50 protein-coding genes and 1 tRNA gene (1 of these 51 only partly in view) are annotated in these 57,671 nt (G+C 64.5%); 30 read left to right on the top strand and 21 right to left on the bottom strand.

What is annotated here, in order from left to right; translation table 11 throughout:
- Nucleotides 1-911, top strand: partial view of a pyruvate kinase gene (gene pyk / locus E4P29_RS05665; protein ID WP_027497274.1) — the 3' portion only. Its footprint begins 508 nt before the window's first position; only the last 911 of its 1,419 coding nucleotides appear in the window; its start codon lies beyond the left edge, outside the window; it ends in the stop codon at nt 909-911.
- Entirely contained in the window at nt 912-1,841 is a 930-nt protein-coding gene (locus E4P29_RS05670) for an acyl-CoA thioesterase II (protein ID WP_032370334.1), read from the top strand.
- On the opposite strand, the gene E4P29_RS05675 is transcribed toward E4P29_RS05670, so the two are convergent.
- A complete protein-coding gene (locus E4P29_RS05675; protein WP_135042619.1) occupies nt 1,807-2,328 on the bottom strand; it encodes a DNA-deoxyinosine glycosylase in 522 nt (173 codons plus the stop codon). The genes E4P29_RS05670 and E4P29_RS05675 overlap by 35 nt on opposite strands.
- A gap of 56 nt (nt 2,329-2,384) precedes the next feature.
- Here E4P29_RS05675 and E4P29_RS05680 point away from each other — a divergent pair, with 56 nt between their 5' ends.
- Nucleotides 2,385-2,588, top strand: a complete 204-nt coding sequence (locus E4P29_RS05680; RefSeq protein ID WP_135042621.1) for a hypothetical protein — start codon at nt 2,385-2,387, stop codon at nt 2,586-2,588.
- Here the strand turns inward: E4P29_RS05680 and E4P29_RS05685 are convergent.
- Nucleotides 2,564-3,055, bottom strand: a complete 492-nt coding sequence (locus E4P29_RS05685) for an anthrone oxygenase family protein (protein WP_135042623.1) — start codon at nt 3,053-3,055, stop codon at nt 2,564-2,566. The genes E4P29_RS05680 and E4P29_RS05685 overlap by 25 nt on opposite strands.
- Before the next feature lie 124 nt (nt 3,056-3,179).
- On the opposite strand from E4P29_RS05685, the gene E4P29_RS05690 reads away from it, so the two are divergent.
- Nucleotides 3,180-4,169, top strand: a complete 990-nt coding sequence (locus E4P29_RS05690) for an AraC family transcriptional regulator (protein WP_209205309.1) — start codon at nt 3,180-3,182, stop codon at nt 4,167-4,169.
- Here the strand turns inward: E4P29_RS05690 and E4P29_RS05695 are convergent.
- From E4P29_RS05695 to E4P29_RS05700, 3 genes are all read right to left on the bottom strand, one after another.
- Nucleotides 4,154-4,885, bottom strand: a complete 732-nt coding sequence (locus E4P29_RS05695; RefSeq protein ID WP_135042625.1) for an AAA family ATPase — start codon at nt 4,883-4,885, stop codon at nt 4,154-4,156. The genes E4P29_RS05690 and E4P29_RS05695 overlap by 16 nt on opposite strands.
- 3 nt (nt 4,886-4,888) lie before the next feature.
- Nucleotides 4,889-5,065 (bottom strand): hypothetical protein, encoded by a 177-nt coding sequence (locus tag E4P29_RS25875; RefSeq protein ID WP_165430221.1) that lies wholly within the window; start codon nt 5,063-5,065, stop codon nt 4,889-4,891.
- A 63-nt stretch (nt 5,066-5,128) separates the two neighbouring features.
- Nucleotides 5,129-5,205: transfer RNA gene (locus E4P29_RS05700), tRNA-Leu, on the bottom strand.
- Between the two features lie 120 nt (nt 5,206-5,325).
- Between E4P29_RS05700 and E4P29_RS05705 the strand changes: the two genes are divergently transcribed.
- Nucleotides 5,326-5,958: an ANTAR domain-containing response regulator gene (locus E4P29_RS05705; RefSeq protein ID WP_027497267.1), complete on the top strand. Its 633-nt coding sequence runs from the start codon at nt 5,326-5,328 to the stop codon at nt 5,956-5,958.
- A 174-nt stretch (nt 5,959-6,132) separates the two neighbouring features.
- Complete coding sequence (locus E4P29_RS05710) at nt 6,133-7,467, top strand: ABC transporter substrate-binding protein (protein ID WP_135042627.1); 1,335 nt, start codon at nt 6,133-6,135, stop codon at nt 7,465-7,467.
- A 151-nt stretch (nt 7,468-7,618) separates the two neighbouring features.
- Here the strand turns inward: E4P29_RS05710 and E4P29_RS05715 are convergent, their stop codons facing one another.
- From E4P29_RS05715 to E4P29_RS05730, 4 genes are read right to left on the bottom strand one after another with little or no spacing between them, the layout of a single operon-like run.
- Complete coding sequence (locus E4P29_RS05715) at nt 7,619-8,422, bottom strand: ABC transporter ATP-binding protein (RefSeq protein ID WP_027497265.1); 804 nt, start codon at nt 8,420-8,422, stop codon at nt 7,619-7,621.
- Nucleotides 8,422-9,516 carry an ABC transporter ATP-binding protein gene (locus E4P29_RS05720; RefSeq protein WP_135042629.1) on the bottom strand — a complete coding sequence of 365 codons (1,095 nt, stop codon included), beginning with the start codon at nt 9,514-9,516 and terminating at the stop codon, nt 8,422-8,424. Before E4P29_RS05720 ends, E4P29_RS05715 begins: the two co-directional genes overlap by 1 nt.
- Nucleotides 9,509-10,498 (bottom strand): branched-chain amino acid ABC transporter permease, encoded by a 990-nt coding sequence (locus tag E4P29_RS05725; protein WP_135042631.1) that lies wholly within the window; start codon nt 10,496-10,498, stop codon nt 9,509-9,511. Before E4P29_RS05725 ends, E4P29_RS05720 begins: the two co-directional genes overlap by 8 nt.
- 7 nt (nt 10,499-10,505) lie before the next feature.
- A complete protein-coding gene (locus E4P29_RS05730; protein WP_135042633.1) occupies nt 10,506-11,846 on the bottom strand; it encodes a branched-chain amino acid ABC transporter permease in 1,341 nt (446 codons plus the stop codon).
- A gap of 260 nt (nt 11,847-12,106) precedes the next feature.
- On the opposite strand from E4P29_RS05730, the gene polA reads away from it, so the two are divergent.
- A complete protein-coding gene (polA, locus tag E4P29_RS05735) occupies nt 12,107-14,848 on the top strand; it encodes a DNA polymerase I (RefSeq protein ID WP_135042635.1) in 2,742 nt (913 codons plus the stop codon).
- Between the two features lie 128 nt (nt 14,849-14,976).
- Here the strand turns inward: polA and trxA are convergent, their stop codons facing one another.
- From trxA to E4P29_RS05750, 3 genes are all read right to left on the bottom strand, one after another.
- Nucleotides 14,977-15,348, bottom strand: coding sequence for a thioredoxin (trxA, locus tag E4P29_RS05740; RefSeq protein WP_027497260.1), 372 nt, complete (start codon nt 15,346-15,348; stop codon nt 14,977-14,979).
- 89 nt (nt 15,349-15,437) lie between these two features.
- Entirely contained in the window at nt 15,438-16,436 is a 999-nt protein-coding gene (locus E4P29_RS05745; RefSeq protein WP_135042637.1) for a helix-turn-helix domain-containing protein, read from the bottom strand.
- A gap of 210 nt (nt 16,437-16,646) precedes the next feature.
- Entirely contained in the window at nt 16,647-17,153 is a 507-nt protein-coding gene (locus E4P29_RS05750) for a 2'-5' RNA ligase family protein (protein WP_135042639.1), read from the bottom strand.
- A 9-nt stretch (nt 17,154-17,162) separates the two neighbouring features.
- Between E4P29_RS05750 and E4P29_RS05755 the strand changes: the two genes are divergently transcribed.
- Nucleotides 17,163-18,260, top strand: a complete 1,098-nt coding sequence (locus E4P29_RS05755) for an isocitrate/isopropylmalate family dehydrogenase (RefSeq protein ID WP_135042783.1) — start codon at nt 17,163-17,165, stop codon at nt 18,258-18,260.
- A gap of 12 nt (nt 18,261-18,272) precedes the next feature.
- Here E4P29_RS05755 and E4P29_RS05760 read toward each other — a convergent pair whose 3' ends face one another.
- Nucleotides 18,273-19,100 (bottom strand): class I SAM-dependent methyltransferase, encoded by an 828-nt coding sequence (locus tag E4P29_RS05760; protein ID WP_135042641.1) that lies wholly within the window; start codon nt 19,098-19,100, stop codon nt 18,273-18,275.
- A 214-nt stretch (nt 19,101-19,314) separates the two neighbouring features.
- On the opposite strand from E4P29_RS05760, the gene rpsA reads away from it, so the two are divergent.
- Nucleotides 19,315-20,793 carry a 30S ribosomal protein S1 gene (gene rpsA, locus E4P29_RS05765; RefSeq protein ID WP_027497255.1) on the top strand — a complete coding sequence of 493 codons (1,479 nt, stop codon included), beginning with the start codon at nt 19,315-19,317 and terminating at the stop codon, nt 20,791-20,793.
- A gap of 148 nt (nt 20,794-20,941) precedes the next feature.
- Here rpsA and E4P29_RS05770 read toward each other — a convergent pair whose 3' ends face one another.
- Nucleotides 20,942-21,151: a hypothetical protein gene (locus tag E4P29_RS05770; RefSeq protein ID WP_027497254.1), complete on the bottom strand. Its 210-nt coding sequence runs from the start codon at nt 21,149-21,151 to the stop codon at nt 20,942-20,944.
- A gap of 129 nt (nt 21,152-21,280) precedes the next feature.
- Between E4P29_RS05770 and coaE the strand changes: the two genes are divergently transcribed.
- Nucleotides 21,281-22,498 (top strand): dephospho-CoA kinase, encoded by a 1,218-nt coding sequence (coaE, locus tag E4P29_RS05775; RefSeq protein ID WP_135042643.1) that lies wholly within the window; start codon nt 21,281-21,283, stop codon nt 22,496-22,498.
- A gap of 16 nt (nt 22,499-22,514) precedes the next feature.
- On the opposite strand, the gene E4P29_RS05780 is transcribed toward coaE, so the two are convergent.
- On the bottom strand, nt 22,515-23,060 hold the full coding sequence (locus tag E4P29_RS05780) for a DUF402 domain-containing protein (protein ID WP_032365527.1): 546 nt from the start codon (nt 23,058-23,060) through the stop codon (nt 22,515-22,517).
- 78 nt (nt 23,061-23,138) lie between these two features.
- On the opposite strand from E4P29_RS05780, the gene uvrB reads away from it, so the two are divergent.
- Both uvrB and E4P29_RS05790 read left to right on the top strand, forming a co-directional pair.
- Nucleotides 23,139-25,301 carry an excinuclease ABC subunit UvrB gene (gene uvrB, locus E4P29_RS05785; protein WP_027497251.1) on the top strand — a complete coding sequence of 721 codons (2,163 nt, stop codon included), beginning with the start codon at nt 23,139-23,141 and terminating at the stop codon, nt 25,299-25,301.
- A 63-nt stretch (nt 25,302-25,364) separates the two neighbouring features.
- Nucleotides 25,365-26,231, top strand: coding sequence for a hypothetical protein (locus tag E4P29_RS05790; protein WP_135042645.1), 867 nt, complete (start codon nt 25,365-25,367; stop codon nt 26,229-26,231).
- 6 nt (nt 26,232-26,237) lie between these two features.
- Here E4P29_RS05790 and E4P29_RS05795 read toward each other — a convergent pair whose 3' ends face one another.
- Together E4P29_RS05795 and E4P29_RS05800 are read right to left on the bottom strand one after the other, a co-directional pair.
- Complete coding sequence (locus E4P29_RS05795) at nt 26,238-27,095, bottom strand: ABC transporter permease subunit (RefSeq protein WP_135042647.1); 858 nt, start codon at nt 27,093-27,095, stop codon at nt 26,238-26,240.
- A complete protein-coding gene (locus E4P29_RS05800; protein ID WP_135042649.1) occupies nt 27,092-29,962 on the bottom strand; it encodes an alpha/beta fold hydrolase in 2,871 nt (956 codons plus the stop codon). Before E4P29_RS05800 ends, E4P29_RS05795 begins: the two co-directional genes overlap by 4 nt.
- A gap of 182 nt (nt 29,963-30,144) precedes the next feature.
- On the opposite strand from E4P29_RS05800, the gene E4P29_RS05805 reads away from it, so the two are divergent.
- A complete protein-coding gene (locus E4P29_RS05805; protein WP_008715916.1) occupies nt 30,145-30,597 on the top strand; it encodes a universal stress protein in 453 nt (150 codons plus the stop codon).
- Nucleotides 30,598-30,675: 78 nt separating this feature from the next.
- Here the strand turns inward: E4P29_RS05805 and E4P29_RS05810 are convergent, their stop codons facing one another.
- The 3 genes from E4P29_RS05810 to E4P29_RS05820 all read right to left on the bottom strand — a co-directional run bounded on the left by E4P29_RS05810 (nt 30,676) and on the right by E4P29_RS05820 (nt 35,164).
- Nucleotides 30,676-32,997 carry an ATP-binding domain-containing protein gene (locus tag E4P29_RS05810; protein WP_135042651.1) on the bottom strand — a complete coding sequence of 774 codons (2,322 nt, stop codon included), beginning with the start codon at nt 32,995-32,997 and terminating at the stop codon, nt 30,676-30,678.
- Nucleotides 32,998-33,143: 146 nt separating this feature from the next.
- A complete protein-coding gene (locus E4P29_RS05815; protein ID WP_135042653.1) occupies nt 33,144-34,334 on the bottom strand; it encodes a DoxX family protein in 1,191 nt (396 codons plus the stop codon).
- 140 nt (nt 34,335-34,474) lie between these two features.
- Nucleotides 34,475-35,164, bottom strand: coding sequence for an MBL fold metallo-hydrolase (locus E4P29_RS05820; protein WP_135042655.1), 690 nt, complete (start codon nt 35,162-35,164; stop codon nt 34,475-34,477).
- A 258-nt stretch (nt 35,165-35,422) separates the two neighbouring features.
- On the opposite strand from E4P29_RS05820, the gene uvrA reads away from it, so the two are divergent.
- On the top strand, nt 35,423-38,347 hold the full coding sequence (gene uvrA / locus E4P29_RS05825) for an excinuclease ABC subunit UvrA (protein WP_032374518.1): 2,925 nt from the start codon (nt 35,423-35,425) through the stop codon (nt 38,345-38,347).
- Nucleotides 38,348-38,425: 78 nt separating this feature from the next.
- On the opposite strand, the gene E4P29_RS05830 is transcribed toward uvrA, so the two are convergent.
- Nucleotides 38,426-38,806 (bottom strand): DUF1844 domain-containing protein, encoded by a 381-nt coding sequence (locus E4P29_RS05830; protein WP_027497243.1) that lies wholly within the window; start codon nt 38,804-38,806, stop codon nt 38,426-38,428.
- A 403-nt stretch (nt 38,807-39,209) separates the two neighbouring features.
- Here E4P29_RS05830 and infC point away from each other — a divergent pair, with 403 nt between their 5' ends.
- The 16 genes from infC to E4P29_RS05910 all read left to right on the top strand — a co-directional run bounded on the left by infC (nt 39,210) and on the right by E4P29_RS05910 (nt 57,585).
- Complete coding sequence (gene infC / locus E4P29_RS05835; protein ID WP_032365534.1) at nt 39,210-39,926, top strand: translation initiation factor IF-3; 717 nt, start codon at nt 39,210-39,212, stop codon at nt 39,924-39,926.
- 115 nt (nt 39,927-40,041) lie between these two features.
- A complete protein-coding gene (gene rpmI, locus E4P29_RS05840; protein WP_008715923.1) occupies nt 40,042-40,236 on the top strand; it encodes a 50S ribosomal protein L35 in 195 nt (64 codons plus the stop codon).
- 86 nt (nt 40,237-40,322) lie between these two features.
- On the top strand, nt 40,323-40,712 hold the full coding sequence (gene rplT / locus E4P29_RS05845) for a 50S ribosomal protein L20 (protein ID WP_008715924.1): 390 nt from the start codon (nt 40,323-40,325) through the stop codon (nt 40,710-40,712).
- A gap of 38 nt (nt 40,713-40,750) precedes the next feature.
- Nucleotides 40,751-41,557, top strand: coding sequence for an RNA methyltransferase (locus E4P29_RS05850; protein ID WP_135042657.1), 807 nt, complete (start codon nt 40,751-40,753; stop codon nt 41,555-41,557).
- A 70-nt stretch (nt 41,558-41,627) separates the two neighbouring features.
- The gene (gene pheS / locus E4P29_RS05855; protein ID WP_032386899.1) at nt 41,628-42,695 is read left to right on the top strand and encodes a phenylalanine--tRNA ligase subunit alpha; all 1,068 of its coding nucleotides are present in this window, start codon (nt 41,628-41,630) and stop codon (nt 42,693-42,695) included.
- A gap of 55 nt (nt 42,696-42,750) precedes the next feature.
- Nucleotides 42,751-45,237, top strand: coding sequence for a phenylalanine--tRNA ligase subunit beta (pheT, locus tag E4P29_RS05860; protein WP_135042659.1), 2,487 nt, complete (start codon nt 42,751-42,753; stop codon nt 45,235-45,237).
- 69 nt (nt 45,238-45,306) lie between these two features.
- Complete coding sequence (locus tag E4P29_RS05865) at nt 45,307-45,861, top strand: hypothetical protein (protein ID WP_135042661.1); 555 nt, start codon at nt 45,307-45,309, stop codon at nt 45,859-45,861.
- A 52-nt stretch (nt 45,862-45,913) separates the two neighbouring features.
- Nucleotides 45,914-46,969: an N-acetyl-gamma-glutamyl-phosphate reductase gene (gene argC / locus E4P29_RS05870; RefSeq protein WP_135042663.1), complete on the top strand. Its 1,056-nt coding sequence runs from the start codon at nt 45,914-45,916 to the stop codon at nt 46,967-46,969.
- On the top strand, nt 46,966-48,204 hold the full coding sequence (gene argJ, locus E4P29_RS05875; RefSeq protein WP_135042665.1) for a bifunctional glutamate N-acetyltransferase/amino-acid acetyltransferase ArgJ: 1,239 nt from the start codon (nt 46,966-46,968) through the stop codon (nt 48,202-48,204). Before argC ends, argJ begins: the two co-directional genes overlap by 4 nt.
- Nucleotides 48,201-49,115: an acetylglutamate kinase gene (gene argB / locus E4P29_RS05880; protein ID WP_135042667.1), complete on the top strand. Its 915-nt coding sequence runs from the start codon at nt 48,201-48,203 to the stop codon at nt 49,113-49,115. Before argJ ends, argB begins: the two co-directional genes overlap by 4 nt.
- Nucleotides 49,112-50,317: an acetylornithine transaminase gene (locus E4P29_RS05885; RefSeq protein ID WP_135042669.1), complete on the top strand. Its 1,206-nt coding sequence runs from the start codon at nt 49,112-49,114 to the stop codon at nt 50,315-50,317. Before argB ends, E4P29_RS05885 begins: the two co-directional genes overlap by 4 nt.
- Entirely contained in the window at nt 50,314-51,249 is a 936-nt protein-coding gene (argF, locus tag E4P29_RS05890; RefSeq protein ID WP_032365513.1) for an ornithine carbamoyltransferase, read from the top strand. Before E4P29_RS05885 ends, argF begins: the two co-directional genes overlap by 4 nt.
- Nucleotides 51,250-51,272: 23 nt before the next feature.
- Nucleotides 51,273-51,761, top strand: a complete 489-nt coding sequence (locus E4P29_RS05895) for an arginine repressor (RefSeq protein WP_027497232.1) — start codon at nt 51,273-51,275, stop codon at nt 51,759-51,761.
- A 52-nt stretch (nt 51,762-51,813) separates the two neighbouring features.
- Nucleotides 51,814-53,013 carry an argininosuccinate synthase gene (locus tag E4P29_RS05900; RefSeq protein ID WP_135042671.1) on the top strand — a complete coding sequence of 400 codons (1,200 nt, stop codon included), beginning with the start codon at nt 51,814-51,816 and terminating at the stop codon, nt 53,011-53,013.
- On the top strand, nt 53,010-54,458 hold the full coding sequence (gene argH, locus E4P29_RS05905) for an argininosuccinate lyase (protein ID WP_135042673.1): 1,449 nt from the start codon (nt 53,010-53,012) through the stop codon (nt 54,456-54,458). Before E4P29_RS05900 ends, argH begins: the two co-directional genes overlap by 4 nt.
- A 109-nt stretch (nt 54,459-54,567) precedes the next feature.
- Nucleotides 54,568-57,585 carry an AMP-binding protein gene (locus E4P29_RS05910; protein WP_135042675.1) on the top strand — a complete coding sequence of 1,006 codons (3,018 nt, stop codon included), beginning with the start codon at nt 54,568-54,570 and terminating at the stop codon, nt 57,583-57,585.
- Nucleotides 57,586-57,671 lie beyond the last annotated feature (86 nt).

Here is a 57,671-nt window from a genome sequence, read left to right on the forward strand (position 1 = left end):
GCGAGAAGGACATTGCGGACCTCGAGTTCGCCCTCGCGCTGGGATGCGATTTCATCGCCCTGTCGTTCGTGCGTTCGCCCGCCGATGTCGAACTCGTCCACGCGGTCATGGACCGCGTCGGCCGCCGAGTTCCTGTCATTGCCAAGCTCGAGAAGCCCGAGGCCGTCGACAACCTCGAAGCCATCGTTCTCGCGTTCGACGCCATCATGGTCGCCCGCGGCGACCTCGGTGTCGAGCTGCCGCTCGAGCAGGTGCCGCTGGTGCAGAAGCGCGCCATCCAGATCGCCCGCGCCAACGCCAAGCCCGTGATCGTTGCGACACAGATGCTGGAGTCGATGATCGAGAACTCCCGTCCCACGCGCGCCGAGGCGTCCGACGTCGCCAACGCAGTGCTCGACGGTACCGACGCGGTCATGCTGTCCGGTGAGACCTCGGTCGGCAAGTACGTCATGGAGACGGTGCGGACGATGGCTCGGATCGTCGAGACCGTGGAAACCGAAGGCGACAGCGTTCCTCCGCTGACCCACGTTCCTCGTACCAAGCGCGGTGTCATTTCCTACGCCGCCCGCGACATCGGCGAGCGTCTGGACGCGAAGGCACTCGTGGCCTTCACCCAGTCGGGCGACACCGTGCGACGGTTGGCTCGCCTGCATACGAAGCTCCCGTTGCTCGCATTCACCTCGATCTCCGAGGTCCGCAGTCAGCTGTCCCTCAGCTGGGGTACCGAGACGTTCCTGGTTCCCGACGTGGGCTCGACGGATGCGATGGTCAAAGAGGTCGACAAGGCGTTGCTCGAACTCGGTCGTTACAACCGAGGCGATCAGGTCGTGATCGTCGCCGGTGCCCCTCCCGGCACAGTAGGCTCGACCAACTTGATCCATGTGCACCGAATCGGAGAAGAGGACCGGTAAGTGGTCGAAGCGGGGGGAACCGGCGTCAGCGAGAGCGCGCCGAGCAGTACAGCAGTACGCGGAACCGATCTCGAAACCCTTCTCGGTCTCCTCGCCCTCGAGGAGACCGAGGAGGATGTGTTCATCGGACAGCATCCGGAGCAGGTGGGGAGCCGGACGTTCGGTGGGCAGCTCGTCGCTCAGGCGCTCATCGCCGCCGGCCGGACTGTGTCCGGAACGTCCCGGGACGTTCATGCGATCAATGCGCACTTCATCCGTGGTGGTGACGTCAAGAAGCCCATCGAATACCGGGTGAGTCGTCAGCGCGACGGCCGTGCGTTCGCCAACCGGCAGGTCACGGCGCTGCAGGACGGTAACGAGCTGTTCGTGATGCTCGCTGCTTTCCAGGATTTCGGTAAGGGCCTCGAGCACAGCGTCGAGGTTCCCGAGGTTCCGTATCCCGACGCCCTGCCGCCTCTCGGCGACCACTTCGTGGGGTTCGAGGACCGACTGCAGATGTTCGTCGACGCACTCAAACCGATCGACATGCGGTACGCGAACGATCCGGCGTGGATCATGCACGGCACCGGTGAGAAGCTCAACCACAATCGAGTGTGGATGAAAGCGGACGGCGATCTGCCGGACGAGTCGATCTTTCACGCCGCGACCATGGGCTACGCGTCGGACACCACGGTGCTCGATTCGATCATCACCACCCATGGACTGTCCTGGGGACTCGACCGCATCGTGGCGGCGACGGTCAACCACTCCATCTGGTTCCACCGACCGTTCCGATTCGACGAGTGGGCTCTGTATGCGACCGAATCGCCGGTCGCGGCCGGATCGCGGGGACTCGCCACCGGCCGATTCTTCTCGATGGACGGTCAGTTGCTCGCAACCGTCGTGCAGGAGGGCCTCATTCGCCACTTCCCGAAACGCGTTCGCGCCTGAGTGCTGCCGACCACAGTCGAGTCTTGGCTTCGAGTGTGAGTGAGGCGTGCGCTGGACTGGTGGACGGCAGACGGATGCACTCGATGTCCGGCTGCACCGCGTTCGCGACGTATCTGCGATAGCTCTCGGCAGCTTTGGCTCCGTTGAACAGCACGGTGTCGATGCCGGGATGGCCGGCGATGAGGTTCGCGACATCGTTTGCCACAATGGATAATTCGACTATGGCCGAGTCCAGGCTTCCGGTCCGAGTACACAGCTTCAGTACGTCCCATACGGCAATCCCGCTGCGCGCCAGTCTCTCTGTTCGTGCCTCGTACGCAAATTCCGGCCCGGCACCGAACAACGTTCCCATGATCGGCCAGAACGCATTTCGGGGATGGGCGTAATACTGCTGAGCAGCGAGCGACGCGACACCGGGCATCGAACCGAGTATCAGCGTATGAGCATGCTCGTCGACTATCGGTTCGAAGCTGTGCACGACGTTCATGTCGCGATTACAGCAAACAGCGCGCGCAGGCACTCGGGTGGGACCACAATGGAGAGATGTTGGATCCACGCGTACTCGACAACAACGAACTCGAAGCCGAACTCGCCGCCCTGCGCAGAGGACGCGACGCCGCGATGGACGAAGGCGCGCGCGACGTCTCGACCGCCGACACCGACCATCTCATCGCCCGCTTCGAGGACGAGATTCGCAGGCGTCACCAGGACGGTGAGTCCGATCAGCCGAGCACAGATCTGCCCTGACCGAGGATCAGCGCGGCGCACGCCGCCGTCGACGAGATGATCCTGACGGTATTCCACCGCGTCCAGCTCGACGTGAACGTCTGCCACATGTCGACTCCCGACGGACTCGCCGGATCCACCGCTGCCAATGCATCGTTGAGTGGGACGTTGAACGCCACCGTGACCACGAAGCAGCCCACCACGTAGAGCGCTGCTCCCGCGCCGACCCAGGTCGATCGCCCACCCTCCGTGGTGATCGCGAGAACGGTTGCGAGAGAACAGGTCAACGCGGTACCGACGAACAGCGTCAGAAACAGCGGGTTCAGGATCGCGGCGTTCGCTCTCTGCATCGCGGCGATCGCGTCGGGCACCGGTAACGACGCCAGGCCAGGAAGAACACTGACCGAGAACGCGAGCATGACGCCCGCGACGAGGCCGCATCCGACTGCTGCGACCAGGGTGGCGATCGAGGAGATCTTGTCGATCATTGGTGCGTCCTTCCCGTGGATTCGTCGTGCGCTTCCGACCTTTCCGCGTCGCGGGTGGATGGACAATGCGCGCGGGGCTCGATTTCATGTCCGATCGTCCCGGCCGTGGGGGGACAATTGTCCGGTGCGTGGAGCCGACCCCTGGAAGTCACCCGATCCGCTCGGTGAGGCTTTGCATTTCCTCCGAATGACCGGGTCCTTCTACGTGCGCTCCGAGATGAGTGGCTCGTGGGGGCTGGCCCTACCCGCGATGGACGACGCTGTGTGGTTCCACACCGTGGTCGACGGGTCGTGTGTGCTGTCGGTCCCCGGGGAGTCGACGCGTGAGCTCGTTCCCGGCGACTTCGCGTTGGTTCCCCACGGGCGTGGGCACGTGTTGGCGGCCGACATCGAGTCTGTCGGCGACGCGACCAGCGTGTACGAGGTGCCACACGACTACGTCAGCGACCGGTACGCGGTGATCACCCAGTGCGATGCGAGCGGACCCGACACCGTATTGGTCTGCGGGGCCGTCCGGATGAATCATCCTGCGGCGCAGCAGCTTCTTCGGCTGTTACCGGCGGTGATCGTGATCGACGCAGACAGCGGACCGCGGCGCGCACGGATGCAGAACATCCTCGCGATGGTGGCCGACGAGGCACGATCACTCGAGCCCGGGGGAGAGGCGGTGATCACCAGGCTTTCCGACGTTCTGGTGATTCAGGCGTTGAGGTCATGGATTGCGGACACTCCGAGCGCGCAGTCCGGTTGGCTGGGAGCATTGCAGGACGAGCGAATCGGAGGCGCGCTGGCTCGCATTCATCGAAATCCCCACGAGCGGTGGACCGTTGCGGCACTGGCGTCGAGTGCACACATGTCACGTTCGGCGTTCTCGGCTCGATTCACCGCATTGGTCGGCGATTCGGTGATGAGTTACCTGGCGGTGTGGCGAATGCAGGTTGCGTACGACACGCTTCGGTCCGAGGATGTGGTGCTGGCCGAATTGGCCCGTCGCAGTGGGTATTCGTCGGAAGCAGCATTCGGCAAAGCGTTCAAACGGGCGATGGGAGTCTCCCCGGGAAGTGTGCGTCGTCGTCAGGACGTGGCGTTGGTGCCGGTTCAGTCGAGCAGGTGACGGAGATACACGTTCGGATCGTCGAGATATCGCCGCCAGTGCTGAACCAATTCGAGTTCGTCCCAGGTGCTTCGGCGTAGACCGTGTTCACCCACTTCGACGATGTCCGCGCCGGGTGTCGAAGCCAGGATCGGTGAATGCGTGGCACAGACGAGCTGTGCCCCTTCCTCACCCAATCGAGACATCAACGCGACCAGGTGCAGGCATGCGGTGAACGACAGAGCCGACTCCGGTTCGTCCAGCACATAGAAGCCCGGTTCGGTCAACATCGCACCGAACATGGCCAGAAAGCCCTCACCATGGCTCATCTCGGCGGTGTTCTCGTCCCAGAAACCCGGCATGCCGCCGAGGTTCTCGGCCATGTCGAACGCAGTCTCGGCCCGCAGGAAGAACCCACGCTTCTGCTCCCGCGGACCCCGCAGCATGCGCGCGCCTCGTGGCGTGGTCTCGAGTTCGAGCACCTCGCCGAGGACGCTCGTCACCTCGTCCAGTCGACGAGACTTCTGCGCGGCCCGACCCCCGCGGGCGTCGATGCCGAAACGCTCTGCGATGGCCTCGACGAGAGTCGACTTACCGGAACCGTTGTCGCCTACCAGAATTGTGACCGGTGCGAGGAATTCGAGTCCCTCGCGCGTGAGGTCGGCGACAGCGGGAACGGTGAAGGGCCACTCCGATCCCACATCGTCGGCGTGGACAAAGGCGCGCTCTACGAACATGATTCAGGCGGTGACCAGGCGGTCGACGTAACCGGTCTCGTGGGCGGAGTCGGCGCTGCAGGTGTAGTAGACCCACTGAGCGGACTGGTCCGCGGAATCTCCGAAACGGTGGTCGACCTTCTGCGCGCACAATTTGCCCGCGCTGGTGTCATGGCAACGAAGACTGCTGGGTATGTACATCACCCCACTGTAGGCGTGATCGTGAGTGGACCCGACCGCTGTCGCGGCCGGTCGATCGTGCTGTGGTGCCCTCGGTGAGACTCGAACTCACACTGGACGGGTTTTGAATCCGTTTCCTCTGCCAATTGGGATACGAGGGCTGGCGTCTTTCAAGCAACGATTGACGAGTGTAGAAGATGCGCTTTCGGTGCCGTGCACCGGTACCCTTCAGTTGCTCGATGCCCCTGAGGGGCGACGACTGTCGAAGGAGACCGGTACAGATGAATGCTCCTGATACGCACGGTACTGGCAAGCCTGCGCTGCGGGTGGTGGTCGCGGAAGACGAATCCCTGATTCGTCTCGACCTGGTGGAGATGCTCCGCGAAGAGGGTTACGACGTGGTCGGTGAGGCTGCGGACGGTCAGCAGGCCGTGGAACTGGCTGTCGAACTTCGACCGGACCTGGTGATCATGGACGTGAAGATGCCGCGACGTGACGGCATCGACGCGGCTTCCGAGATCGCGGAGAAGCGGATCGCGCCGGTGGTGATTCTCACTGCATTCAGTCAGCGAGAGCTCGTGGAGAAGGCGCGCGATGCGGGTGCCATGGCCTATCTGGTCAAACCGTTCACCAAGGCCGATCTGATGCCTGCAGTCGAGTTGGCCGCGAGCCGGTTCGGCGAGATCTCTGCGCTCGAATCGGAGATCGCGGATCTTCAGGATCGACTCGAAACCCGCAAGTTGATCGAGAAGGCGAAAGGCGTCCTGATGGAGTCGCAATCGCTGACGGAACCGCAGGCGTTCAAGTGGATTCAGCGTGCCGCGATGGACCGACGCACGACGATGAAGGCGGTGGCCGAGGTCGTGATCGAAACACTCGGTACTCCGGCGAACAACCCTGTGGCAGAGAGCTGATCGGCCCGCGGAAAGCTACGGCCACGTAAAACTTCGACCTCTTAGGTCACAGTCAGGTCACGAGCGTCGTTCTAGGCCTTGCGAACCGGTTTCGAGCATTAGCGTCTGGTTCACACGTGAGCCACATGTAACTCAGGTGAGCTTCAACGACGAGCAATTTCAAGGAGAACCTAGATGGCAATTCGGACCTATGTCCGCACGGCTGCAGTGCTGAGCGTCACCTCGCTCGCACTGTTCGGCTGTTCGTCGAGCGACGACTCGGGCTCGACCGACTCCACCAGTGCCAGCGGCGGCACGTCGGCCGCGGAAACGACCGTCTCCACCGACTGCACTCCCGAGCAGGCCACCGCCGGATCCACTCCCGACACGTCGCCGCTGGTGGTAGGAACCCTCCTTCCCGAGACCGGCACCCTGGCCTTCCTCGGACCACCCGAGGTCGCGGGTGTCCGGTTGGCCGTCAACGATGTGAACGGTGCAGGCGGGGTCCTGGACCAGCCCGTCACTCTCATCCCCGGTGACTCGGGCGACACCACCACCGACACCGCCAACACCACGGTCGACCGTCTGCTCGCCGGCGGCTCGAACGTCATCGTCGGTGCGGCATCGTCCTCGGTCTCGCTCAAGGTCATCGACAAGATCGCCAGCGCGGGTGTCGTGCAGTTCTCGCCTGCCAACACCTCCGACCAGTTCGTCTGCTACCCGGACAAGGGCCAGTACTTCCGTACGGCACCCACCGATGTGCTGCAGGCACAGGCACTCTCGCAGCTGATCGCCGAGGACGGCGCGCAGCGCGTCGCCATCCTGGCTCTGAACGACCCCTACGGCACGGGCCTGGCCAAGAACACCGCCGACAACCTCGAAGAGGCGGGCATCGCGGCAGACCAGATCCAGACCACGATCTACGACCCGAACGCACAGTCGTTCAACGCCGAGGTCGACGGTGTGAAGAACTTCAACCCGGATGCCGTCGCCATCATCGGCTTCGAGGAGTCCGCGAAGATCATCACCCGTATGCACGAGATCGGCATCGGACCGTCCGACGGCACGTTGGTCTACGGCGTCGACGGCAACATGGGCAACGCCCTCGGTGAGTCGGTCGCTGCCGGCCTGCTCGACACGATGCGCGGCACCACCCCGCTGACCGACGTCGGCACCGCGTTCCAGGATCGTCTCAAGGGCGTGGATCCGGCACTGGTCGACTTCAACTACGCCGGTGAGTCCTACGACGCAGTCGTCATCTCGGCTCTCGCAGCCGAGCAGGCGAAATCGACAGCAGGCACCGACATCGCTGCCAACATCAACAGCATCACCAAGGACGGCACGAAGTGCACGAGCTACGCCGAGTGCCTCCCGCTCGTCAAAGCCGGCACCGATATCGACTACGACGGAATCACCGGCGCGCTGAACTTCAGTGACGCAGGCGAGCCCGCCACCGGTTCCTACGGCAACCTGGTCTTCGGACCGGACAACAAGCTGACGACAGACGGATACATCGTCGTCGGTGAGTGACCTGTAGCTGCTGCACAGCCTCCGGGCCCGAGTCCTGACATCAGGACTCGGGCCCGGAGTCGTTCGAATACACCACGTTGGGTACCTATGGCGCAGGTACGAGAAAGCCCCGACTCGAACTATGTCGAGTCGGGGCTTCTTGCCGAGAAGGTCAGGCCTTCTTCTCTTTGCTTCCCGCGAGAGTGCCGAGGTAGAGCTCGATCACCTTGGGGTCGTTCATCAGCGCCGGCCCGGTATCGGTGTAGGCGTTGCGACCTTGATCGAGAACATAGCCGCGGTCACAGATCTGCAGGCAGCGGCGAGCATTCTGCTCGACCATGATGATCGAGACACCCGCCGCGTTGATCTTCTTGCAGCGGATGAAGACCTCGTCCTGGAACATCGGCGACAAGCCTGCCGACGGCTCGTCGAGCAACAGCACCGACGGTTCCATCATCAGTGCGCGGCCCATGGCAACCATCTGGCGCTCACCGCCGGACAGTGCACCTGCCTTGACCTTCTTGCGTTCGCCGAGCAGTGGGAACAACTCGCTGACGAAGTCGAACCGCTCGCCGAACTTCTTCGGCCGCAGGTAGATTCCCATCTCGAGGTTCTCCTCGATCGTGAGCGATGGGAACACGTTCTGCGTCTGGGGCACGTATCCGACGCCCTTGGTCACCAGGACGTGTGCTTCGGCGGAGGTGATGTTGTCACCGCGCAGTTTCACACTGCCCTCGCGGACCGCCACGAGGCCGAACAGTGTTTTGAGCAGAGTCGATTTGCCGGCACCGTTGGGTCCGATGATGCCGACGATCTCACCGTCGTTCAGAAAGAAGTTGCACTCGCTGAGGATGTTGACGCCCGGGATGTACCCGGCGACCAGACCGTCGGCGCGCAGGAGTGCTCCTTCGGCCAGACGCGCATGCTCGCCCGGCGTGGCCGCGAACTCGGCCGGCGTCAGAGTTTGTTCGCTCATCAGTTGTCCTCCTTGGCTCGGTGCGAGCCGCCCGCAGCAGTGTCGGTGGCTGCGGGGCTGACGAACTCCGGTTCCGAAAGATCGCCTCCTGCTTGCAATTCCTCCACCTCGGCTTGCTTCAATGCCTCGGCCAGTTCGGCGGTGGCTCCGACGGGATTGCCGTCGGCGTCGAATTCGAGTGCTTGATCGTGATGGCTGCCGAGGTAGGCATCGACGACGGCACCGTTGTTGGAGAGTTCTTCCGGGGTGGACTCGGCGATGATGCTGCCCTGAGCCATCACAACCACCCAGTCGCTGATGTCGCGGATGACGTCCATGTCGTGTTCGACGAACACCACGGTCATGCCGTCGTCGCGCAGCGATTTGATGTGACCCAGAAGCGATTGCGTCAGAGCGGGATTGACCCCGGCCATCGGCTCGTCGAGCATGACCACCGACGGATCGGTCATCAGCGCTCGCGCCATCTCCAGGAGTTTGCGCTGACCGCCCGACAACGAGCCGGCCAGATCATCGGCCTTGGCGTCGAGTTTGAAGCGCCCCAGCAGTTCGTAGGCGCGTTCGGTGATCTGACGTTCCTGTGCCTTCCACGTCCACGGCATGAACGTGTTGATCATGCGCTCGCCGCGTTGGCCCGTCGCACCCAGTCGAACGTTGTCCAGCACAGTCAATTTCGACAGTGCCTTCGTCAACTGGAAGGTACGTACGACGCCTTTGCGCGCCACCTGATGTGGGTGCATCCGGCCGAGTTCCTGACCGTCCATCGACCACGTGCCGGTGTCGGGTCGGTCGAATCCGGTGAGCAGGTTGAACAGTGTGGTCTTACCCGCACCGTTCGGTCCGATCAGACCGGTGATGCACCCGCGCTGGATCTCGAGGTGCGCCACGTCGACGGCCTTGAGGCCGCCGAAGGTACGCGAGACCCCGTCGACCACCAATGTCGCGTCGGGCTTGGGTGCCCCGGGCTCGTTGGCAACGCCGGCGAACAGACTTGCGCGCTGATCGCTCGACAGTGCTTTGGCTGCACGTGCTTCGAGTGTGCTGGCTTTCTTGCTCGGTGTCGCATCTGCGGCGGCGCCGGTGCTCGGGTCAGGCATTGAGTTGAACCTCTCGCTTGTTGCCGAGAATGCCCTGGGGTCTGAACACCATCAGCACGGCGATCAGAATTCCCAGGAGTACGAATCGGGTGGCACCGACCTGGGCACCGGTGAGGTTGAGCACCGGATCGTCGCCCGAGATCAGTTGCCGCAGAATCGCGTCGGGAATGGACAGCAGGAACCAGAACAGCATTGCGCCGATCACGGGGCCGAACACCGTTGCGGCACCACCGAGGATGAGAGCGCCGAAGGCGAAGAACGTCTGTGCGGTCGAATAGAAGTCGGGGTTGATCGACTGCGTCTGCAGTGCGTTGAACACCCCGCCCATACCGCCGATCACGCCGCCGAGAACGAGCGCCTGCATCTTGTAGACGAACACGTTCTTGCCCAGCGACCGGGCGGCGTCCTCGTCTTCACGAACTGCCTTGAGGACACGGCCCCACGGGCTGTGTGTCAGCAGGTAGACGACCCCGCACAGCAGCAATACCAGCGTCCAACCGACGAGCATGGCCCACAGGTCGTTACCCAGGAACCGAATGCCGATGAAGCTGTAACTCTTTCCACCCTCGAATGGGCTGAGATTGGTGAACGGAGCTGCGAATCCGGTGATGCCGTTTGTGGACTTGGTCACCGAATCGGTTGCTGTGGAGCGGAATACCAGTCGCAGGATTTCCGATGCGGCGATCGTCACGATGGCGAGATAATCCGCTCGCAATCGCAGGGTCGGAATGCCGAGCACCAGAGCCAGCAGGCCGGCCGCAGCGAGACCGACCAGGATGCCGAGCCACAGTGGCTGCTCGTAGGTGATCGTGGTGATGCCGACCCCGTAGCCGCCGAGCAGGGCGAAGCCGATCTGGCCGAAGTTGAGCAGGCCGGCGTAGCCGAAGTGCAGGTTCAGGCCGATGGCGAGCAGTGCGTAGAAGATGGCCGACGGGCCGACCAGCTGAGCAAGAGAGATCTGAAGTGCGCCGATGATATCCATGTGCAGGTCACCCGATCCTTTGTCGCGAGCCGAGGATGCCCTGAGGACGGACGACGAGGATGAGAATCAAGACGAGCAACCCTCCGATGTATTTGAGGTCTGGATTGATGACCAACGTCGACCACTGCACGAGCAGGCCCACGATGACGCAACCGAGGAATGCGCCGTAGGCCGTGCCGAGTCCTCCGAGCGTGATTCCGGCGAACATGAGCAGCAGGAGTTTGAAGCCCATCTCCCATTGCACGCGACCACCGAGTTCCGAGAGCCCGAACAGCACGCCGCCGAGGGAAGCCAAGCCGCCGCCGAGGCACCACACGAACGTCACGACGCGCTCGACGTTGATACCCGACGAGGCAGCCAGATCACGATTGTCGGCCACCGCACGCATGGCTTTACCGATCTTGGTGCGCTGCAACATCAGCGCGACGCCGATGAGGACGACGACGCTGATGATGATGCAGGCGAGGTTGACATTGGTGATCGACAGTGGGCCCCAGTCGTTCTCGGTCTGAGCCTGGTAGTCGTCGAATGGTTCCGAGCGGTCGGAGAAGAAGATCAGGATGAGGTAGCGCAGGGCAATGGCGAGTCCGATCGTCACCACCAGCTGAGCGATCAGGCCGGTTCGACGTTTGCGCAACGGCCGCCAGATCAGGGCGTTGTTGAGCCAGCCGATCGCGACTCCGACGATGATTGCCAGCACGGTGGCCGGGATCAGTTGTATCCCGAGGCTCACATTGAAGAACCACGCTGCGACGGCTCCGAGAGTCACGAGTTCGCCGTGCGCGAAGTTGGTCAAGCCCGTCGTTCCGAAGATCAAGCTCAGACCGACAGCCGCGAGTGCGATGACCAGACCGAACCGGAAGCCGTCGACCGTGGTGCGCACGAACTTCTCGTAGAACGGGGTGCTGGTCGCAGTCCGGGCCTCACCGAAGGAGAAGATGACGGTGTTCGAGCGACCGGCCTGCACATCGCGCTCGACCTCGCCCTGCACGCTCACTCCATCGGGGAGCGTTTCCTGAACCACCTGGAATGTGTATGTGCCAGGAGACAATTCGAGAGTCCAGCGTCCGCCGGTCTCGCTGGTGGTGCGGGCTACTTCGCTGCCCGACGCGTCGAGCGCCGCAACATCGACACCTTCGAGGCGTTCTCCTCCGTTGTTGAGAGATCCCGCGACGCTGACGGCGTCGGCAGGCGGTGCCTGTTCAGCGCTGGTTCCCGGTGCGGCCGGGGGAGTGGGGGTAGGTTCCTGCGCCAACGCAGGCGCACTGAACAGCAGCGCCGCAATGGAACTCAGGATGGCGAGTAGGAGTGTTCGCTGGAAAACGCGAACTGCAGATCTTGCGCGCAACCTCGGTGGTTGCACCTTTCTGGTCCATCGAACATTTGGAGCCACGCACGTCCTCCGGACGGTTGTCGTTGAGTCACGGGATGGGGATTTACTGCAATTGTCGGACTCTATCCGTTGAAAGGACGCAAAATCGGCAACTGAGATTTCCGGAAAGTATCGGTTGTGTTTCGCGGCGACGGGAGATCGGTACCGCCGCGACTGCGTCGCGGTGCCCGCATCCGGCTACGTGATGTCGGACCCGCTACCTAGACTGGTCAACCGTGAGCCCAGTAACCGACAAAAGTGCAGCACCCGCAGCCCGGACCGATTCGAAGTCAGCCGAAGAGCGTCCGACGCTGCTCCTCATCGACGGTCACTCGATGGCCTTCCGCGCCTTCTTCGCGTTGCCGGCGGACAATTTCAAGACCACGAGCGGTCAGTCCACCAATGCCGTGTACGGGTTCACCTCGATGCTGATCAACCTGTTGCGAGACGAGAAGCCGACGCACATCGCTGCCGCCTTCGATGTGTCGCGGCAAACGTTCCGAGCCGAGCGCTTTCCCGAATACAAAGCGAACCGCAGCAAGACGCCGGACGAGTTCGCGGGCCAGGTGGACATCACCAAGGATGTGCTCGGTGCCATGGGCATTCCCGTGATGGCCGAGGCAGGATTCGAAGCCGACGACATCATCGCCACTCTGGTCACTCAGGCCGAGGCGCTGGGCTATCGCGTTCTCGTGGTCACCGGCGACCGTGACGCACTGCAGCTGGTCACCGACAACGTCACGGTGCTGTATCCCCGCAAGGGTGTCTCGGACCTGACGCGATTCACTCCGGACGAGGTCGCCACCAAATACGGTCTGACGCCGGCGCAGTACCCGGACTTCGCCGCCCTGCGCGGCGATCCGAGCGACAACCTTCCCGGCATCCCCGGCGTCGGCGAGAAGACGGCGACCAAGTGGATCGTCGAATACGGGTCGCTCACCGCCCTCGTCGACAATGTCGACAAGGTGAAGGGCAAGGTGGGCGATGCATTGCGGGCCAACCTGTCGAGTGTGGTGCTCAACCGCGAGCTCACCGAGATGGTGCGCGACGTGCCGTTGCCCTTCACGCCCGATCAACTCGAGCTGGCCCCGTGGGATCGCGAGAAGATCCACGCCCTGTTCGACGATCTGGAGTTTCGAATCCTGCGGGATCGACTGTTCGAGACACTGGCCTCGGTCGAGCCCGAGGCAGAAGAAGGGTTCGACGTCCGGGGCGGCATCGTCGCGCCCGGGGAGTTGGCGGCGTGGCTGGGAGAGCACGCGTCCGACGGTCGGCGCAGTGGGGTATCCATCCTCGGACCGCGCCGGCCGTACGACAGCGATGCGACGTCGGTGGCCATCGCGGCAGCAGACGGTGAGGGTGCCTTCGTCACCACGACGGCTCTCGACGAGTCCGACGAACGCGCTCTGGTCGCGTGGTTCGCCGATGCGGATCGACCCAAAGCTCTGCACGAGGCGAAGTGGGCACTGCATGCCGTTCGCGGTCGAGGGTGGACGCTCCGTGGGTTGACGACCGATACCGCGCTCGCGGCGTATCTCGTGCGGCCCGGTCAGCGGTCGTTCAACCTCGACGACCTGTCGCTGCGCTACCTCAAGCGCGAACTGCGCGTGGAAGACGCAGGCGAGGGGCAGATGTCGCTTCTCGACGCCGAGGACACCGCTGACGCGGCATTCGCCGAGGGCGAAATTCTCAAGGCGCGGGCGGTCATCGATCTCGCCGACGCCCTCGACGCGGAACTCGCGGCAATCGAGTCGACCACTCTGCTCTCGGAGATGGAACTGCCGCTGCTGACAGTGCTTGCCGATATCGAAGCGACGGGCATCGCAGTGGACGGCGATCACCTGCGTTCGTTGCAATCGGGTTTTGCTGCGCAGGTCGACGAGGCCGCGAATTCCGCCTACGGCGTGATCGACAAGCAGATCAATCTCGGGTCGCCGAAGCAGCTGCAGGTGGTGCTGTTCGAGGAACTCGACATGCCCAAGACCAAGAAGACCAAGACCGGGTACACCACCGACGCCGACGCACTTCAGGGGCTGTTCGAGAAGACCGAGCATCCGTTCTTGAAGTTCCTGCTCGACCACCGTGATGCCACACGGATGAAGGTGACGGTGGACGGCCTGCTCAAGTCCGTCGCCGAGGACGGCCGCATTCACACCACGTTCAATCAGACCGTCGCGGCCACCGGACGACTGTCGTCGACGGAACCGAACCTGCAGAACATCCCGGTGCGCAACGAGGCGGGACGCCACATCCGCGACGGTTTTGTGGTCGGTGCCGGCTACGACACTCTGCTCACCGCCGATTACAGCCAGATCGAGATGCGCATCATGGCACACGTATCCGGTGACGAGGGGCTGATCGAAGCGTTCAACACCGGTGAGGACCTGCACAGCTTCGTCGGTGCGCGCGCGTTCGGCGTACCGATCGACGAGGTCACCCCGGAACTGCGCCGTCGAGTCAAGGCCATGTCGTACGGCCTCGCCTATGGACTCAGCGCCTTCGGCCTCGCCGCGCAGTTGAAGATCTCCACCGACGAAGCCAAGCAGCAGATGGAGGCGTACTTCGCTCGATTCGGCGGCGTGCGCGACTACCTGCGCAACGCTGTCGAGGAAGCCCGAAAGGTGGGCTACACCTCGACGCTGTACGGCCGACGTCGTTACCTGCCCGATCTCAACAGCGACAACCGTCAGCGTCGCGAGGTCGCCGAGCGCGCGGCACTCAATGCTCCGATCCAGGGCACTGCCGCAGACATCATCAAGGTCGCGATGATCGACGTGCACAAGTCTCTGGCGGAGTCGACCCTGAAGTCGCGCATGCTGTTGCAGGTGCACGACGAGCTGGTACTCGAGGTCGTCGACTCCGAGCGCGAGGCAGTCGAGGCGTTGGTGCGTAACAAAATGTCGTCGGCCATCGAATTGTCGGTGCCCCTCGAGGTGTCGGTCGGCACCGGTCGCAGTTGGGATGCTGCAGCTCACTGAATCGGGCCAGCTCACTGAATCGGGCCAGCTCACTGAATCGGGCCAGCTCACTGATTCAACCCAAGGCACAGCGAAGGGCCGCTCACCGGATTCGGTGAGCGGCCCTTCGTTTCGTGCTGTGAGTGGATCTACTCCGCTGCGGGTGCCTGTTCGGCGATCTGCTGGCGGACGACGTCCATGTCGAGTGCCTTGATCTGGCCGACTAGGTCTTCGAGCGCCGGAGCGGGCAACGCACCGGGCTGGGCGTAGACCAGGATGCCCTCGCGGAACGCCATGATCGTCGGGATCGACTGGATCTGCGCTGCCGCAGCGAGCCCCTGCTCGGCCTCGGTATCGACCTTGGCGTGCACGATGTCCGGGTGCGCGTCGGACGACTTCTCGAACGTCGGCGCGAACTGGCGGCACGGACCGCACCAGGACGCCCAGAAATCGACCAACACCACATCGTTGCTGGTGACGATCTCGTCGAAATTCTGCTGAGTCAAAGTCTGAGTGGCCACGCGTACCCTTTCGATTGATTGCGCTTCTTGATGGTCTCAACGCAGAGGTTCTCCGGAATCATCCCGGACCCCCTTTGTTCCATGGCCCGTCACACGGGTTGCGGCGCGGCCCGGAATGTTCGGCGGTACGAGTTGGGCGTCGTGCAACGAAGTCGGACGAAATGCTGGCGCAGTGCTGCGGCATTGCCGAAACCGACGACTTCGGCGATCGAATCCATGGGCAGGTCGGAGTTCTCGAGGAGCTGCTGCGCAGCCAGTACGCGTTGGTCGTTGAGCCACCGCGCAGGCGTCGTGCCGGTCTCGGCCGCGAATTTGCGGGCGAACGTACGAGCCGACATGTTCACCCTCGCAGCCAGTCGTCCGATCGTGAGTTCCGAATCGAGGTTCTCGGTCATCCAATCGAGCAACGGTGCCAACGTTTCGGTTCGGATCGCGGGCAGGGGACTGGTGACGAACTGTGCCTGGCCGCCGTCGCGGTGCGGTGGAACGACCATTCTGCGCGCGATTCCGTTGGCCACGACACTGCCTTGGTACTTGCGCACGATGTGCAGGCACAGGTCGATACCGGCCGCCGTGCCCGCACTGGTCAGTACATTCCCGTCGTCCACGTAGAGAACGTTCGGATCGACCTGAGCCAACGGATATTTCGCAGCCAGGGAGGCCGAGTGTCGCCAGTGGGTCGTACACCGCCTGCCGTCGAGCAGGCCGGCCGCGCCGAGCACGAACGCGCCGTTGCACAGGCTGGCGACCAGCGCGCCTCGGTCCACCGCCGCACGGAGTTTGTGGAGTAATGGCTCGACCGAGGGGCTGTACTCACTGCCGCACACGTAGCTTCCGTCGTCGGCCGATTCGGTGCCGCCGGCCGGAACGATGATCAGATCGGCGCTGTCGAGCCGGTCGAGATCGTGGGGCACATCGATCGTGTAACCCACCCTGGTGCGAATCGTGTCGGGGACCCCTGCGATCAGCGAGAAGTCGTAGGTGGGCAGTCCTTCGTCGGAGCGGTCGAATCCGAACACCTCGCAGGCCACGCCGAGCTCGAACTGCTCGGTCAACGGCAGCAGTACTGCGACCACCTTCTTCAGCACGACAGCAGTATGGCAGAAAATCGACGATACCTGTCGTTACTGCCACTCGTGTTGGATCGGCGCAGGTAGGACGCTGGTGGCATGACAATTGTACTGGTGGTTGTGTTGATGTTTCTCGCCCTCGATGCGTGGGTCGCTGTCGGCCGCACGCCGGATACACATGGGGAGGTGACCCAATTCGGAGACTTCCGGTTCTGACAGGCCCGATGGTCAGCCGATGCGCCATTCGCACTTGTTGCCACCGTCCCATCGACGCAAGGCAACGGCAGCGCCGATCAGGTCGTCCAGGTGCGGGCACAGCAGGCGGGTCGCGGCACCGGCTTCGTCGGGTGTCAACCGCCGGGCCAGCGTCACGTGCGGCGTCCAATGCCCGATGGCGACATTGTCGAACGAGCCCGGGCCTACGGCGGCATGCATCCGAGCATGCAGGTCGAGCAGCTCGACGCTCGGCACGACCAGACGGGCCAGGGTGGCGGTCCGGCCACCGAATACGACGAGGCCGCCGAGACGAACATCGAACGGGTCGAAACGCACGGCCGTACCGGAATCGACGGACGCGGGCATGGACGACGCCACCGAGACGGTGATGTGCGGACGATTCGACTCGCCCCGATGACGGTTCTGGCTCGGCAGGCCGGCATCGGAGAGTGCCGCCCACTCGCGGCGAACCGCAGTATCGAGCCCCGAGTCGAGGAGGAGTTCGGCGGACTGCACCATGTAGTCATGATGGCGCAGACGGACGGACGAGATGCACCGACATTACGAATCGGGGCCATGACCGGCGACGGCATCGGCCACGAGATCGTCCCCGCAACGATCCGGGTGGTGGACGCAGCTCTGGCCGCAGTGCACGGTCCCGTCGTCGATTGGCAGCACCTGCCGCTGGGGTTGGGTGCTGTCGACGAGCGCGGAACGCCGATGCCCGAGCACACGTTGAACGAGCTCGGCAGGCTCGAGGCGTGGATTCTCGGGCCTCACGACAGCGCGTCGTACCCCGAGCCGTTCCGATCTCAGCTGACTCCGGGGGGACGAATTCGCAAGCATTTCGATCTGTTCGCCAACGTCCGTCCGGCAAAGGCCCTTCCCGGAGTGCGCGCGATGTCGCCGCAGATGGACCTGGTGGTGGTGCGGGAGAACACCGAGGGTTTCTACGCCGACCGCAACATGTTCGTCGGCAGTGGCGAGTTCATGCCCACGCCCGACGTAGCGCTCGCAGTGGGAGTGTTCACCCGTTCGGCGTGCGAACGCATCGCCCGTGAGGCCTTCTCGCTCGCAGACCGGCGGCGGAGGAAGGTGACGATCGTGCACAAGACCAATGTGCTCTCGTTGACGACGGGGTTGTTTCGCGATGCCTGCCGGTCCGTCGGCGAGGAGTTTCCGCAGGTCGACATCACCGAAGAACACGTGGACGCCCTCGCGGCGCATCTGGTGCGACGCGGTGAGGACTACGACGTCATCGTGGCCGAGAACATGTTCGGCGACATCCTGTCCGACCTGACCGGAGAGCTGTCCGGCTCGCTCGGTACGGCACCGTCGATCAACTCCTCGCGTACCCAGGCCATGGCGCAGGCCTCACACGGCTCCGCCCCGGATATCGCAGGCAAGAATCGCGCCAACCCGACGGCGCTGTTTCTGTCGGCCGCGATGCTGCTCGAGTGGCTCGCCGATCGGCACGGGGACGAACGGCTCGCCGCCGCAGCCGGCCGGATTCGGCACGCCGTGGACGACACCGTCGAATCCGGGGTCGCGACAGCGGACCTCGGCGGGCAGGCGTCGACCAGCGCCTTCACCGAGACCGTCGAAGCCAGGGTGCACCGGCGCTGATCGACTACGGACTCACCATGGTTTTCGACTACTGAAGATCGCGGTGCCGGGAAACAGCTGGCCGCGCAGTGGGCTCCACTGACCCCACTCGCGGTCGAGCCACTCCGGCCAATCCGGCTCGACGATGTCGCGAACCTCGAGACCTGCGGCGACCAGCTCGCGCACGCGATCACCGATCGTGCGGTGATGTTCGACGTAGTTGGGGGTCCCGTCGGCGTCGTACTCGACGTACGGGGTTCGATCGAAGTACGGAATCGTCGCGGTCAGGCCGCCTACCCCGGGATCGTCGGGGAACACCCAGCGCATCGGATGGTTGACCGCGAACACCCAGATGCCGCCCGGCCGCAGTACCCGCGCCACTTCCTTCATCACATTGGCGGAGTCCGCGACGAACGGAACCGCACCGAAGGCCGAGCACACGATGTCGAACCGCTCGTCGGCGAACGGTAGGGACTCGGCACTGGCCTGCACCAGCGGAACCGTCGACCCGCCCGCGGTCATCGCGTCGACGCCGCGCTGCAACATGCCCATCGAGATGTCGAGGCCGATGGCGCGCGCCCCCTGAGTCCCGAGCCAGCGGGCGCAGGGTGCGCTGCCGCAGCCCACCTCGAGAATGTCCTTGCCCGCGACGTTACCCAGCAGGTGCACGTCGCCCTCGTGCAGTCCCTCCGGGCACCAGACGAACTCTCCGGATTCGGTCGACGCGCCCAGAAACGCGCCGTGCGTACGGTGATAGTTGTCGGCATCCGAATCCCACCAGGTTCGACTCGCGCGGTCGCTCGCTACCGAATCGATTCGGCCGCGGCCGGGGGTGGACGACGGTGCGGAAGGATCGGTCACACGCCGACTCTAACCGGGTTTGTGCTGGTACTGCGGCATCGCGTACCCTGATCAACGCGAGTGTGTTCATGCTGCGCCCAGGTCGGGTTCGCCCGGCGTCGACGCGTGCGGAGCCGGCAACGGATCCGCGGAAGATGCTCGTGCTGCACACGTTTCACAAGTCCGACCGAACATCCATCAACCGATACCCAACCCGTCCGGAGCAACTCAACACATGCCCTCAACCACAACCTCACCGCAGGTAGCCGTCAACGATATCGGCTCCGCAGAGGATTTTCTCGCAGCCATCGACGCAACGATCAAGTACTTCAACGATGGTGACATCGTCGAAGGCACCATCGTCAAGGTCGATCGCGACGAGGTTCTACTCGACATCGGTTACAAGACCGAAGGCGTCATCCCTTCCCGCGAGCTCTCCATCAAGCACGACGTCGACCCCAACGAGGTCGTCTCCGTGGGAGATGAGATCGAAGCACTCGTCCTCACCAAGGAGGACAAGGAAGGCCGTCTGATCCTGTCCAAGAAGCGAGCTCAGTACGAGCGCGCTTGGGGCACGATCGAGGAGCTCAAGGAGAAGGACGAGGCCGTCAAGGGCACCGTCATCGAGGTCGTCAAGGGTGGACTCATCCTCGACATCGGTCTCCGTGGCTTCCTCCCCGCCTCGCTCGTCGAGATGCGTCGCGTCCGCGACCTCCAGCCGTACGTCGGCAAGGAGATCGAGGCCAAGATCATCGAGCTCGACAAGAACCGCAACAATGTGGTCCTGTCGCGTCGCGCATGGCTCGAGCAGACCCAGTCCGAGGTCCGCAGCGAGTTCCTGCATCAGCTGCAGAAGGGCCAGGTCCGCAAGGGCGTCGTGTCCTCCATCGTCAACTTCGGTGCCTTCGTGGACCTGGGTGGCGTCGACGGCCTGGTGCACGTCTCCGAGCTGTCCTGGAAGCACATCGATCACCCGTCCGAGGTTGTCGAGGTCGGCACCGAGGTCACCGTCGAGGTTCTCGACGTCGACCTGGACCGCGAGCGTGTGTCGCTGTCGCTCAAGGCAACGCAGGAAGATCCGTGGCGCCAGTTCGCTCGCACCCACGCGATCGGCCAGATCGTGCCCGGCAAGGTCACCAAGCTCGTTCCGTTCGGTGCGTTCGTTCGCGTCGAAGAGGGCATCGAGGGCCTCGTGCACATCTCCGAGTTGGCCGAGCGCCACGTGGAGGTTCCGGACCAGGTCGTGGGTGTCGGCGACGACGCACTTGTCAAGGTCATCGACATCGATCTCGAGCGTCGCCGGATTTCGTTGAGCCTCAAGCAGGCCAACGAGGACTACGCAGAAGAGTTCGATCCGTCCAAGTACGGCATGGCCGACTCGTACGACGAGGGTGGCAACTACATCTTCCCCGAGGGCTTCGACTCCGAGACCAACGAATGGCTCGAAGGTTACGAGAAGCAGCGTGAAGAGTGGGAAGGTCGCTACGCCGAGGCCGAGCGTCGCCACAAGATGCACACCGCTCAGATGGAGAAGACGGCCAAGGACGAAGCTGCCGAAGCCGCCAACACCAACTACTCCTCCGAGTCGGGTCAGGCTCCCGCCGATGCAGAAGGCGATGCTCCCGCAGCGTCGGCTCCGGCATCGACCGGTGGATCGCTGGCCAGCGATGCGCAGCTCGCTGCACTTCGCGAGAAGCTGTCGGGCAACGCCTGATAGAAGTAGTCCACCCGTGAGGGTGTGACCTCAGCCCCGGTTCTCCCTGTGAGAACCGGGGCTTTCTCGTTCGAATACGCATGTGCAACGGAAACGACAATGGACCCGGTTCTGGTGAACCGGGTCCAAGGTTGAGGGGGAGTGCGAACTACGCGGCGGTGGCTGGACTCCACTGGCCGACGCTCGCCGTGCGCTTACGCATCGTGGCGAAGCTGTGGCGGGCGGGGGTCAGGAGGTTGGTGAACCAGTTACGCCGATGGTCGGCCAGCGCCGAGGCAACTTCTGGAATGAGAATGCAGTGAACGCCTGCATCCATGCCGAGGCGGTGCCGACCCGGTTGGATCTGATTGCTTTGCATGGGTGTCCTTTTCGCTGGCGGTGGGTCGGCACATCGAGGTCGCGCTCGTCGAAGATAACCGACAGGCTCGCAAAACCGGTGCATTTGGGGCTGGTGGGCTTCGGCGTGTTCGAGTGTCAGACTGGACGCATGCTGAGACTGGGACTGACCGGCGGAATTGGTGCCGGCAAATCGACCGTGGCGAAAGTGCTGACCGAACTCGGGGGAGTGCTCGTCGACTCGGACGTTCTTGCCCGCGAAGTGGTGGAGCCGGGAACGCCTGGGCTGCAACAACTGACGGACACCTTCGGTACCGAGATACTGGCGCCCGACGGGTCACTCGATCGGCCGGCCTTGGCCGCCAAGGCTTTCGGCGACGAGGAGTCGCGAAAGAAGCTCAATGCCATCGTGCATCCATTGGTCGGACAGCGCACTACCGAGATCATCGAGGGTGCGGCCGCGGATGCCGTGGTGGTGCAAGATATTCCACTCCTCGTCGAAGGCTCGATGGGTCCGTTCTTCCATCTGGTCGTCGTCGTCTGGGTCGACGCCGAGGAACGAGTACGCCGGCTGACCGGCCAACGAAACATGCCCGAGGCCGATGCCCGCGCGCGCATCGCCGCGCAGGCGACCGACGATGCGCGCCGAGCTGCTGCAGATGTGTGGATCGACAACACGGGTGCGCCCGGCAGCGTCGACGATCAGGTACGAAACTTGTGGAACGAGCGCGTGATTCCTTTCGAGCGCAACCTCAGAGAGGGCATTGTCGCCCGGACGCATCCGGAACTCGTGACTGCAGACCCGGCCTGGGAATCCCAGGCGCGCCGGATGATCGCGCGCCTTGCTCTCGCGTGTGGGGACAAGGCGGTTCGGATCGACCACGTCGGATCGACGGCGGTACCCGGACTCGACGCCAAGGACGTGCTCGACATCCAGATCACGGTGCGCTCGCTGGCCGACGCCGATTCGGTCGGCGAACAGTTGCGCGTCGCCGGGTTCCCCGGCGTCGAGTCCAGTGACTTCGACGATCCGAAGCCCGCGTACGGAGTGGGTGGTGAGGCCGATCCGGCCGTGTGGGGCAAGCGTTTTCACGGCAACGCAGACCCCGGCCGACCGGCCAACGTTCATGTTCGAGTCGACGGTTGGCCGAACCAGACGTTCGCCCCGTTGTTCCGTGATTGGCTCCGGGCGGACGCGGCTGTCGCGACGGAATACGCCGCGATCAAGCGGCGTGCTTCCGAAGCCGCCGCCGGAATCACCGACTACCGCTCGGCGATCGAGGCATACGAGAACGCAAAAGCACCGTGGTTCGACGTGGCGTATCGGCGGGCGTGGCAGTGGGCGGAGGAGACGAACTGGACTGTCTGAGGCAGAGCTGTGCGCGTCAGGCCGGTTTGCCGTTCCATTCCGTCGGCATTCCGACCGACGCGAGCCAGGCGTTGAGGTCGTAATCGTGCCGCGTCAGTCCTTCGATGGCCGCGATCGATCGGGACAGCGCCCGCTCGGCCGTCGGGGTGTCCAGATGCTGCGCCACGCGCGCGTCGAACAGTTCGTCGACGTCCAGCAGGTCGTAGTCGCGGCCGGTGCGAACGCTGAGGTCGAGATAGTGATCGACCGAGGTCCATCGGCTGGCCCCGGCGGTGTACTCGCCGATGTCGACGTAGTAGTCCTGGTCCCTTGCATGCGCGGGCAGGTAGTGGAACACCGAGGCCCGGAGCCCGAGAGCAGGCAGTAGCCAGGACTCCAGGTAGTCGAAGTGGGCATGATCGGAAGGCCGGGCCATGTACAGCCCCCACGGCTCGACGCGGTATTCGTCGACCACGCGAACGAACCCCTTGGGGTCGACGTTGGTCTTGGCGACCAGGTCGAACGTCTCGTGTTTCGGGGCATGAACGACGGTGTGCGCACCGGCTGACGTGTGAGCGACCATGCCTGTAGAAGCTACCGGGAACAGACCTCCGAGGTCTCTCCGACGGAACTTGTCGGTGGTCGCGTCTACGCTTGTGTAATGGCGTTTGCATCCGAACATCCCGTTGTCGCGCACTCCGAACACCGTCCGGTGGGAGCGATCGAGCGCACCGGACCGGCGTTCGAGGTCGTCAGCGAACACGTTCCGGCCGGTGATCAGCCGACCGCCATCGCAGAACTCGAACGTCGGATCAAGGCGGACGAGAAGGACGTCGTGCTTCTCGGTGCCACCGGTACCGGTAAGTCGGCCACCACCGCCTGGCTGATCGAGAAACTGCAGCGCCCCACCCTGGTGATGGCACCGAACAAGACTCTCGCAGCGCAGTTGGCGAACGAGCTGCGAGACATGTTGCCCAACAACGCAGTCGAGTACTTCGTGTCGTACTACGACTACTACCAGCCCGAGGCGTACATCGCGCAGACCGATACGTACATCGAGAAGGACTCGTCCATCAACGACGACGTCGAGCGTCTGCGGCACTCGGCGACGGCATCCCTGCTCTCTCGCCGAGACGTGGTCGTGGTGGCGTCGGTGTCGTGCATCTACGGTCTCGGTACCCCGCAGTCGTACGTCGATCGGTCGATCGAGCTCGAGGTCAACGTCGAGGTTCAGCGCGATGCGCTGCTCCGGCTTCTGGTCGACGTGCAGTACACGCGCAACGACATGGCGTTCACCCGCGGATCGTTCCGAGTCCGCGGCGATACCGTGGAGATCATTCCGTCGTACGAGGAACTCGCTATTCGCATCGAGTTCTTCGGTGACGAGATCGAGGCGCTGTACTACCTGCATCCGCTGACGGGCGACATCGTTCGCCAGGTCGATTCGGTGCGCATCTTCCCGGCCACCCACTACGTGGCCGGACCGGAGCGCATGGAACGGGCGGTCAAGGACATCGAGGCCGAGCTCGAGGCGCGCCTGGCGGAGCTCGAAGGCAAGGGAAAGCTGCTCGAGGCGCAGCGGCTCCGGATGCGCACGCAATACGACCTGGAAATGATCAAGCAGGTCGGCTTCTGCTCCGGAATCGAGAACTACTCGCGGCACATAGACGGTCGCGGGGCCGGCACCGCACCCGCGACCCTGATCGACTACTTCCCCGAGGACTTCCTACTCGTCATCGACGAATCCCACGTCACCGTCCCGCAGATCGGCGCGATGTACGAGGGCGACATGTCGCGCAAGCGAAACCTGGTCGATTTCGGGTTCCGGTTGCCTTCCGCGACGGACAACCGGCCGCTGACGTGGGAAGAGTTCACACAGAGGATCGGCCAGACCGTCTACCTGTCCGCCACTCCCGGCAAGTACGAACTGGGGCAGACCGGCGGCGAGTTCGTCGAGCAGGTCATTCGTCCTACCGGCCTCGTCGATCCGAAGGTCGTCATCAAACCGACCAAGGGGCAGATCGACGACCTCGTGCACCAAATTCGCGAGCGTGCCGAGAAGGACGAACGAGTTCTCGTCACCACCTTGACCAAGAAGATGTCGGAGGACCTGACCGACTATCTGCTCGAGCTGGGCATCCGCGTCCGGTACCTGCACTCCGACATCGATACGTTGCGCCGAGTCGAGCTGCTGCGTCAGCTTCGGCTGGGTGAGTACGACGTCCTGGTCGGCATCAACCTGCTCAGGGAGGGCCTCGACCTCCCCGAGGTGTCATTGGTTGCCATTCTCGACGCGGACAAGGAGGGATTCCTCCGCAGCGGCACCAGCCTCATTCAGACGATCGGCCGCGCCGCTCGAAACGTCTCCGGTGAAGTGCACATGTACGCCGACAAGATGACCGACTCCATGACGTACGCGATCGAGGAGACCGAACGTCGGCGCGAGAAGCAGATCGCCTACAACAAGGAGCGGGGAGTCGATCCGCAACCGCTGCGCAAGAAGATCGCCGACATTCTCGATCAGGTGTATCAGGAGGCAGAGGACACCGATACGGCCGTCGAAGTGGGTGGCTCGGGTCGGAACGCCAGCCGTGGTCGGCGAGCGCAGGGCGAAGCAGGCAGGTCGGTCAGCTCCGGCGTGTACGAGGGGCAGGATGTCTCGTCGATGCCGCGCGCCGAGCTGGCCGACCTGATCAAGAACATGACCGATCAGATGATGAACGCTGCCCGCGAGTTGAAGTTCGAGCTGGCCGGTCGACTGCGCGACGAGATCCAGGACTTGAAGAAGGAGCTTCGGGGCATGGACGCGGCCGGCCTCAAGTAGGTCGGGCGGGGGTGCGAGTCGAGCCTGCGGAACGATCCGAAATGGTTCGGTTACGGTTCAGTGATGGACGCAACCACCGCCGGCCGCACCTCTCGTGCACTCGAACTGATCCACTCGATGACCTACTTCCTGCCGGAGACGCAGGACGCTCTCGTTGCTGCTGGGTTACCGCCACGGGCCTGCTATTTCGCCGGTCGTGCAGCACCTCTCGGGCAGGTCGGTGCAGGTGTCGTGACAGCCACGTTCTACAACTTCAACCGCGATCTGATCAGCCCGCTGGTTCCGGCAGCCTGGGCCATCGCCTCTCCCGACGAGATCATGGCAATCCGTTACGCCACACTCGACACCGCATTCGAGCGTCTGTTGGGCTCCGAGACGTTGGCGTCCCCGGATATGGCCGAAGCTGCCGACCTCGCATCGATCGCTGCGCGTGGAATCCCAGGAGACGACGGTCGGCCGCTGTACGCCGCCTACGCCGAACTCGACTGGCCGCAAGCGCCGCACCTCGTGTTGTGGCACGCTCTCACCCTGATCCGCGAATACCGCGGCGACGGCCACATTGCCGCACTGCAGACGGCGGGGTTGAACGGCCTGGACGCGCTGATCACCCACACCGCCACCGGGTACGGCTTCGAGAAGGAATTCGCGCGCAAGCGTCGTGGATGGTCGACCGAGCAGTGGAACGAAGCCGTGGGGTCCTTGGCCGATCGTGAATTGTTGACGGCCGACGGCGCTTTGACTCAGGACGGGAAAGATCTCCGCACGTTGGTCGAGGACATCACCAACGACCTCGCCGTCGCGCCGTGGGCCGCCCTCGGCGAGGACGGTGCAGCTCGGCTGGTTTCGCTCGCGACGCCGTGGCGTGAGTCGATCGTCGGCCAGGGCACCATTCCCGAGGGCGTCTTCGGGCCAGCAATCAAAAAGAAGTAGGCCGCCTCAGCTGGTGATGTCCTTGGTGGCGAATCGTCTCCACGCGATCAGCCCGAAGACCGCCGCGTAGGTGATGGCCGAGAACGATCCGACCACCATGTCGTTCCAGTCGATGTTCGTGCCGAAGGCGTCGATCCACGAGTTCGCGTAGTGCCCGGGCAGATAGTTGCGCAGCGACCCCAATGCCGTGATCTGATCGAGGATCTGCATCAGAATCGACGTCATGACCGCGCCGCCGACGGCCCCGAGAGGGGCGTCGGTGAGCACCGACAGCAACATGGCGAGACCCGCTACCCACAGCAGATTGACACCGATGTAGGTGACCGCAATCAGTAGTCGCACCAGGGAAGTGCCGTACGACAGTCCTTCACCCAGCGGCGTGACCAGTGATTCGGCGCCGTACATCACCGTCCCGATCAGCAGGGACACTCCGACCAGCACCAGAATGGCGGCGCTGGACAACGTGGCCGAGACGAGTGCCTTCTGGGTCAACAGCCGACTTCGAGGAACCGGGATGGCGAGCAGGTAGCGCAGGCTCGACCACGATGCCTCGCTCGCAACGGAGTCACCGAAGAACAGCGCCACCACGACGATGAGCAGAAATCCGACGGACATGAACAGGGCGAAGACGGTGAAGTTCATGCCGCCTCGCGTGCCGAGCTCGATGAGCCCACCGGCGTCGGAGTCGGCGCTGGAACTACCCACCGTGAAGGCGACGACCAGGATCACCGGCAGCAGGGCGAGAAAACCGATGGCGAGCTGAGTGCGTCGCCGGCCCAACTGTCGGCGCAGTTCGGTACGAAACGGCAGGGTGCGGCCACCGCTGTAGCCCGCTGCGCGGCCGTCTGCGTGCGTTGTACTCATGAGCGGTCCTCGCTGGAGTCGGTCTCGTGAACGACTGTGCCTGGGGTATCTCGATGAACGAGGTCGAGGAACACGTCCTCGAGTCGGGTGGACTGGGAGAAGCCGCGGACCGACACTCCCGCGGTGACGAGTTCCCTGATGACGACGGCGGAATCGGCGTCGGTCAGGTCGACGGTCACCGTGCCGTCGTCGACGACAACCGCACCGCCATGGCCGGCGGCCTCGAGTACCGACTGGGCGCGGCCGGCGTCGTCGACCCGGATCTCGGTCTGCCCGCCGGCCGCTGTCAGCTCGCGGACGGTGCCCGAGCTGATCACGGAGCCACGGTTCATGACCACGACGTGCGTGCACGTCTGTTCCACTTCGGCGAGGAGGTGGCTCGAGACCAACACGGTGCGCCCCGTCTTCGCATAGTTGATCAGCACGTCACGCATGGTTCGGATCTGTGGCGGGTCGAGGCCGTTGGTCGGCTCGTCCAACACCATGAGATCGGGCAGACCCAGCATGGCCTGTGCGATTGCCAGTCGCTGACGCATGCCTTGGCTGTAGGACTTGACCTTGCGTTCGATCGCAGCGCCGAGGTCTGCGATCTCGAGTGCCTCGTCGAGGTGAGCGTCTTCGATCGGTCGCCCAGTCGCCTCCCAGTACAGCCGCAGGTTCTGGGTGCCGGTCAGGTGCGGAAGAAAGCCGGAACCCTCTACGAAGGAGCCGAGCCGCGACAACACCGGGGCACCGGGTGTGACCTTGTGGCCGAAGACTCGGATGTCGCCGCCGGTAGGGGTGATCAGACCCATCAGCATGCGCAACGTGGTGGTCTTTCCGGCACCGTTCGGTCCGAGCAGTCCGAGTACCTGCCCCTGTTTCACCTCGAAGCTGACGCCGTCCACGGCACGAAACCCGTTCGAGTACGTCTTGGCCAGGTCGGTGATCACCAGGGGAGTGTCGACCAGAGCCTCGTCGACCTCGGCCACCGTGCGGCGTCTGGTGCGCAGGATCGTCGCCACGACGATGCACCCGACCACCAGGACGACCACGCCGATTCCGATCAGTGGAGCGACGGGCACCGTGCTGTTCGCGCTCGCTACCGCGGGAACCGTCGGCAACGCGACGGACGTGTTCGCCATGGTCACGCTGAATTGTGCGGGCTCCAACGGGACGGCGTATGCCTGATCGGTGGTGGAGACGCTGAGTTCGAGACGATGACCCTGCTGGACGGTGTAACTGATTCCCGGGAGGGCGACGGTGACGTCGACGGGATCGATGCTCCCGGTGTCGGGCAGTCGGATGGCCGACACAGCGCCGCCGGGAAGGGTGCGTGTGCCGTTCGGGGCGACGTCGTACAGTTTCGCGAACAGTACGGCCTGGCCGGGCCCGGCGAGGGACGCCACCCGGAGATCGACCCTCGGCGCGCCGGTGATCGTCAGTGACGAGTCGACGGGTTCGCTCGTGAAGATCGCCGATTGCCCCGGAAGGTCCGCAGTCAGCGCTGCACCTGCGCCGGTCGATCCGAGCGTCGACAACACCGAACCCAGGCCGGGGACGGACGAGATGGCCGACGGCGACGCACCGGGCGGACGAATGATCGCCCCGTCCTCCGAGGCGGGGGTGAAGGTCACCGTATTCGTCTGTGTGGGTTCGGAGTTCGGGGTCAGGCCTGGGTAGTCGGGAGCCGTCATCCGACGATTGCGTTCGCCTCTTCGCTCGTCGGCTGCGCGCTGCGTCGAGTACACGAACGGAGCGTTCCCTGAGGTCGAGGAATCGGTGGCGCCGCGCAGCGTCCGGTCGAAGAAGTCCGCGACGGCTCGATCCGACGCTCCGTTCGTGCCACCGGCATCGTGCCCACCGTCGAACCACCGTACGGTCACGTCACCGCCAGCGTCTGCGATCTGACGAGCCGTCGCGTCGGCCTGGTCGAGACCGAACAGAGTGTCCTGGGTGCCCTGTAGGAGAAGCGTCGGAGCCGTGATGTTCGACGCCACCGCGACGGGCGAGTGGGCAGTCAGCAGATCGAGCAGCGGCTGGCTGGGGATGCCGGTCACTGCGGATTGTGCGTAGGCGTCGCAGAATTCCTGGGCGAATCTGCCGCACGCGGATGCGCCACCTCCATCGTTTCCACCACCGTTGCCGTCGGTGGAACTGCCGGGCGCAGCGCTGGAGGCCCCCGCTCCGAAGAAGACCCCGGCCCAGCCACGTTTGAGGACTCCGGGTCCGCCGTATTCGGCACCGGCCGGGGAGTCGATGTTTCCGAGCGCTTCTCGACCTGCGGACGAGGTGACGCCGAAGTTGGGGAACAGGGCCTGGCCCAGGTCGTTCCAGGTGATGGCAGCGGCCACCGAGTCCACACGCGGGTCTGTTCCGCCTGCGCTGAGGGCCAGTGCCCCGCCGTACGATCCGCCTGCTACGCCGACGTGGGGATCACCAGGAGCGTCGAGTTGTACTTCGGGCTGTTCGGCCAGCCAGTCGATCAGGCCGCGGGCATCGGCGACCTCGCGATCGGGGTCGTTGATGGAGATGGAACCCGTGCTGTCACCGAAGCCGCGCGCGGTGTAGGCGAGAACCACGTATCCGCGCGCGGCGAGATCACGAGCTTCGCCGTCGACCGAGTCCTTGCTGCCGCCGAAGCCGTGCGCGAGCAACACAGCCGGAGCGGGGGTGGACTCGGGAATGTAGAGCCGGGTGTCGAGGTCGACGGTCTCCGTCGAACCGGGGCTGTCCGGTAGCGTGATGCGCGCGTCACGCGTAGCAGTGTCGGCTTCGCGTCCCTGGGGGAGGAATGCGAATGCGAGGGCGGCCACGATCGCGATCGAGATCGCGACGGCACCGAGAACGAGGGCCCGTCTCGACAACGGCGGGCGGGGGATCGGCATGCAAACCAATGTATGTGAGTGGCGCGGATCGTGTTGTTCCCCAAGTTCACGTGCCGATCGTCGACTTCCGGCTACTGTCAGCGCATCAGTCCCCGGACCACGACTTTCGGTCCTGTGACTTGCACCAATCCAGTTCGACCAGAAGTGTCACATCTGTGTGTGACCGACAAATGGAGGAATGAATGAGCGCCTACCGCACCGTCGTCGTCGGAACCGATGGCTCCGAATCGTCACTGCGGGCAGTGGAGAAGGCCGCGGCTCTGGCGGGAGATGCCGATGCCACCCTGGTGATCGCGTGTGCTTACTACCCGGCCGATCCGAAAGACACCTCTGCCGCCGCCGACGCACTCCGCGAGGACGCCTACCAGATCACCGGTTCGGCACCGACGCGCGAAATCCTGCGCACCGCCCGAGAGCACGCCACCAAGGCCGGCGCGAAGAACATCGAGGAGAAGCCGATCGTCGGAGCGCCCGTCGAGTCCCTCCTGGCACTCGTGGACGAGGTCAAGGGCGATCTACTCGTCGTCGGCAACCGTGGGCTGAACTCGCTGACCGGTCGCTTGCTCGGTTCGGTTCCGTCCGACGCGGCCCGCAAGTCGACCTGTGACGTGCTGATCGTCCATACCGTCCGCTGATTTTCTCGTAGTACGACAATCGGCCCGCCCCGTCGAAGATGACGGGGCGGGCCGACTGTTCTCGTCAGACTGTTCTCGTCAGACCTCGGCGTCGAAGGGCTGCAGGGCCTCGAGCTCCTGGGGCAGAGGATCCACATGGACGACGCCGAGTCGCTGGGTTGCTCGGGTCAGGGCCACGTAGAGGTCGTTCATACCCTTGACGGACTCCGCAACGATCGCGCTCGGCTCGACGATGAGCACCGAGTCGAACTCGAGCCCTTTCGCGTCCTTGACCGTCGACACGGTCACCACATCCGACGCCAGGTGCCGGAGTTGGGAGACGAGTTCGGAGGGAACGAGCACTGCGCTCAGGCCGGGACGAGGGTGGTCGGCCACTCGCTTCTCGACCGTGGTCACCAGATCTGCTGCGGCTACGCGTTGAGCCCACGGCTCTACGCCGGTGCTGCGAATGGATCGCGGTTCGGACTGCTCCGGATCGATCGCCGCGAGCACGTCGTGCGCCACGGTCATGATCTCCGACGGCGTTCGGTAGTTGACCGTCAGTTCGGTGAGCTTCCAGCGTTGAGCCACATAGGGTTCGAGCACCGATCCCCAGGACGAGGTTCCGGCCGGATCACCGGTCTGCGCGGTGTCACCCACCAGTGTCATCCACCGATTGGGGATGCGCCGCATCACCATTCGCCACGCCATCGCCGACAGCTCTTGTGCCTCGTCCACGATCACGTGCCCGTAGGTCCAGGTACGGTCGCCGGCGGCGCGTTCGGCGGTGGTGAGTCGCTGACCCGAATTCTGGCGTCGCGCAAGCTGATCGGCGTCGATCAGGTCGTACGCCATCAGAATTTCCGGGTCCAGTTCGTCCTCGAGGTCCTGTGGAGCAGACCCGGTCAGGATGTCCAGCGCGCCCTGGGCATCGGCGATCTGGCCACGCCACTGACGCTGAGCCTGTTCACGTTCGGCAGCATCGTCGACGCCGAGCAGCTCGGCGAGCTCGTCGAGCAGCGGGGCGTCCGCGGACGAGAAACCGTGGCCGCGGCGCAGCAGCGACTCACGCTCCGACTCGTCCAGCGCAAGTGCGGCCGACGCGATCTTCTCCGGTGATGCGAGCAGGTCTCGAAGAACCTGCTGGGGCGACAGATCCGGCCACAACTCGTCTATCGCAGCCATCACGTCGTGGTCCTCGCGCATCTCGTCCCGCATGTCCGCGATGTCGTCGGCGCTGAGCAAACTCGATCCGTCCACCACGTTCTGGCCGAGTTTCGCGGCCAGCTGATTGGCCAACTGGTCGATGACCGAGGACACGAACAGAGGTCGAGCCAAGTTGTGCGGTCGCCGGGAGGACCGGGCGCGGCCGCGGGCACGCGTGACAATCTTTCGATCGAGGGTGATGTCGTAGGTGTCGAATTTCAGCCGGCGCGGTTGTGCGGGCACCTCCTGGCGATCACGCACCGCTCGAGTCAATACGTCGACCATCGACAGTCTGCCCTTGACCTCGGTTGCCAGAGCCGAATCCTCACGCTGCGCACGGACTCCGGGGTACAGATCGCCGATCGTCGACAGCAATACCCCGGTTTCGCCCAGCGACGGCAGCACCTGGCCGATGTAGTCGAGGAACGTGGCGTTGGGCCCGATGATGAGGACACCGCTCTTGCCGAGTTGTTGACGGTACGTGTACAGCAGATACGCAGCTCGGTGCAGTGCCACGGCGGTCTTGCCGGTGCCCGGTCCGCCCTGAACCACCAGGACACTGCGATGCTGCGAGCGGATGATTGCGTCCTGCTCGCTCTGGATCGTTTCGACGATGTCGTTCATCTGACCGGTTCGCGCTGCATCGAGAGCGGACAGCAGCGCACCCTCGCTGGCGACGCCACCCGCAACAGCGGCATCGTTGGACGACTGCGCGGAATTGAGGTCCAGGAACTCGTCGGCAATGGCGGTCACCTTGCGTCCGCGGGTACGGATGTGCCTGCGGCGCAACACGTTTTCGGGAGCTGCCGGTGTCGCCAGATAGAACGGACGGGCCATGGGAGCTCGCCAGTCCAGCAGTAGTGTCTCGTAATCGTTCTTGTCGTCGAGGATTCCGACACGGCCGATGTAACGCTCGGGGCGGTCGTCGACTTTTGGATCGAGGGTGTCCGGATCGAGGTCGATGCGTCCGAAGCAGAGCCCGTTCTCGGCTGCGTCGTACTTGGCGATGTCCTCGGTGTACATCTGGTTGAAGGATTCGCGCTCGCTTCGGGCCTGCGGTGTTCCGCCGGTCTCGAGCAGCACGGCGCGAAGTCGGTTTGCCGCATACTCGCGCAGCGAATCGAGCTGCGTGTACAAGCGCGTCAGGTGCGCCTGTTCGAGGTCTTCCTCGATGGGTGCACCGGGATCGTTCGATGTGTGGCCGTCGTCCGGCAAAGGTTCTCCTCGGGAGTTCGGCCGAGGCGAAAATATCGCCTCGAAATCAGCCAAAGTAGTCTACGCCGCAGAACGGCCCTGCCGCAGAACCGCGAGTTCTGGGACAGGGCCGTGCGCGCGAACGACGTCGAGTGTCGTGGGTAGACCTACTTCGCGTACTGCTGGAGCTTCTTGTCCAAGTTCTTTTGCGCCTTGGCAACTCGCTTCTCGAGCTTGGCCCGAGCCTGCTCGGTGGCCTTCTCGAGTTCCTTGCTCTGCTTCTTCGCCCGCTTACGAGCGCGCTTACCGAGCGTGTCGACCCGATCCGACGCGATGTCGGCCCACGTGGCACCGCGCTTCTGAGCCTCGTCGGCCAGAACGGCTCCCTTTTCGGCGGCGAGATCGGCGAGCTTCGATCCGCGCTTCTGCGCTACATCAGCCAGTTCGCTCCGGCGGTCGGCGGCGACGTCGACCAACTTCGAGCCCCGCTTCTGGGCCAACTCGGCCCAATCCGAGCCGCGGTGCGCGGCCTTGTCGGCGAGCTTCGATCCGCGCTTCTGCGCCTCTTCGGCCAAGTCGCTTCCGCGGTCGGCAGCAAGCTCGGCCAGCTTCGAGCCCCGCTTCTGGGCCTCCTCTGCCAGCTCCGAACCCTTGTCGGCGGCGATATGAGCCCACCGGTTCAGAGCGGGCTGCGCGACCTCTGCCAGCTCCGAGCCCTTCTCGCCGGCGATGTCGGCGAACTTGGCCAGCTTGGGCTGGGCGGCGTCGGCGAGCTTGGCCAGCTTCGGCTGTGCGGCATCGGCCAGATCGGCACCCCGGCTCGCTGCGATCGAGGCAATTTCCTTGACGCGTTCCCCGGTGTCGTGAGTGGTGTGACCGGGCAGCGCAGAGACCACAGATTCCTGTGCGCGACGTGCCGCGCGCTTGCTACGCCATGCGACGGAGGGCTTGCCCTCGGTGTCGACAGCCGCGATCAGCAGTCCGCCGAGGAGGCTGAGGTTCTTGAAGAAGTGGATGCGTTGCGCAGCCTTGGTCTCCGGGTCGGTTTCGTTCCAGAACGCGTGTCCGGCCAGCGTCGTCGGAACCAGGCTTCCAGCCAGAGCGAGCGATGCGATACGCGGTGCCTTGCCGGTGGCCAACAGAATGCCGCCGGCGACCTGGATACCGCCGTTGATCCGAACCAACGTCTCGGGATCGGTCGGCACGTTCGCGGTGACCTCGTTGGGCAGAGCGTCCTTGCTCTGCTCGATCAGCGGAGCGGCTGCCTTCGCCCTACCGGCGGGATTACGAAGTGCATCGACGCCCCCGGAGATGAAAATCGTAGACATCAGCGGACGGGCGATACGGCGGACCAGCATTGACAGCCTCCTGCGTAGTTTCTCGTGTCATGGCGGTTGTACGTGCGAACTCGCACCGAAAGTCGTTCGAAATCACCGGTGCGCGCACTTTTGTCACACTCTTCATACCCCGTGTTTCACGGTCTCAAGCACGTGCGGCGTCACCAGCCGCGTTCGCGCCATTCCGCCAGGTGTGGCCGCTCGTCACCGAGGGTGGTGTCCTTGCCGTGCCCGGGGTAGACGACGGTGTCGTCGGCGAAACGGTCGAACAATTTGGAGCTCACGTCGTCGAGCAGATGGGTGAAGTCCTCTGGGCCGTTGGTTTTGCCGACGCCTCCGGGGAACAGGGAATCACCGGTGAAGAGGTGCGTCGTCGTGCCCTCGGCGTCGGTCAGCGCGAGCGCTATCGAGCCCGGAGTGTGACCGGTCAGATGCACCACATCGAACGTGAGCTCTCCCACCGACACCGTGTCGTGGTCGGCAAGAAGACGGTCCGGAGCTACCGGCAGCGGTTCTGCGTCCAGCTCGTGGGCCGCGGTGGGGGAGTCGGTGCCACCGGCGATATCGGCCAGCGCCTGCCAGTGGTCGGCATGCTGATGTGTGGTGACGATCAGAGACAGCGTCGGTGCGTTCTCGTCGAGAAGCAGTGAGATGCGGTCGGCCTCGTTGGCGGCGTCTATCAGCAGGGAATGGCCCGTTGCGGAACAGACGACCAGGTAGGTGTTGTTGTCCATGGGGCCGACCGACATCTTGGTGATCGTGGCTCCAGGTATCGTCCGCCGCTGCGGGGGTGAACCCTGTACGACGACGCCGGTGTAATTGTCGTCGATGACCATGAGGTGCTCGTCCATTTCGAGGACGCTACCGTCGGCAGCAACGACGGGAGCGCCGGGGTCACGCTCGTGGAAAAGTGTGTCGGTACCTGGACCTACCATTGCTATGAGGTGAGGTTCGTCCCTCACCTCGACAGGTTTTCGACGTGGAGTCCTCGGCTACACGGCGTGTGATCGGTGCATCGGCACCACGCGTCATCACCGACTCGACGTCGGACAATGCTGCGTCGAGCAGCAACACGGCTCGACGTGCTCGTGAGAAAAGAAGGGAACACAGTGGCGGATCGCCTGATAGTGCGAGGTGCACGAGAGCACAACTTGAGGGGGGTCGATATCGACCTACCCCGGGACGCGCTGATCGTGTTCACCGGTTTGTCCGGTTCGGGCAAGTCGTCTCTCGCCTTCGACACGATCTTCGCCGAAGGCCAGCGTCGCTACGTGGAGTCGCTGTCCGCATACGCCCGGCAGTTCCTCGGTCAGATGGACAAGCCCGACGTCGACTTCATCGAAGGCCTGTCGCCCGCGGTCTCGATCGATCAGAAGTCGACCAACCGCAACCCTCGGTCCACCGTGGGCACTATTACCGAGGTCTACGACTACCTACGGTTGCTCTACGCCAGGGCGGGCACTGCGCATTGCCCGGTGTGCGGCGAGCAGATCGCCAAGCAGACTCCACAGCAGATCGTCGATCAGGTTCTCGACATGGAGGAGGGCCTCAAATTCCAAGTCCTCGCGCCGGTGGTCCGAACCCGTAAGGGAGAGTTCGTCGACCTGTTCGACTCGCTCAATACTCAGGGCTACTCACGCGTGCGCGTCGACGGTGTCGTCCACCAGCTCAGTAGCCCGCCGGTGTTGAAGAAGCAGGAAAAGCACGACATCGAGGTTGTCGTCGACCGACTCACCGTCAAGTCCAGCTCGAAGCAGCGGCTCACCGACTCGGTGGAGACCGCGCTGCGCCTGGCGGACGGCATAGTGGTTCTCGACTTCGTCGACCGTGAGGAGAACGCCCCCGATCGGGAGCGTCGTTTCTCGGAGAAGCTCGCGTGTCCCAACGGCCACCCGCTGTCCATCGACGACCTCGAACCGCGATCGTTCTCGTTCAACTCGCCTTACGGCGCCTGCCCCGACTGTGTCGGGCTCGGCGTGCGCAAGGAGGTCGATCCCGAGCTGGTGGTGCCCGACGGTGATCTGAGTCTGGCCGACGGTGCCATCGCACCCTGGTCGATGGGACAGACGTCGGAGTACTTCGGCCGCCTGCTGTCCGGACTCGCCGACGCCATGGGCTTCGATCTGCACGCTCCGTGGAACAAGCTGCCGGCGAAGGTCAAGCGAGCCGTCCTGGAGGGCAGCGACCACCAGGTGCACGTGAAGTACAAGAACCGGTACGGCCGCACCCGGTCGTACTACGCCGAGTTCGAGGGCGTCATGCCCTTCCTGCACCGCCGCCTCGAGCAGACCGAATCCGAACAGATGAAGGAACGCTACGACGGCTACATGCGCGACGTTCCGTGCCCCACCTGCAACGGAGCCAGGCTGCGTCCGGAAATTCTGTCGGTCACCATCGCGGCGGGTGATTTCGGGCCGAAGTCGATCGCCGAAGTGTGTGAACTCTCGATCGCCGACACGGCCGACTTCCTCAACAGTCTCACCCTGGGCCGACGCGAGGAAGCGATTGCGGGCCAGGTCCTCAAGGAAGTTCAGGCTCGACTCGGCTTCCTACTGGACGTGGGTCTCGAATACCTGTCGTTGGCGCGCACCGCAGGCTCGCTGTCCGGCGGCGAGGCGCAGCGTATTCGGCTCGCCACCCAGATCGGCTCCGGCCTCGTCGGCGTGCTCTACGTACTCGACGAGCCGTCCATCGGACTGCATCAGCGAGACAACCGTCGGCTCATCGACACACTGACGCGACTGCGCGATCTCGGCAACACGTTGATAGTCGTCGAGCACGACGAGGACACCATCCGTACCTCGGACTGGGTCGTCGATATCGGACCGTTGGCAGGCGAGCACGGCGGACGCGTCGTACACAGCGGTTCTTACGCAGACCTGCTGACCAACGACGAATCGCTCACAGGTGCGTATCTGTCGGGTCGCATGGAGATCCCGTTGCCGGATACCCGCCGCGTGGTCGACAAGAAGCGACAGGTCACCGTCGTGGGTGCCCGCGAACACAACCTTCAGGGAATCGACGTCAGCTTCCCTCTCGGTGTTCTGACGTCGGTCACCGGTGTCTCGGGCTCGGGTAAGTCGACACTGGTCAACGACATCCTCGCGACCGTGATGGCCAACAAGCTCAACGGTGCCCGTCAGGTTCCCGGTCGGCACACCCGGATCAACGGCCTGGACCAATTGGACAAGCTGGTTCGCGTCGACCAGTCACCGATCGGTCGCACGCCCCGGTCCAATGCCGCGACGTACACCGGGGTGTTCGACAAGATCCGTACGTTGTTCGCGGCCACCACCGAGGCCAAGGTTCGCGGGTATCAGCCCGGGCGATTCTCGTTCAACGTCAAGGGCGGTCGGTGCGAGGCGTGCTCGGGAGACGGCACGTTGAAGATCGAGATGAACTTCCTGCCCGACGTGTACGTCCCGTGCGAGGTGTGCGAGGGCGCTCGCTACAACCGCGAGACACTCGAGGTGCACTACAAGGGCAAGACCATCGCCGAGGTCCTGGATATGCCGATCGAGGAGGCCGCGGACTTCTTCGAGGCCATCACCTCGATTCACCGGTACCTGAAGACACTCGTCGAGGTCGGACTCGGCTACGTCCGCCTGGGGCAACCGGCGACGACGCTGTCCGGCGGCGAAGCTCAGCGTGTGAAGCTCGCAGCCGAGTTGCAGAAGCGTTCCACCGGCCGCACCGTCTACATTCTGGACGAGCCGACCACGGGCCTGCACTTCGAGGACATCCGCAAATTGCTCGGCGTGGTGAACGGACTCGTCGACAAGGGGAACACCGTGATCGTCATCGAGCACAATCTCGATGTCATCAAGGTCTCCGACTGGGTCATCGACATGGGGCCCGAAGGTGGTTCGGGCGGCGGAACGGTTGTAGCACAAGGTAATCCAGAAGCCGTGGCGGCGGTACCCGAGAGCTACACCGGAAAATTCTTGCAGGAGGCGCTCTCCCGCGAGGTAGTGGCGTCCACGCCGAAGGCGGCCCCGAAGAAGCGTCGGGCTCGTAAGGTCGCTGCGGTCTGACGCGAACACATATACGACGAAGCCGCATCCGGATTGCCGGATGCGGCTTCGTCTGTAGATGGGGGTGGGTGCGCTTGTTCAGTGCACCGGGCCGGTGTATTTCTCACCGGGACCGAGTCCTGGCTCGTCCGGGTGTGCGGAGGCTTCCCGGAACGCGCGTTGCAGTGCCTGGAGTCCGTCGCGAATCGGTCCGGCGTGAGGACCCAGGTACTCGACCGACGCGGTGACCAAGCCGGCGAGGGCGGTGATGACGCGTCGGGCTTCGTCGAGATCGAGGTAAGGGCTCTCCGCGGGATCGGGCTCGGACAGACCCAGCTTCTCGGCCGCGGAACTCATCAGCATCACCGCTGCGCGGCTGATGACCTCGACCGCGGGAACCTCGGCGAGTTCCCGGACTTCTTGCTCGATGCCGGTGGGGTCGGTGCCTGCGGGATCGGCGGGCGTGGATGAACTGGTCATAGCTACGAGAATCCCACGCCGCGTGTTCCGTCGGTGGGATCGGGTGTCGACGGAGTGCACTCTGTCGGCGCGATTGCCGGTTTCGGCTCTCTGCTGGTAGTCTTACTCGACGACCGTCTTCGGCGTGCGCTCCTCGATGGAGTTCACCGCATGAAGGCAGCAAGTGGAGCCCGACTCCCACCGGTACGTGATCCGAATGGATCGCTTCCGGTCCGGTCGCACGAAGGAGTCCCAGCGGGGGTTCCGGAGTGCTTCCTCCCCGCGAGGAGACTGTACGACGCGCTATGTCGTGCAGTTCGACCGGTCGACATCGGGCCCTGCTGTCGGTACTGACCGACTGCAGGGTTTTTTCGTTTTCGGCGTTCGTTCGCCGAGCGTGATGTCGAGGTTCGAGGGCGACGGGCTGTGTAAGTGGCAGGCGGTCGGGTTACACACCACACCGCACTACCTAGGAGGCCCCATCAGCACTGAGACCCGCATCAACGATCGCATCCGAGTTCCCGAGGTCCGTCTTGTCGGACCGGGCGGTGAACAGGTGGGAATCGTGCGTGTTGAAGATGCACTCCGCTTGGCTCTCGAAGCCGACCTCGATCTTGTCGAAGTAGCTCCCGACGCACGTCCGCCGGTCTGCAAGATCATGGACTACGGGAAGTTCAAGTACGAGGCTGCGCAGAAGGCGCGCGAATCGCGCAAGAACCAGACGCTCACCGTCATCAAGGAGCAGAAGCTCCGCCCCAAGATCGACGCGCACGACTACGAGACCAAGAAGCGCAACGTGGTTCGCTTCCTCGAAGCCGGCTCGAAGGTCAAGGTCACCATCATGTTCCGTGGTCGCGAGCAGTCGCGCCCCGAGCTGGGTTTCCGTTTGTTGCAGCGCCTGGGTGCCGATGTCGCGGAACTCGGTTTCGTGGAGACGTCGGCCAAGCAGGACGGCCGCAACATGACCATGGTCCTGGCTCCGCACAAGGGTGCCAAGACTCGCGTGAAGGCTCAGGAAAGCGCTGCCGCGCCGCCTGCGCAACGCGCACCGGCCCCCGCGCCGGAACAACCCGCCGCAGCAGCTCCGGCTGCCGAGGCACCGGCCGCAGCAGCTCCGGCTACTCCGGCTCAGACCAACTGAGCTTCGCGCTCTACCAGTAAGACAGTCCCGCACCCGCCTCGGTGCGCAGTCCGTTCCGAGGCGCTGCGTGGCTGTGCCATGCACCACTAAGAGCTATTACAGAACAGAGGATTTCATGCCCAAGCAGAAGACGCACAGTGGTGCCAAGAAGCGATTCAAGGTGTCCGGCAGCGGCAAGATCCTGCGCCAGAAGGCCGGCCGTCGCCACCTGCTCGAGCACAAGCCCACCAAGGTGACTCGTCGCCTCGATGGTGTCGCCGTTGTCAAGAAGGCCGACGTGCCTCGGATCAAGCGCCTGCTCGGCATCTGATCCGGCTCGCCGCCGACTGATTTCGGTCGGCTTCATCCCATTACCATTCGGGGTTTCACACGCCCCCAGATCGACAGGATTCACCAGTGGCACGCGTAAAAAGGGCCGTCAACGCCCAGAAGAAGCGCCGTTCGATTCTCGAAGCGTCCAAGGGCTACCGCGGACAGCGCTCACGTCTGTACACCAAGGCCAAGGAGCAGCAGCTCCACTCGCTCACCTACGCCTATCGGGACCGCCGCGCGCGCAAGGGTGACTTCCGCAAGCTGTGGATCACGCGTATCAACGCTGCAGCGCGGGCCAACGACATCACCTACAACCGCTTCGTCCAGGGCCTGAAGGCCGCGGGCGTCGAGGTGGACCGCAAGATCCTCGCCGAGCTCGCTGTGTCCGATGCCGAGGCATTCGCCGGCTTGGTCGCCATCGCCAAGGCTGCATTGCCTGCCGATGTCAACGCTCCTGCTGGAGAAGCAGCCTGAGCGAGTCGCCGCACGACGATTCAACTCCGAAACGACCCGTGGATTCGCTGACCGAGCGAACTCCGCGGGTCGTTTCGGCCGTCAAGCTCGCTCGCGCTGCAGAGCGCAAGAAGACGGGACTGTTCCTGGCCGAGGGCTTCAACGCGGTGTCCGAGGCTGCTCGGTTCGGTTCGGTCCGAGAGCTGTTCTTCACCGCGGACGCCTTCGACCGATACGAGAGCCTCATTGCCTCCGTCGAGGCCGTTGGAGCACGGGTGTTTCCGATCACCGATCGGGCCGCGAAGGCGTTGTCCGACACTGTCACTCCGCAGGGCCTGATCGCAGTCACCGAGTTGGTCGACGTCCCGATCGACCGTGCGTTGGCCGGAACACCGCGGCTGGTGGCCGTTCCTGTGGAAATGGCCGAGCCTGGTAATGCCGGCACGATCATTCGTGTCGCCGACGCCGCGGGGGCCGATTCGGTGGTCCTGCTCGGCGACTCCGTCGACCCTCACAACGGCAAATGCGTGCGGGCCTCGGCCGGCAGCGTCTTTCATCTCCCCATCGCGCGGGAGCGCTCGATCGAGGGCGGCGTCGACGCACTGCGCCGTGCAGGACTGACGGTCGTGGCGACCGCCGCCGACGGCGAAGTCGACCTGGACGACGCAGACGAGCTGCTCGAGCAGCCGACTGCGTGGTTGTTCGGCAACGAGGCCCACGGTTTGTCCCTCCCCGTTGCCCAAGCTGCCGATCACCGGATCAGAATTCCCATCCACGGTCGGGCGGAGAGTCTGAACCTGGCGACCGCCGCGGCACTGTGTCTCTACGCGAGCGCCCGTGTTCGACGACGGTCGGCGAACCCGTGAATACGGTCGCCTAGGATCGTTACCACTCTGCTTCGTGCAGACCGACCATTATTCGAGGAGTGCATCTGTCGTGGCGAAGAAAGAGTCCGGGCCCGAGCCGGTAGATCCGAGCGTTCTCGAAGAGTCCGCACTCGACGCTGCGGTGGACTCGGCCGAGCAGGCGTTCGCCGACGCGTCGGACCTCGATGCGCTCACGAAGGTCAAAATCGATCACGTGGGTGGCAAGGCGCCACTGGCGTTGGCTCAGCGCGCCCTCGGAGCTCTTCCCGGTGACCAGAAGGCGGACGCGGGCAAGCGCGTCAAGGTGGCACGAGACCGGGTGCAGAAGTCCTTCGACGAGCGCCGCGCAGTGCTGTCGGCGGAGCGCGATGCGGCGATTCTCGTGGCCGAGACGATCGACGTGACGCTGCCGACCGACCGGGCACCCGTCGGAGCGCGCCATCCCATCACGATCATCTCCGAGCAGGTTGCCGACGTCTTCGTCGGAATGGGCTGGGAGGTCGAAGAGGGCCCCGAGGTGGAAACCGAGCACTTCAACTTCGACGCGTTGAACTTCCTGCCCGATCACCCGGCTCGCACGATGCAGGACACGTTCCACATCGCGCCGGAGGGCTCGCGTCAGGTACTGCGTACGCACACGTCGCCGGTGCAGGTGCGATCGATGCTCTCTCGCGAGGTGCCGATCTACGTCGTCTGTCCTGGCCGAACGTTCCGTACCGACGAGCTCGACACGACGCACACTCCGGTCTTTCATCAGGTCGAGGGGCTCGCGATCGACAAGGGCCTGACGATGGCGCATCTGCGCGGAACGCTGGACGCGTTCGCGCAGGCTCTGTTCGGCAGCGATACGCGTACTCGGATGCGGCCCAACTACTTTCCGTTCACCGAACCCTCCGCGGAGGTCGATGTGTGGTTCCCCAAGAAGAAGGGTGGAGCCGGTTGGGTCGAATGGGGTGGCTGCGGAATGGTCAACCCGAAGGTGTTGCAGGCCAGCGGCATCGACCCGGAGGTGTACACCGGTTTCGCGTTCGGCATGGGACTCGAGCGAACTCTGCAGTTCCGCAACGACATCCCGGACATGCGGGACATCGTCGAGGGGGATATCAGGTTCACTCTGCCCTTCGGTGTTCAGGCCTGACGCGGCCACTCTCCAGCCCCACTTCATCTCGGATACAAGAAAGAGCTGAGCACACGTGCGAGTCCCACATTCCTGGTTGACCGAGGTCCTGCACGCGGGTACTCCCGACTGGTCCGTCTCGCCCGACGAGCTCGACGCGGGTTTCGTACGCGTCGGTTTCGAGGTCGAGGAGCTGGTCTCGTTGGACAACGTGACGGGGCCCCTCGTGGTGGGTCGGGTCGAGTCGATCGAGGAACTGACCGAATTCAAGAAGCCCATTCGGTTCTGCCTCGTGAACGTGGGGGCCGACGAGCCGCAGGAGATCGTCTGCGGTGCACGCAATTTCGCCGAGGGGGACCTGATCGTCGCGGCGCTGCCCGGCAGCGTGCTGCCCGGCGGGTTCGCCATCGCGTCGCGCAAGACGTACGGCCGCAACTCCAACGGGATGATCTGCTCGACGCTCGAGCTCGGTCTCGGCCGGGACCACTCCGGCATCCTGGTGCTACCGGAAGGGACTGCGCAGCCCGGCGACGATGCCAAAGTCGTTCTGGGCCTAAATGATTCGGTGATCGAGCTGAACGTGACACCGGATCGCGGGTACGCCTTTTCGGTACGCGGCCTGGCCCGTGAGCTGGCGTGCAGCTTCGATCTTCCGTATGTGGATCCGGCGCGCACGATGCCCACCGAGGTCACCGGCGACGCCTGGCCCGTGACGGTCGAGCCCGAGTCCGGTACTTCTCGGTTCGCTCTGCGCAAGGTCGTGGGGATCGATCCTGCTGCCGTCACTCCCTGGTGGATGCAGCGCAGACTGCTGCTGGCCGGGGTGCGACCGATCTCGGCGGCCGTGGACGTGACCAACTATGTGCTCCACGAACTCGGCCAGCCGTTGCATGCTTTCGACGCAAGCAAGCTCGACGGTCATCTCGTCGTGCGGCGCGCGAATGCGGGGGAGACGCTCACGACGCTCGACGGCGTCGAGCGGTCGCTCGATGCGGAAGACGTGGTCATCGCCGACGGAACGGGAGCCATCTCGTTGGCCGGCGTCATGGGCGGGGCGTCCACCGAGGTCGACGACTCGACCAGCGATGTCGTTCTCGAAGCAGCATCGTTCGATCCGCTCGCGGTGTTCCGAACCGGCCGTCGCCACAAGCTGTCGAGCGAGGCGAGCAAGCGTTTCGAGCGGACTGTGGATTCGGCGCTCCCGGTTGCGGCGCTCGATCGGGCCGCACAGTTGCTCGTCGAGATCGCCGGTGGACGTATCGAACCGGTGCTGACCGACATCGGCGAGGCTGCCCGTTTCCCGTCGGTGACGATGGACTTCGACCTGCCCGATCGGATCGCGGGTGTGCAGTACCCCGACGGGACCGCTGCTCGACGGCTCGCTCAGATCGGATGCACCGTCGAGGTGGATGTCGACGGTGGCGGCCACGGACAACTGGTCGTCGATCCTCCCTCGTGGCGACCCGACTTGGTGCAGCGCGCCGATCTGGTCGAAGAGGTGCTGCGGCTCGAAGGGCTCGAGAAGATCCCGTCGATTCTGCCGTCCGCTCCCGGTGGGCGCGGCCTCACCGCCGAGCAGAAGCGTCGGCGGGCAGTCGGCAAGGCTCTTGCGTTCGCCGGCTATGTCGAAGTTCTTCCGCCGGTGTTCCTGCCCAAGGGAATCTTCGACACGTGGGGCCTCGACGCGGACGACCCGCGCCGGGCGACGACGTCGGTGTTGAACCCGCTCGAGGCCGACCGCCCCGAGCTTGCGACGACCGTGCTTCCCGGTCTGCTCGAAATGCTGAGCAGGAACATCGCGCGCGGTCAGCGGGACGTGTCGTTGTTCGGAATCGCCCAGGTCGTTCTCCGGCACGACGCGACCGCTGCAGTGGACGCGTTGCCGGTCGATCGGCGACCGACCGACGATCAGATCGCGATGCTCCGTGGGTCCCTCCCCGCACAGCCGGTACACGTGGGCGTGGTGCTCGCCGGTCAGCGTGAGCCCTCTGGGCCCTGGGGTCCGGGCCGAGCAGCCGAGGCCGCGGACGCGTTCGCCGCTGTGCGCACTGTTGCCGCGGCGTCCGGCGTGCAGGTCGATCTTCGTGCAGCACAACACCTTCCCTGGCATCCGGGCCGGTGCGCCGAGGTTCTTCTCGACGGTGAGGTCGTCGGGCACGCAGGCGAACTGCATCCGGCCGTGCTCGAGCGAGCCGGTTTGCCTCCGCGTACGTGTGCGGTGGAGCTGAGTTTGAGTGCTCTGCCCGTCGTCGAATCGCTTCCGGCCCCCGAGGTATCCCCATACCCGGCAGTGTTGCAGGACGTCGCTGTCGTGGTCGACGCGTCCGTGCCCGCAGCGTCCGTCGAGGCAGCGCTGACGATCGGCGGTGGAGAGCTGCTCGAATCCATCCGACTGTTCGACGTCTACGAGGGTGAGCAGGTCGGCGAGGGGCGTAAGTCATTGGCGTTCGCCCTCCGGTTCCGCGGTTCGGACGGAACCCTGACCGAGGATCAGGCGACGGCGGCTCGCGACGCAGCCGTGGCGGCGGCGTCCACAGCGGTCGGTGCCCAGCTGCGTAGCTGAACCGTCGACGGCGCTGCCGGTGTTGTGCGTAGCGTGGTGTCATGACGGGCACGACGACGGGAGCAGCCGATGAGTGAATCCGACACGCAGGGCACGGCCTCGGATCTGCAGGTGTTGAACGAGGTCCTCGCGGCGGTGGTCGGCCGACCTCGGTTGGCTCCGGTGGCAGCGGCGGCATCTGCTCTGGCGGCCGAGTTGGGGACGGCGGAACCCGAGCCCGCCGGTCCGGATCGCGGCGTCCCGCCGGGAACCGTTCCCGATGTGGATTTTCCGCAGGTGACGAAACCTCGTATCGACCAGCCGCTCGGCGATCCACCCCCGGGAGCTCCGTTGGGCGGGACGGTGCCGGGCGTCATCGATGCGGAATTGGTAGACGACCTGCCCGTCGGCGTTGGTGGGGGTTATGTCGGCGGTGCGACTACGGGCGACTTCACCGACTCCGGGGTGCCGACCTGGGACGGGGTGCGAGAGAAGGTGGAGCACCGCTCGGGCACGGCTCTCGGGGCGGAGGAGCTGGACCGGGAATCGAGAGCCGGTCAGGACCTGGACGAACAGTGGAACGATCGGCAGGAAGCCGGCCGAAAGAAGCTCGACGAAATCCGTAGATCGATGGGTAACAGCTAACGTTTCGGGCCCACCGATGAATGGGCTTGCATGATGCTGCATAATAAACCGCATGACTATTTCGGAGGCAACGCCGAAGCGCATCGCGGTGGCGGGTGCCAGTGGCTACGCCGGTGGTGAGATCCTTCGTCTGCTGCTCGGCCACCCAGCTGTACGCGACGGCTCGTTGGTCATCGGAGCGCTGACTGCGGGCGGCAATGCAGGCGCGACGCTGGGTGAGTTCCATCCCCACCTGTTGCCGCTTGCCGACCGTGTTCTCGGCCCCACGACGGTCGACGAACTCGCCGGGCACGACGTGATCTTCCTCGGGTTGCCGCACGGTAAGTCCGCCGAACTCGCGCTCCAGTTGCCCGAATCCGTGGTGATCATCGACTGCGGTGCCGATTTCCGCCTCAACGACTCCGCAGCCTGGGAGAAGTACTACAAATCCCCGCATGCGGGGACTTGGCCGTACGGGCTCCCGGAGCTACCGGGGCACCGCGAGCTTCTGGTCGGGGCAACGCGTATCGCCGTACCCGGGTGTTATCCGACGGTGTCGAGTCTTGCCCTGGCCCCGGCAGTTGCCGCCGGAATCATCGAGCCACGGGTCAACATCGTTGCAGTCACCGGCACGTCCGGTGCGGGCCGGGCACCCAAGGCCGACCTGCTGGGCTCCGAGGTGATGGGCTCGGTTCGCGCATACGCGGTAGCAGGCGCGCACCGACACACCCCCGAGATCGTGCAGAACCTGTCGGCGGTAGCCGGTACCGACGTGTCGGTGTCGTTCACTCCGGTACTCGCGCCGATGCCGCGTGGCATTCTGGCCACCTGTACGGCCGTGACCACCGCTACCGAGGCTCAGGCCGTCGTGGTGTACGAGAAGGCCTATGCAGCGGAGCCTTTCGTTCATGTTCTTCCGGCCGGTCGGCTGCCGCAGACCGGTTCGGTCATCGGATCGAACGCCGTGCAGATGAGTGTGTCCGTCGATGCAGACGCAGGTTTGCTGGTCGTCATCGCGGCCATCGACAACCTGGCCAAGGGAACAGCCGGTGCAGCAGTGCAATCGATGAATCTGGCGTTGGGAATCGACGAGACCGACGGTCTCTCTACCGTAGGAGTTGCTCCATGACCGGCCTGAAGAGCGAGACGGATGCGGTCGCCTCGATCGCGGGGAAGCTCGTGCGTTCCCAGGGCGTGACGTCTCCCGCCGGATTCCGTGCGGCCGGGATTCCCGCGGGTATCAAGGCAAGTGGCAGGTCCGACCTTGCTCTGGTGTTCAACGAAGGTCCGGACTTCACGGCAGCGGGCGTCTTCACCCGCAACAAGGTCAAGGCCGCGCCGGTGCTGTGGTCGCAGCAGGTGCTCACCACCGGTCGGCTCCGCGCGGTGGTGCTGAACTCCGGCGGGGCCAACGCTTGTACCGGTGCACCCGGTTTCCAGGACGCGCATCGGACGGCCGAGGAGGTCGCGTCCGTGTTGAGCAACTGGGGTTCGGAAACAGGGGCCATCGAGGTTGCCGTGTGCTCGACGGGTCTGATCGGCGACCGGTTGCCGATGGACAAGCTGCTACCCGGTGTGACCGAGGTGGTCCATGAACTCGCAGGCGGCATCTCGGGTGGTACCGATGCGGCGTACGCGATCATGACCACCGATACCGTTCCGAAGCAGGCCGCGATTCATCACGCAGACAAGTGGAATGTCGGTGGCATGGCCAAGGGCGCGGGCATGCTCGCACCCTCACTGGCCACGATGCTCAGCGTCATCACCACCGACGCCGTCGCGACCGCGGAGCAGCTCGACACCGCGCTTCGCGCGGCCACCCGGTTGTCCTACGACCGACTCGACGTCGACGGCGCATCCTCCACGAACGACACGGTACTGCTGCTCTCCTCCGGGGCGAGCGGTGTGAGCCCGTCGCAGGAGGACCTCGACGCTGCTGTCCTCGCGGTATGCGACGACCTCGCCGACCAGATGATGGCCGATGCCGAGGGCGTCACCAAGCGGGTGAAGATCACCGTCTCCGGTGCGGTATCGGAGGACGAGGCTCTCGTCGGTGCGCGGACGGTCGCCAGGGACAGTCTCACCAAGACGGCCCTGTTCGGTTCTGACCCCAACTGGGGCCGTGTGCTCGCGGCGATCGGTATTGCTCCGATCGAACTCGATCCGGATCGGATTGCCGTGTCGTTCAACGGCAATCCGGTGTGCATCGACGGCGTCGGCGCTCCGGGTGCTCGCGAGGTCGACTTGTCCGGAGTCGATATCGCCGTGACCATCGACCTCGGACTCGGGTCCGGTACGGCCACGATCAGAACCACGGATCTCTCCCACGCCTACGTCGAAGAGAACTCGGCGTACTCGTCATGACTGCTGCTGCAGAGCAATTGACCGCAGCGCAGAAGGCGTTCACCCTCGCCGAGGCACTGCCCTGGCTCCAGCGCTTCTCGGGCAAGATCGTCGTGGTGAAGTACGGCGGGAACGCCATGGTCGACGACGATCTCAAGCGAGCATTCGCCGCCGACATGGTGTTTCTACGCACCGTCGGAATTCATCCCGTCGTCGTGCACGGCGGCGGCCCGCAGATTTCGGCCATGCTGAGCAGGCTGGGCCTGACGGGTGAGTTCCGCGGCGGATTCCGGGTCACCACACCGGAAGTCATGGACATCGTTCGGATGGTGCTGTTCGGGCAGGTCGGCCGTGAACTCGTCGGCTTGATCAACAGTCACGGGCCGTATGCCGTCGGAATCTCGGGGGAGGACGCGCACCTGTTCACCGCGACCCGTCGTTCGGTCTTGGTCGACGGCGTCGATACCGATATCGGTCTGGTGGGCGACGTCACCTCTGTAGATCCGAAGGCGATCTTCGATCTGATTGCCGCAGGACGCATTCCGGTGGTCTCCACCATCGCACCCGACAGCGACGGCGTGGTGCACAACATCAACGCCGATACCGCTGCTGCTGCTCTCGCCAGTGCGATCGGGGCCGAGAAGTTGGTCGTGCTCACCGATGTCGAGGGTCTCTACACAGCGTGGCCCGATCGCAGCTCGCTGACCTCTCGAATCGACGCGTCGGAACTCGACGCATTGCTGCCCACGCTCGATGCCGGGATGGTCCCCAAGATGGAAGCGTGCCTGCGGGCCGTTCGTGCCGGCGTACCTTCGGCGCACGTCATCGACGGTCGCGTCGAACATTCGGTTCTGGTGGAGCTGTTCACCGGTGAGGGGATCGGCACGATGGTCACCCCCGATCACTCGTCTACGTCAGGAGTCACGTCATGACCGGCACGCAGTCCACGGTCGATCTACAGCAGCGGTGGTCCACGTCGCTCATGGACAACTACGGTGTGCCGCGCGTAGCGCTCGTCCGAGGCGAAGGTGCTGTGGTGACCGACGCCGACGGCAAGCAGTACCTCGACCTGCTGGCCGGTATCGCCGTCAATATCCTGGGCCACGCTCATCCTGCGGTGATCGAGGCGGTCACTGCTCAGCTCTCCACGCTGGGTCATACGTCGAATCTGTATGCGACGGAGCCGGGTATCGAACTGGCCGAGCAATTGTTGGCGCACCTCGGTGCGGGTGCGACGGGGCGAGTGTTCCTGTGCAACTCGGGAACCGAGGCCAACGAGGCGGCGTTCAAGATCGCGCGTCTGACCGGTCGTCCCCACATCATCGCCGCGGAGAAGGCCTTTCACGGACGGACGATGGGTGCACTGGCGCTCACCGGACAAGCCGACAAGCGCATTCCGTTCGAACCCATGCCTGCCGGTGTCCAGCACGTGCCCTACGGAGACATCGCCGCGCTCGAGGCAGCCGTCGATTCCGACACCGCCGCAGTGTTTCTCGAACCCATCATGGGTGAGGGCGGCGTGGTCGTTCCTCCGGACGGATATCTGGTTGCCGCGCGTGAGATCACGGCGAAGCACGGCGCGCTGTTGGTCCTCGACGAGGTGCAGACCGGTATCGGCCGCACGGGCTGGTTCTACGCCCACCAGTCGGTCGGCATCGTGCCCGACGTGATCACCTTGGCCAAAGGACTGGGCGGGGGTCTGCCCATCGGAGCCTGCATCGGCATCGGGGCGGCGGGAGAGTTGTTGCATCCGGGCAAGCACGGCACCACCTTCGGCGGCAACCCGGTCTGCGCCGCTGCTGCGTTGGCTGTGTTGCGGACCATTGCCGCCGACGACCTCGTGTCGCACGCCGACAGCCTCGGCAAGACCATCGCTCATTCCATCGAGGCTCTCGAACACCCTCTCGTCAGCCATGTTCGGGGCTCCGGGCTTCTGCTCGGAGTGGTGCTCACGGCCGCGGTTGCGCCTGCAGCCGAGGCAGCAGCCCGTGACGCAGGCTTCCTGATCAATGCGGCGCAACCAGACGTATTGCGGCTCGCACCGCCGCTGATCATCACCGAAGAGCAGGCCGCGTCGTTCGTCTCGGCACTACCGGCAATTCTCGACGCAGCACAGGAGGCACACCAGCCATGACCGTTCAGCACTTCCTTCGCGACGACGACATCACTCCGCAGCAGCAGGGTGAAATTCTGGCGCTCGCGGCCGAGATCAAGCGGGCTCCGTTCTCCAAGCGGCCGCTCGAGGGGCCGAAGGGTGTCGGTGTGATCTTCGAGAAGAATTCCACCAGAACTCGGTTCTCGTTCGAGTTGGGCATTGCGCAGTTGGGCGGTCACGCCGTTGTGGTGACCGGAAGCGACACTCAACTGGGCCGCGAGGAGACTCTGCAGGACACCGGACGCGTGCTCTCCCGCTACGTCGAGGCAGTCGTCTGGCGTACGTTCGGGCAGAAGCGCCTGGAGCAGATGGCAACGGGCGCAACGATTCCTATTGTGAACGCGCTGTCCAACGAGTTCCATCCCTGCCAGGTCCTCGCCGATCTGCAGACGCTGATCGAGCACAAGGGAAACCTGACCGGACGGACGCTGGCGTACTTCGGCGACGGTGCCAACAACATGGCACATTCGCTTCTCATCGGCGGAGTGACCGCGGGACTCGATGTCAGGATCGCCGCTCCGAAGGAATTCGCACCACTCGGTTACGTCCTCGATGCCGCACGTGCGCGCGCCGAGGAGACCGGAGCGTCCATCACGGTGACCGAGGACCCCGACGAGGCCGCCGACGGTGCCGATGCTCTCGTCACCGATACCTGGACATCGATGGGTCAGGAGAACGACGGACTCGATCGAGTCGCTCCGTTCCGGCCCTACCGCATCGACTCCGAGCTGCTGTCGAAGGCCAAATCCGATGCCGTCGTGCTGCATTGCCTTCCTGCCCACCGCGGCGAGGAAATCACCGACGAGGTGCTCGACGGTCCGCACAGTGTCGTCTGGGACGAGGCCGAGAACCGTCTGCACGCTCAGAAAGCACTGCTGGTCTGGCTCCTCGAGCAGGCTCGGCGACCGTGAGTGACGACGTCACTGCGGTTCCGCTGACCGCGTCGACCCGCGCGGGCAGACAGGCGCGGATCATCGCGTTGCTGGCCACGCATCAGGTGCGCAGTCAACCGCAGTTGGCGTCGTTGCTCGCCGCCGAGGGGATCGACACCACCCAGGCGACGCTGTCGCGTGACCTCGAAGAGTTGGGTGCGGTGAAGTTGCGCGCTCCCGACGGCGGAGTCGGGGTGTACGTGGTCCCCGAGGACGGCAGCCCGGTGCGCGGGGTGTCGGGCGGAACCGACCGTCTCCTGCGGCTGTTGGGGGAGCTGTTGGTGTCCACCGATCACAGCGGAAACCAGGCAGTTCTGCGGACACCGCCCGGAGCTGCGCATTACCTGGCCAGCGCGCTCGATCGTGCTGCATTGCCGGAAGTCGTGGGAACGATCGCCGGAGACGACACGATCCTGCTCATCGCCCGTGAACCGACCACCGGCGGTGAGATCGCCGACAAGATAGAAAAGCTCGCTCGACGCGGAAACTGAGATCCGGTCACTCCGCACTGCACCACACGAACCACGAAGGAGCGTCATCACCATGGCCGAACGCGTCATCCTCGCCTACTCCGGCGGACTCGACACCTCTGTCGCCATCAGCTGGATCGGACGGGAGACCGGCAAGGAGGTCGTCGCTGTTGCCATCGACCTCGGCCAGGGCGGTGAGGACATGAATGTCGTCCGCCAGCGCGCATTGGACTGCGGTGCAGTCGAATCGGTCGTCGTCGACGCCAGGGACGAGTTCGCCGACGAGTACTGCCTGCCGACGGTGCAATCGAACGCGCTGTACATGGATCGGTATCCGTTGGTCTCGGCCATCAGCCGCCCGCTGATCGTCAAGCATCTGGTGGAGAACGCACGTGCGCACGGCGGAACCGTCGTCGCCCACGGGTGCACGGGCAAGGGCAACGACCAGGTCCGGTTCGAGGTCGGTTTCAACACGCTCGCTTCGGAGCTCGAAGTGCTGGCACCGGTACGCGATTACGCGTGGACCCGGGAGAAGGCGATCGCGTTCGCCGAGGAGAACGACATCCCGATCAACGTCACCACCAAGTCGCCGTTCTCCATCGACCAGAACGTGTGGGGACGGGCAGTGGAGACCGGCTTCCTGGAAGATCTGTGGAACGCGCCGACGAAGGATGTGTACGACTACACCGAGGATCCGACGGTCAACTTCCAGGCACCCGACGAACTGATCCTCACGTTCGACAAGGGTCGCCCGGTCGCCATCGACGGCCGTCCGGTGTCGGTGCTCGGTGCGATCCAGGAACTCAACACCCGTGCGGGCGCTCAGGGTGTCGGCCGATTGGACGTCGTCGAGGATCGCCTCGTCGGCATCAAGAGCCGTGAGATCTACGAGGCTCCCGGTGCGATGGTGCTGATCCGTGCGCACGAAGAACTCGAGCACGTGACCCTCGAGCGCGAACTCGGCCGCTACAAGCGTCATACCGACCAGAAGTGGGCCGAGCTGGTCTACGACGGCCTGTGGTACTCGCCGCTCAAGGGTGCGCTCGACACGTTCGTTCAGCACACGCAGGAACACGTCTCGGGCGACATCCGCCTGGTCCTGCACGCGGGCGGAATCATCGTCAACGGCCGTCGCAGCGGGGAGTCGTTGTACGACTTCAATCTCGCCACCTACGACGAGGGCGACACGTTCGACCAGTCCGCGGCCAAGGGATTCGTGCAGCTGCACGGGCTGTCCTCCAAGATCGCAGCGAAGCGGGACCTGGGCCTGTGACCACTTCGAGCAACGCACACCGAACCAACGAAGGCTCGCTGTGGGGCGGGCGCTTCGCTTCCGGCCCGGCGGCTGCCATGGCTGCCCTGAGCAAATCGACACACTTCGACTGGGTTCTCGCGCCCTACGACATCCGTGCGTCCATGGCGCACGCTCGGGTTCTGAACGGTGCCGGACTGCTGACCCCGCAGGATCTCGAGACGATGCTCGACGGTTTGCAGCGGCTGGCCGACGACGTGGCGTCCGGTGAGTTCGTCGCTGCCGAGTCGGACGAGGACGTGCACGGCGCCCTCGAACGCGGTTTGATCGACCGGGTCGGACCGGAGGTGGGTGGTCGGCTGCGCGCCGGCCGCTCACGCAACGATCAGGTCGCGACCCTGTTCCGAATGTGGTTGCGCGACGCCGTCCGTCGGGTGTCGGTCGGTGTTCTCGACGTCGTGGACGCATTGGCGACTCAGGCTGCGGCTCACCCCACCGCGGTCATGCCCGGCAAGACTCATTCGCAGGCGGCGCAGCCGGTGTTGTTGGCGCATCATCTGCTCGCACATACCCATCCGCTGCTGCGTGATGTCCAGCGGTTCGCGGACTTCGACAGGCGAGCGGCGGTGTCGCCCTACGGTTCCGGGGCTCTGGCCGGCTCCTCGCTCGGTCTGAGCCCCGAGAAGATCGCCGCCGAACTCGGGTTCGATTCGTCCGCCGAGAACTCGATCGACGCCACGTCCTCGCGTGATTTCGCGGCGGAAGCCGCATTCGTCCTGGCGATGACAGCGGTGGACCTGTCTCGGTTCGCCGAGGAGGTCATCTCGTGGAGCACACCCGAATACGGTTACGTGACTCTCGCAGATGCGTGGTCGACGGGCAGCTCGATCATGCCGCAGAAGAAGAATCCCGACGTCGCGGAGTTGACTCGTGGCAAGACGGGCCGCCTGATCGGAAATCTGACCGGCCTGTTGGCCACCCTCAAGGCACAACCGTTGGCGTACAACCGGGATCTGCAGGAAGACAAGGAGCCGGTCTTCGATTCGGTGGCTCAGCTCGAGTTGCTGCTCCCGGCACTCACCGGTTTGACGGCGACATTGGAGTTCCACACCGATCGCATGGCCGAACTCGCGCCGGCCGGGTTCACGCTCGCCACCGACATCGCCGAATGGATGGTGCGGCAAGGCATTGCGTTCCGGGTCGCTCACGAGGCAGCAGGTGCCTGCGTGCGTGCGGCGGAAGCGCGGGGCGTGGGGCTGGTGGATCTTACCGACGACGAGCTCTCGTCGATCGATCCGGCGCTGACTCCGGCGGTGCGCGAGGTGCTCACCGTGGAGGGTTCCATTTCCTCGCGTGATGCTCGCGGCGGCACCGCGGCGGTTCAGGTGGCGCATCAACTCGGTGGTGTGCGGGCGATTGCGTCGACGTTGCGCGCGTGGGCTGAGATACCGGTGTTGCGGCACTAGTCGAGCAATCGACATCCTCGCCGTATTCCACGACTGTGATGTGAGAAGCTTTCGTCACGCGAAGACCGATGTCGGTCGTTCCGTCGGGGCCGAACGCAGGAGTGTATTTGTGGGACTGAATGCAGACGCGGTACGTGGTCCACTGCGGCGTGCTATCGCAACGGCCCAGAACGGCCTCGAGGTCATTCGGCTGGGTGGTCTCGAGACCGAGGTCGATCCGTCGCCTTTCCGGGTGATGGACCGTGAGCCGATGTATCGGTTGCGGCGTTACTTCCCCGACGACGTTCCCGTGGACGGTCCTCCGGTGGTGCTGATTCCGCCGATGATGGTCTCCGCGGACGTGTACGACGTCACCACCGATCAAGGTGCGGCCGGCATTCTGCACGGCATGGGCATGGACCCGTGGGTGGTCGATTTCGGTTCGCCCGATACCGAAGAGGGCGGGTGGAGCCGTACTCTGGCCGATCATGTCGTTGCGATCAGCGAGGTCGTGGACAAGGTGCACGAGCACACCGGCCGCGACGTTCACCTCGGCGGGTATTCGCAGGGCGGCATGTTCTGCTACCAAGCTGCCGCCTATCGAGGTGGACGAAACCTGGCCAGCCTCATCACGTTCGGAGCTCCGGTCGACACATTGGCCGGCTTGCCCTTGGGTATCCCGGCCGGTGTGGCAACTCGGGGCGCAGAGTTTCTGGCCGACCATGTCTTCACGCGCTTGGCCGTGTCGGGGTGGATGGCGCGGACAGGATTTCAGCTACTCGACCCGGCGAAGACCGTGCGGTCTCGTTTGGATTTCCTGCGACAGTTGCACGATCGGGAAGCACTGTTGCCTCGGGAGCCGCAGCGCCGCTTCCTGGCTATGGACGGCTGGGTGGCGTGGTCCGGGCCCGCCGTGGCCGAGTTGCTCAAACAGTTCGTCGTGCACAACCGCATGATGACCGGCGGCTTCGTCATCAAGGACAGGCTGCTGACGCTCGCGGAATTGACGGTGCCGGTGTTGGCATTCGTCGGCGAAGTGGACGACATCGGACAGCCCTTGGCGGTCCGCGGAATCCGGCGTGCCGCACCCCGGGCGCAGGTATTCGAAACCACGCTGAGGGCAGGCCATTTCGGTCTCGTAGTGGGTAGTACGGCTGCTGCTCAGACATGGCCGACCACCGGAAACTGGATTCGGTGGCGCGAGAACCTCGGACCGAAGCCCGAGGCCGTGCGCGTCATGGAACACGAGGAGCACTCGGACAGCGAGAGTGGCGTATCGATCACCAACAGGCTCATCCATACCGCTGCCTCCATCGCCGAAGTGGGAGTCGGTGTGGGACGCGGATTGGCCTCGGCTGCGACCGGTGCCGTGCGCGGTACCCGCGAGATCTCGACCGAGGCCGTGCGCACCCTCCCGCGGCTGGCGCGGCTGGGTCAGATGCAGCCGCACAGTCGGGTCTCGTTGGGCCGCTTGATAGCTGAGCAGGGAAGAAAGTCTCCGCTCGGCGAGTGCTTCCTCTTCGACGACCGAGTGCACACCTACGACGCCGTCAACGTGCGTATCGACAATGTGGTTCGGGGCCTGATCAGCGTCGGTGTACGGCCGGCATCGCGCATCGGTGTGTTGATGGAGACCAGGCCGAGTGCCCTCGCCGCCATTGCTGCCCTCTCGCGCATCGGCGCTGTTCCGGTGTTGCTGCAGCCGGGTAGCGACCTCACGGCTGCGCTACGCACCGTGGACGTCGATACCGTGATCGCCGATCCGGAGAATGCCGCGGCGGCCGTTCCGGTCGCGCCCAACGTACTGGTGCTCGGCGGCGGCGAGACGCGGCGGCTCGATGTTCCGGACGGCTACGAGGTGATCGACCTCGAAGCCATCGACCCCGACGCCGTCCGGCTACCGGCCTGGTTCGAGCCGGATCCCGGTCGCGCTCGCGAATTGGCGATGATTCTGTTCACCACCACCGATCGTGGCCTCGAACCGCGTTACATCACCAACCATCGCTGGGCACTGTCCGCATTCGGTACCGCGACGACGGCCGCTCTCGGTCCCGGCGACACCGTGTATTGCCTTGCACCGCTGCATCATTCGGCGGGCATACTCGTGACCATCGGCGGCGCGCTTGCGGGTGGATCGAGGATCGCGCTCTCCCGTGGTCTCGATCCCGAGCGCTTCAGGGAAGAGGTGTACCGCTACGGCGTCACTGTCGTCAGCTACACCTGGACGATGATGCAGCAGATCACCGACGACGGGCGCTTCCCGGTCGACACCGGTCACCCGGTTCGGCTGTTCATCGGCTCCGGTATGCCGGTGGGATTGTGGCGTCGCACCCTGGCGAAGTTCACCCCGGCGCGAGTGCTCGAGTTCTACGCCTCCACTGAGAACGACGTCATTCTGGCCAATGTCGCCGGGACGAAGATCGGCTCGAAGGGACGCCCGCTGCCCGGCAGTGCGCGAGTGGCGCTGGCGGCATACGACCCGATCACCGGTCGGCTCGAAGAGGACGACGACGGATTCGTGCGGCAATGCCGCGACAACGAGATTGGGCTGCTCCTGGGCCGCCCGAGCGGTGACGGTGAAGCGACCAGCCATGTCATGCGTGGGGTCTTCGAGCCCACCGACGCGTGGATACCCACCGAGAATCTGTTTCGGCGTGATTCCGACGGCGACTACTGGCTCATCGATCGTAAGGACACCGTGGTGCGCTCGGCCCGAGGGCCGGTGTACACCCAGCCGATCGTCGACGCCGTCGGCGATCTCGACCAAGTCGGTTCGGCCGTGGTCTACGGAGTCCGCGTTGCGGTCGACGGGCCACGGTCGATCCGCGTGGAAGCGTCGGCCACCGAGGTCGCCGTGTGCGCGGTCTCCTTGCAGCCCGAAGCGGTGATCACCGCTCGCGCTCTCACCGATGCCCTGGGAGTCCTGCTTCCGGACGAGCGCCCGGCGATCGTCCACGTTGTGTCCGACATCCCGGTCGGTCGCGCCTATCGACCCAATGCGTCTGCCTTGAAACAGGCAGGAATTCCTACTCCGAGCGCACGATCGTGGTACTACGATCCGGAGTCGAACAGCTACCGCCGACTGACGAAAGCTGTTGTGGCAGAACGCTTCGTGGGACGTCAGGCCACGGCCGAGAAGTCGTCCTGACGGAAGAGGGCAGCCAACGGCCCGCGAGACGGCCACAATCGGCGTTCGGTAGCGTGAACGAAGACCATCACTCCGGCTCGGTCGGA

It is taken from the genome of Rhodococcus sp. 1R11 (assembly GCF_004563845.1).
Classification (GTDB): domain Bacteria; phylum Actinomycetota; class Actinomycetes; order Mycobacteriales; family Mycobacteriaceae; genus Rhodococcoides.

What these genes read in the sequence shown, in the direction of transcription:
- E4P29_RS05710 (WP_135042627.1), top strand. Translation starts at nt 6,133, where the DNA reads ATGGCAATTCGGACCTATGTCCGCACGGCTGCAGTGCTGAGCGTCACC.
- argB (WP_135042667.1), top strand. Translation starts at nt 48,201, where the DNA reads ATGACTGCTGCTGCAGAGCAATTGACCGCAGCGCAGAAGGCGTTCACC.
- E4P29_RS05695 (WP_135042625.1), bottom strand. Translation starts at nt 4,885, where the DNA reads ATGTTCGTAGAGCGCGCCTTTGTCCACGCCGACGATGTGGGATCGGAG.
- E4P29_RS05820 (WP_135042655.1), bottom strand. Translation starts at nt 35,164, where the DNA reads ATGGACGAGCACCTCATGGTCATCGACGACAATTACACCGGCGTCGTC.
- uvrB (WP_027497251.1), top strand. Translation starts at nt 23,139, where the DNA reads ATGGCGTTTGCATCCGAACATCCCGTTGTCGCGCACTCCGAACACCGT.
- E4P29_RS05780 (WP_032365527.1), bottom strand. Translation starts at nt 23,060, where the DNA reads ATGGTCGCTCACACGTCAGCCGGTGCGCACACCGTCGTTCATGCCCCG.
- E4P29_RS05795 (WP_135042647.1), bottom strand. Translation starts at nt 27,095, where the DNA reads ATGAGTACAACGCACGCAGACGGCCGCGCAGCGGGCTACAGCGGTGGC.
- E4P29_RS05725 (WP_135042631.1), bottom strand. Translation starts at nt 10,498, where the DNA reads ATGGATATCATCGGCGCACTTCAGATCTCTCTTGCTCAGCTGGTCGGC.
- E4P29_RS05720 (WP_135042629.1), bottom strand. Translation starts at nt 9,516, where the DNA reads ATGCCTGACCCGAGCACCGGCGCCGCCGCAGATGCGACACCGAGCAAG.
- E4P29_RS05885 (WP_135042669.1), top strand. Translation starts at nt 49,112, where the DNA reads ATGACCGGCACGCAGTCCACGGTCGATCTACAGCAGCGGTGGTCCACG.
- E4P29_RS05865 (WP_135042661.1), top strand. Translation starts at nt 45,307, where the DNA reads ATGAGTGAATCCGACACGCAGGGCACGGCCTCGGATCTGCAGGTGTTG.
- E4P29_RS05750 (WP_135042639.1), bottom strand. Translation starts at nt 17,153, where the DNA reads ATGGTGCAGTCCGCCGAACTCCTCCTCGACTCGGGGCTCGATACTGCG.
- E4P29_RS25875 (WP_165430221.1), bottom strand. Translation starts at nt 5,065, where the DNA reads ATGTACATACCCAGCAGTCTTCGTTGCCATGACACCAGCGCGGGCAAA.
- E4P29_RS05755 (WP_135042783.1), top strand. Translation starts at nt 17,163, where the DNA reads ATGGCGCAGACGGACGGACGAGATGCACCGACATTACGAATCGGGGCC.
- E4P29_RS05800 (WP_135042649.1), bottom strand. Translation starts at nt 29,962, where the DNA reads ATGCCGATCCCCCGCCCGCCGTTGTCGAGACGGGCCCTCGTTCTCGGT.
- E4P29_RS05770 (WP_027497254.1), bottom strand. Translation starts at nt 21,151, where the DNA reads ATGCAAAGCAATCAGATCCAACCGGGTCGGCACCGCCTCGGCATGGAT.
- argC (WP_135042663.1), top strand. Translation starts at nt 45,914, where the DNA reads ATGACTATTTCGGAGGCAACGCCGAAGCGCATCGCGGTGGCGGGTGCC.
- argJ (WP_135042665.1), top strand. Translation starts at nt 46,966, where the DNA reads ATGACCGGCCTGAAGAGCGAGACGGATGCGGTCGCCTCGATCGCGGGG.
- rpmI (WP_008715923.1), top strand. Translation starts at nt 40,042, where the DNA reads ATGCCCAAGCAGAAGACGCACAGTGGTGCCAAGAAGCGATTCAAGGTG.
- rpsA (WP_027497255.1), top strand. Translation starts at nt 19,315, where the DNA reads ATGCCCTCAACCACAACCTCACCGCAGGTAGCCGTCAACGATATCGGC.
- coaE (WP_135042643.1), top strand. Translation starts at nt 21,281, where the DNA reads ATGCTGAGACTGGGACTGACCGGCGGAATTGGTGCCGGCAAATCGACC.
- argF (WP_032365513.1), top strand. Translation starts at nt 50,314, where the DNA reads ATGACCGTTCAGCACTTCCTTCGCGACGACGACATCACTCCGCAGCAG.
- E4P29_RS05685 (WP_135042623.1), bottom strand. Translation starts at nt 3,055, where the DNA reads ATGATCGACAAGATCTCCTCGATCGCCACCCTGGTCGCAGCAGTCGGA.
- E4P29_RS05715 (WP_027497265.1), bottom strand. Translation starts at nt 8,422, where the DNA reads ATGAGCGAACAAACTCTGACGCCGGCCGAGTTCGCGGCCACGCCGGGC.
- E4P29_RS05790 (WP_135042645.1), top strand. Translation starts at nt 25,365, where the DNA reads ATGGACGCAACCACCGCCGGCCGCACCTCTCGTGCACTCGAACTGATC.
- E4P29_RS05805 (WP_008715916.1), top strand. Translation starts at nt 30,145, where the DNA reads ATGAGCGCCTACCGCACCGTCGTCGTCGGAACCGATGGCTCCGAATCG.
- E4P29_RS05680 (WP_135042621.1), top strand. Translation starts at nt 2,385, where the DNA reads ATGTTGGATCCACGCGTACTCGACAACAACGAACTCGAAGCCGAACTC.
- E4P29_RS05900 (WP_135042671.1), top strand. Translation starts at nt 51,814, where the DNA reads ATGGCCGAACGCGTCATCCTCGCCTACTCCGGCGGACTCGACACCTCT.
- E4P29_RS05830 (WP_027497243.1), bottom strand. Translation starts at nt 38,806, where the DNA reads ATGACCAGTTCATCCACGCCCGCCGATCCCGCAGGCACCGACCCCACC.
- E4P29_RS05675 (WP_135042619.1), bottom strand. Translation starts at nt 2,328, where the DNA reads ATGAACGTCGTGCACAGCTTCGAACCGATAGTCGACGAGCATGCTCAT.
- E4P29_RS05815 (WP_135042653.1), bottom strand. Translation starts at nt 34,334, where the DNA reads ATGCTGGTCCGCCGTATCGCCCGTCCGCTGATGTCTACGATTTTCATC.
- E4P29_RS05705 (WP_027497267.1), top strand. Translation starts at nt 5,326, where the DNA reads ATGAATGCTCCTGATACGCACGGTACTGGCAAGCCTGCGCTGCGGGTG.